Raw genomic sequence first — 54,462 nt, forward strand, 5'->3', positions numbered from 1 at the left:
CCGGCGCAGGCGTTCCCGCACCTGCTGGCGTTCGTCCGGGGTCAGGTCACGGTGGTCCTGGGCAGCCAGCTGGCCGGCGATGGCGTCGTACTTCTGGATCAAGGTGCGGCGGGCCACCTCGGTGGGGTGCGCGGTAAGCACCAATTGGATGTCGAGCTTGGCCAGCTGCCGAGCCAGGGCATCGTTGCTATGCCCGGCCTGCTTCAAGCGCGCCAGCAATTCGGGCAGCACACGGGCCTCGAAGGGTTCGGGCTGGCCGGCGTCGCGGCGGCGGATCAACTGGTACTGCTCGGCCATGTTGGCCAGGTTGAGGAACTGGTTGAAGGCCCTGGCCACGGGCAGCAAGTCTTCTTCGGCAAGGTCGGCCAGGGTGGACGTCAGTTGCTCGCCAGGGCCACGGCGGTCGGCCTTGGCACTGTGGCGGATATCTTCGATTTTCTGCAAAAACGCATCGCCATGCTGCTGGCGAATGGTTTCGCCGAGCAGCTCACCCAACACATGGACATCTTCACGCAAACGCACATCGATATCGGTCATTGGCCCTCTCTTTGGCGCGGCTCTGGCGCACTCCTGTACACAGCTCTACCGAAGAGTGCCCCCTGCCGAGCGCCAATGGCAAGCCGTGATCAGCCAAAGCAAACTAAAGTGAACGCAAGCACTCCCATGCAATGCAGCCATAGCAGGCGTCAACAGAGGTCATCATGAAAATCCGTGAACTCGCCCAGCACTGGGAACAGAATGCCGCCGGTACCCTCAGCCGCACAGGCCATGTATTGCATCTGGACCTGGAGTCCGAGGCGCGCCTGGCCGCGCTGATCGACATGTACCCCAAGCGCACCGCCGAGGAACTGCTCGGCGAACTGGTGGCGGCCGCACTCGAAGAGCTGGAAGCCAGCTTCCCCTATGTGCAGGGTCGCCAGATCATCGCCACCGATGAAGAAGGTGACCCGCTGTACGAAGATGTCGGCTCTACTCCGCGCTTTCTGGCCCTCTCGCGACAGCACCTGCACAGCCTGAGCACCACCGACGACGATAGCGAAAGATAACCACCCGCACCACCGTTCCGGGCCTCGGCAAGGCCCGGAATACCGCCTTTTCCTGCGAAAGTTCCAGGCAAATCGCGCTGACCGATCAGTCAGAAATAATTCCTCGTTTAGTGCACTTTTTTCTGAACCATTCCAAAAACGGTCGAGTCGGAGCCAATAGCCATCACGCTAAAACCCTGCACACTGCCCTCGTGCACCGTTCAGCTGAAGCGCGCGGTTTTGTCAGGGAATAAGCGATGGACTGCTACGGACATCGTCGTAATCAGGAGTGATCCAATGGAACTGACCACCATGAAGACCCGCACTAGCAAACTGTCATCCACTCATGTGCGCGGGTTCAAGCTGGCCGCGCTGGCCCTGGGCAGTAGCCTGGTCCTGGCCGGCTGTGCGGGCAACCCGCCTACCGAGCAGTACGCAGTTACCCAATCCGCCGTGAACTCCGCCGTGAGCGCGGGTGGCACCGAGTTCGCCGCCGTGGAAATGAAAGCGGCCCAGGACAAGTTCAAGCAAGCCGAAATCGCCATGCACGACAAGAAGTACGACGAGGCCAAGCGCCTGGCCCAACAGGCCGAGTGGGACGCACGCCTCGCCGAACGCAAGGCCCAGGCGGCCAAGGCCCAGAAGGCCGTGCAGGATGCCCGTCAGGGCGTTCAGGACGTACGTGAGGAAGGCCTGCGCAGCGCTCAGTGAGCCCTGCCCCGCCAACCTTAGCCTTCGCACTCGATCAAAGGATGAACACTATGCGCAATTACGTCATGATTCCCGCCCTGCTGGCCCTCAGCGTTGGTCTTGCTGCCTGCTCGCACGACCCTAACGCCAACCTGGAGTCGGCCCGCACCAACTTCTCCTCGCTGCAGAGCGACCCGCAATCGAGCAAGGTCGCGGCACTGGAGACCAAGGACGCCCAGGACTGGCTGAACAAGGCCGACAAGGCCTACATGGACCGTGAAGACGAGAAGAAGGTCGACCAACTGGCCTATCTGACCAACCAGCGCGTTGAAGTGGCCAAGCAGACCATTGCCCTGCGCACCGCCGAAGGCGAGCTGAAAAATGCCTCCGCCCAACGCGCCCAGGCCAAGCTGGATGCCCGCGACGCCCAGATCGCCAAGCTGCAGGACAGCCTCAACGCCAAGCAGACCGACCGCGGTACGCTGGTGACCTTCGGCGACGTGCTGTTCGACTTCAACAAGGCCGAACTCAAGAGCAACGCCTACCCGAACGTCACCAAGCTGGCCCAGTTCCTCCAGGAAAACCCGGAGCGCAAGGTGATTGTCGAGGGCTACACCGACAGCGTCGGCTCGGCCAACTACAACCAGACCCTGTCCGAGCGCCGCGCCAACAGCGTACGCATGGCACTGGTACGTGCCGGCGTAGATCCGGCGCGCATCGTCTCCCAGGGCTATGGCAAGGAGTACCCGGTAGCGGACAACGGCAGCAACTCGGGCCGTGCGCAAAACCGTCGCGTGGAGGTAACCATCTCCAACGACAACCAGCCAGTGGCACCCCGTTCGGTGAGCCAGGTTCAGCGGTAAGGCTGGCTAGCTGAAAAGAAAGCCCCGCGCTCGACGCGGGGCTTTTTTTTGCCTGTACCGGCCTCTTCGCGGGCACGCCCGCGAAGAGGCCGGTACAGGCAGTAGGGATAATGGCTCACTTCACCTGCTGCGGGGTTTCCTCGCCCATGCAGCGCACCGCACGCTTGCGGTTGTCCACCAGCACGCCGGTCAGGCCTTTCTGCTCGGTGTCGAACAACACCAGCACGCCATCGACGCACTGGGCCACTTGCGGCGCCGGGTCCAGCGAAACCTTGTAGTCCTCGCCCGGGATGGTCTTGAGCATGGTGAAGTCCTGCAGCAACAGGGCATCCTCGGGTTTGGCGAAATGCAGGTAACCGTAGTACCACAAGGCCCCCACCGTCACGATGATGCTGCCGACGCCGGTCAGGATCAGCGGGATGGCGTTGCGTTCTTCACTCATTGCTTGTTCTTCTCGTCAGGGAAATTGGGCACTTCGGCAAGCCGCCGCAGGCCGTTGAAATGGCTAGGGTCGTCGAGGAAACGCAGCATCACCTGGCGCCATGTGGGGTCGGCGAAGGTCTGCACGTGGCCACCGCGGGTCAGTTGCAGCACCCGCGGCGGTGGCGCGTGCTGGTACAGGCGGATGCCGTTGTCCATCGGCACCAGGTTGTCGTCAATGCTATGGAAAAACAGCTTGGGCGGGCTGCTCAGTTGCTCGATCGAACGGATTGCACTGTCACCGTCCGGCACCAGCCACGACAGCGGCACCTGCAACGGCCAGGTCATCCACGACGTGCTGAGGGCAAAGCGCCCGACTGAACGGTAACTGGCCGGCACGCCATCGAACACCAGGGCACTGAAGCGCTGGCGCTGCTCGGGGTGGGCCGCCAGGTAGTGAATGGCCATGGCCCCTCCAAGGCTTTGCCCCAGCAGCACCAGAGGCTTGCCCTTTACCTCGGGCGCCTGGTCCAGCCAGGCCATGGCGGCGGCGATATCTTCGTACACCTCTGGCAGGCTTGGCGCCCCCTGCGACAGGCCATAACCGCGGTAATCGATCATCAGCACCTGATAGCCCTGCTCCGGCAGCCAGTAGCTGCCACCCAAGTGCCCCGGCAGGTTGCCGCCGTTGCCGTGCAAGTGCAGTACCGTACCTTTGACCTCGACCCCGGCCTTGGCCGGCAACCACCAACCGTGCAGGCGGATGCCATCAGTTGTGGTCAACGTTACATCGCGGTACGCCAGCTTGGCCCGCTCAGGCGTAAAGGCCTGACCACGCTCGGGGTAGAACAGCAGGCTGCTGCAGCCGCCAAGACCCAGCAGGACCAAGCCCAGGGCCAGCAGGCGGCAGCACTCAGAGAATGTTCGCGTAGTCGGCTTCAATACGGTCCAGGCTCAGGTGGTTGAGGAAGTTGGAGAAGCACATCCAGGCCGACAGCGCGTTAAGGTCGCGGAACTGCTCGGGCAAGTACTTGGGCGGCGCAACCAGGCCCTCCTCCACCAGCTGGCGCAAGGTACGCATGTCTTCCAGGGTGGTCTTGCCACAGAACAGCAACGGGATCTGTTCGAGCTTGCCCTTCTTCACGGCCAACTGAATGTAGTTGTAAACCATGATGAAGCCCTTGAGGTAGGACAAGTCCTTGGTGAATGGCAGGCCATTGGGCACCGAACCGCGGAACACCCGGCTGGCGTTGCTGTAGCTCTGCGCCATCTCGAAGCCTTGCCCACGGAAAAAATCGAACACCTGGAGGAAATCGGCGCCCTCCTCGACCATGTGGATGGCGCGAGTGCGGTTGGTGAGCTTGCGCAGGCGGCTGGGGTAGGAGGCGAAGGCAATCACTTCCATGAGGATGGCCAGGCCTTCCTGGGTCACCGTCGACGAGGGCGGGCCCTTGGCCAGGAAGGTGCAGATCGGCTGGTTCAGGCCATTAAGCGTGGTACCGACATGCACCAGCCCTTCGTGCACCTCCAGGGCGCGCACGTCGCGGGCGTTGAACATGGCATCGGCGCGCACCTTGATGTAGTCGGCACCGGCCGCGGCATCGGCGACGATACCGTCGGACTCGAACACGCGGATGGTTCCCTCGGCCTCGCCGAACACCTTGTTCAGCCGGCGCTGGAGGATCTCCACCGCCTCTTTGGCGGTGAGGTTCTTCGGTTCGTCCTTCAGGTCGCCACGGCCATCGATATTGTTGAGGTAATCCGACAGCATCAGACCGAGGTCGGCCAGGGTCGGGTCACCGGCATGGAAGGCATCGGAGGCAGCGCCATACAGTTCCTGGGAGATCAGGCCGAAGTCCTCGGTCCCGCGCGCTTCGAGCATGCGCACCACCATGCGGTACTCGCGGCACATGCGCTTCATGATCTGCCCGACCGGGTTGAACTGACCTAGCTGGCGGATGATGTCACGCTCGATGCCCTGGAACTCGGCCTTCACCGCGCCGGAGTCGAACGATAGCGGGCGCGACTGGTAATAGGCACGGTCGACGGCCGGCGGCTCTTTGCCCTTGGCTTTGAGGAAGCCCTGACGAATGTTTTCGTCCCATTTAACCGCGTCCAGGACCCGGATCGGGGTCTGCGCCGCAACGATGCGGTCGGACAGGGCACGGATGGTTTGCTGGTATTCGTCCAACGGGGACTCCTTATCTGTCTCGGCCTCGGTCCCTGTAGGAGCAGCCTTGTGCTGCGAAGAGGCCTCTATCGGCAGCAAATATCTGTTGTCTTACCTGCCCTTTCGCAGCACAAGGCTGCTCCTACCGGGATCGCATTGCAATTTCAAACCATGAAAAGGCCGGCACAGGTAACTACTTGCCAGTACGCTGGAACCGCGCCACTTCGACGAACAGGTCGGAGTTGGCCGGGTCGTCCAGGTACGCCAGCACCCGCGCCGAGGGGCTATCGATCAGCACGCCGTCGCCGTTGTCTTCAGGCACCTCGGTGCTGCGCCCGGTCAGTTCCTTCTTGTCCACCGCCTGCTGCACCTGCTCGACATCCAGGTTGTAGACCACCAGCTCCTTGCCCTCGACGATGTCGAAACCGCCGATCAGGAAGTTGCCCCCCAGTCGTTTGGGCACTCCGGCCGACAGGTACCAGCGGTTGCCGTGGCGCGACACGGTGAACACGTACTCCTCAGGGGCCTTGCCCTTGGCCGTGGCCACCGCCTTGTAGGCACCGCCACCGCTGCGGCTGATGGTCAGCTTCAACGGCTCGCCCCAGGCGTCCTTGCTGCTCCACTTGCCGAGCAGCGCCTTGGGCGCCGCCTGGTTGCTGGGCAAGGGCTCATGGAAGGTCACCAGACAACCGCCCAGCAGCAGGAATGACAGAGTCAACAACACCACACGCCAGGCTTTCATCAGGTTCTCCTTGAAAAATCGGTCTCGGCTCAGGCCGATGCCAGCACCAGCTGCAGGTATCGGGTAAGCATAGCGAGCATCTGCCCATCGGCTTGCGCGTTCGCATCCTTGAGCAGGCCCTGATATTCCATCTGCTCGATAATCGCCGTCAACATCTGGGCGTCCTGTTCTGGTTGTCGCGACCCCACCACCTGCAGCAATTGACGGGTGCCGTGCAGCAGGATCTGCTCGTGGGCACGCACCAGCTCAGCCAGGCGTGGGCACAGCAGCGCCTCTTGGCGGAAGGCCTGTTCGGCCATCAGGAAGTCGCGGCGGTTCAGCAGTTGCCGCTGAACATAGTCGGCAGTCATGCGCGCCACTTCGTCAGCCAGCCGCGCCCGTGCCGCCGGGCTGCCGTCACCCTGGGCCAGCAACTGGCGCAGTACCACTTCCGTGTTGGCCCACAACTTGGCCATGTAGGCAGCACTACGCTCGACATACTGGGCGAAGGTATCGGTGAGCAGGTCCTCGATGTCCTTGAAGTAGTAGGTGGTGGCCGACAGCGGCACAGCGGCCTCGGCGGCCACCGCACGGTGGCGCACACCGCGCACGCCATCGCGCACGACGATACGCATGGCGGCGTCGAGGATCAGCTGGCGGCGCTGTTCGCTGCCTTGGCGGGCAGTCTTGCGGCCTTGGTATTGCACGTTTTCGGCGACGGCGGTAGCGATGCCGGCGGCGCCTTGATCAGGCATGGCGGGTGTCACGGGGGATACCTCACGGTTCAAGTCATCTGCGGCCTGCACTGGCCGGCGATGGAGCCAGTACAGACAACATAAAGCTTCAGGCAAGAAAAAGCCGCCTCGAAAGGCGGCTTGTTCAATTCACTCAGGCCTGTGGACGCATGTGCGGGAACAGGATCACGTCGCGGATCGACGGCGAGTTGGTCAGCAACATGACCAGGCGGTCGATGCCGATGCCTTCACCGGCGGTCGGCGGCATGCCGTACTCCAGCGCACGCACGAAGTCGGCGTCGTAGTGCATGGCTTCGTCGTCACCAGCGTCCTTCTCGGCCACCTGGGCCAGGAAGCGCTCGGCCTGGTCTTCGGCATCGTTGAGCTCGGAGTAGGCGTTGGCGATTTCGCGGCCACCGATGAACAGCTCGAAGCGGTCGGTAACGGCCGGGTTGTCGTCGTTGCGACGAGCCAGCGGCGACACTTCGAACGGGTATTCGGTGATGAAGTGAGGCTGCTCCAGCTTGTGCTCGACCAGCTCTTCGAAAATCATCACCTGCAGCTTGCCCAGACCTTCGTGGCCCAGCACCTTGGCACCGGCCTTCTTGGCGATGTCGCGGGCGCGGTCAACGTCCTGCAGGTCGGCAGCGGTCAGTTCCGGGTTGTACTTGAGGATCGAGTCGAACACCGACAGGCGCACGAACGGCTCGCCGAAGTGGAACACCTTGTCGCCGTAAGGCACGTCGGTGCTGCCCAGTACCAACTGCGCCAGCTCGCGGAACAGTTCCTCGGTGAGGTCCATGTTGTCGTTGTAGTCGGCGTAGGCCTGGTAAAACTCGAGCATGGTGAATTCGGGGTTATGACGCGTCGAAACACCTTCGTTACGGAAGTTGCGGTTGATCTCGAACACTTTCTCAAAGCCACCCACCACCAGGCGCTTGAGGTACAGCTCCGGCGCGATACGCAGGAACATGGCCATGTCCAGGGCATTGTGGTGGGTTTCGAACGGCTTGGCAGCGGCGCCGCCCGGGATGGTCTGCAGCATCGGCGTCTCGACTTCGAGGAAGTCACGCTCGATGAGGAACTTGCGAATGTGCGAGATAACCTGCGAACGCACACGGAAGGTGTGGCGGGTTTCTTCGTTGACCATCAGGTCGACGTAACGCTGGCGGTAGCGCTGTTCGGTGTCGGTCAGGCCGTGGTGCTTGTCGGGCAGCGGGCGCAGCGACTTGGTCAGCAGGCGCACGTTGGTCATTTCGACGTACAGGTCACCCTTGCCGGAACGTGCCAGGGTGCCTTCGGCGCTGATGATGTCGCCCAGGTCCCAGGTCTTGACTGCGGCCAGGGTTTCTTCCGACAGGGTCTTGCGGTTGACGTAGACCTGGATGCGACCGGTCATGTCCTGGATAACCATGAACGAGCCACGGTTGAGCATGATACGGCCGGCAACCTTGACCGGAATCGCGGCTGCTTCCAGCTCTTCCTTGGTCTTGTCCGCGTACTGTTTCTGCAGGTCGTTGCAGTAGCTGTCGCGACGGAAGTCGTTGGGGAAGGCGTTGCCTTTGGCGCGCTCGGCGGCAAGTTTTTCCTTGCGCAGGGCGATCAGGGCATTTTCTTCCTGTTGCAGGTCTTGCGAGTCGGTCTTGAGGTCGCTCATGTCGTCACATCTTCCATCAGGGAATTCATTGCCCTCGCCCGCAGGCGAGGGTCTTTCAGCAGGAGTGAAGCTTACAGGCCCTGTTTCAGGCTGGCTTCCAGGTATTCGTCGATATCACCGTCGAGCACCTTGTTGCAGTCGCTGCGTTCAACGTTGGTACGCAGGTCCTTGATACGCGACGCGTCGAGCACGTACGAGCGGATCTGGTGACCCCAGCCGATGTCCGACTTGCTGTCTTCCAGCGCTTGCGAAGCGGCGTTGCGCTTCTGCATTTCCAGCTCGTACAACTTGGCCCGCAGCATTTTCATGGCGGTGTCCTTGTTGGCGTGCTGGGAGCGTTCGTTCTGGCAAGCCACCACGGTGTTGGTCGGCACGTGGGTGATACGTACCGCGGAGTCGGTGGTGTTCACGTGCTGACCACCGGCGCCCGAGGAGCGGTAGGTGTCGATACGCAGGTCGGACGGGTTGATGTCGATCTCGACCTTGTCGTCGATCTCGGGCGACACGAACACCGCCGAGAACGAGGTGTGACGACGGGCGCCGGAGTCGAACGGGCTCTTGCGCACCAGGCGGTGCACGCCGATCTCGGTGCGCAGCCAGCCAAAGGCGTACTCGCCCTTGATGTGCACGGTAGCGCCTTTGATGCCGGCGACTTCACCTTCGGAAAGCTCGATGATGGTGGCGTCGAAACCGCGCTTGTCGGCCCAGCGCAGGTACATGCGCAACAGAATGTTGGCCCAGTCCTGGGCTTCGGTGCCGCCGGAACCGGCCTGGATGTCCAGGTAGGCGTTGTTCATGTCCATCTCGCCGCTGAACATGCGGCGGAACTCAAGCTTCGCCAGGGCTTCTTCCAGGCGCTGCAGCTCGGCGGTCACGTCCTCGACAGCGGCTTCGTCTTTTTCTTCGACGGCCATGTCCAGCAAGTCGCGGCAGTCGTTCAGGCCACCGGACAGTTCATCCAGGGTTTCGACGATCTGCTTCAGGGCAGCGAGCTCGCGGCCCAGTTCCTGGGCGTATTCGGGCTTGTTCCAGACGTTTGGGTCTTCCAGCTCGCGATTGACTTCGATCAGGCGGTCATGCTTGTGATCGTAGTCAAAGATACCCCCGAATGGACTGGGAACGCTCGGTGAGGTCCTTGATGGTGTTCAGAATCGGTTGGATTTCCATGGGCGCGCGGCTCTCGTACGAATTCGGTGAAAAGCCCGCGAGTATAACCGAGTCCGCAGCACGGCGGCAGACCCGCCGGGCGGTCACATTCGTATAGCCTGTCAGCGGGCACTGCAGGAGCGGCACTGTGTCAGGCGATACCCACCTGGTTACGCCCGCTGTTCTTGGCCTGGTACAAGCCTTTGTCCGCCGCCGAAATCAGCTGCCGGCAGTGGCTGCCGACGGCCGGGGTCTGGGTGGCCAGGCCGATGCTCACGGTCAGGTGCGAGTCGGCCACCGGGGCGCTGTGCGGGATGCCAAGGCCGAAAACGGTCTGACGCAGCTTTTCAGCCACCAGGCGTGCCCCGCCTGGCGAGGTGTTGGGCAGCACCAGGGCAAACTCCTCACCACCATAGCGGGCCGGCAGGTCGGTCGGCCGCGAGCATGAGCCACGGATCGCCTCGGCCACCTGGCGCAAGGCCTCGTCGCCGGCCAGGTGACCGAAGCTGTCGTTGTAGGCCTTGAAATAGTCCACATCGATCATCAGCAACGACAACTGCTGCTGTTCACGCATGGCGCGGCGCCACTCCAGCTCCAGGTATTCGTCGAAGTGACGGCGATTGGACAGCCCGGTCAGGCCATCGGAGTTCATCAGCCGCTGCAGCATCAGGTTGGAGTCGAGCAACTGCTGCTGGCTGACGCGCAGGGCGCGGTAAGCCTCGTCGCGTTGCAGCAGGGTAAGGTAGGAGCGCGAATGGTAGCGAATGCGCGCTACCAGTTCGATGGTGTCCGGCAGCTTGACCAGGTAATCGTTGGCCCCGGCGGCAAACGCCGCGCTTTTGACCAGCGGGTCTTCCTTGGTCGACAGTACGATGATCGGGATGTCCTGGGTGGCCGGGTTGTTGCGGTATTCGCGTACCAGGGTCAAGCCGTCCAGGCCAGGCATGATCAGGTCCTGGAGGATAACCGTGGGCTTGATGCGCATGGCCTGGACCACCGCCTGGTGCGGGTCGGCACAGAAGTGGAAGTCGATGTTGTCTTCATTGGCCAGACCACGCCGCACCGCCTCGCCGATCATGGCCTGGTCGTCGACCAGCAGCACCATCGCCGAGTTTTCGTTGGTGGTGGCAAAACCTTCGATCGGTAAGTCATTCATACCTGTTCACCCGATCACTGCCGTTCTGGCGGCGTGATTCAATACATTTCGTCATTTTGCGAAAAAGTCCGTCAAGCGCCCGGCGATGCGTTCCAGCGGGCGAATTTCCACTGCGGCATCGATTGCCGCGGCGGCCTTGGGCATGCCGTACACTGCGCTGCTGGCCTGGTCCTGGGCAATGGTCAGAAAGCCCTGCTGACGCATCAGCTTCAGGCCCTGGGCGCCGTCGCGCCCCATGCCGGTGAGCAGCACGCCCACCGCATCGCCATTCCAGTAACGTGCCACGCTCTCAAAGAACACATCGATCGAGGGCCGGTAGATTTCATTGACAGGTTCGGCAGTGTAGGCCAGTTGGCCATTTTGTAGCAGGCGAATGTGGTGGTTGGTGCCGGCCAGCAATACCTGGCCCGGCTGCGGCGGCTCGCCTTCACGGGCCAGGCGCACCGGCAGGCCGGCTGCGCTACTGAGCCACTCTGCCATGCCGGCAGCAAACACCTGGTCCACATGCTGAACCAGTACGATGGCCGCCGGAAACGCTGCAGGCAAGCCCTTGAGCAGCACTTCGAGGGCTGCCGGGCCACCCGCCGACGAACCGATCGCCACCAGCCCGCGACGCTGCGAGGCCTCACGCAGCGGTGTGGCCACCGGCCTTGCCGCTGGCGTGCGCTGCTGGCCGACCAGCCAGCCGATATTGAGGATTTTACGCAGCAGTGGCGCCGCCGCTTCGCGGGCATCCCCAGCGCCCAGTGCCGGGGTGTCGACCACGTCGAGGGCGCCATGGCCCATGGCCTCGAACACGCGGTGCACGTTCTGTTGGCGGTCCACCGTGACGATGACGATGGCGCACGGGGTTTCGGCCATGATCCGCCGGGTGGCCTCCACGCCGTCCATCACCGGCATGATCAGGTCCATCAGGATCAGGTCCGGCAGTTGCTCGGCGCAACGCTGCACCGCCTCGGCGCCATTGCTGGCCACCCACACCACCTGGTGTGCGGGCTCGAAGGCAACCGCCCGGCGCAGGGCCTCGACAGCCATGGGCATGTCATTGACGATGGCGATCTTCATCCTTGAGCACCTCCGATCAGCTCGACTACAGCCTCCAGCAACGCATCGTCGTGGAAACTGGCTTTCGCCAAATAGTAGTCGGCGCCAGCATCCAGGCCACGCCGTCGGTCTTCCTCACGGTCCTTGTAGGACACCACCATCACCGGCAGCGATTGCAGGCGCTGATCGCGACGCACCAGGGTGACCAGTTCGATGCCGTCCATGCGTGGCATGTCGATGTCAGTGATCAGCAGATCGAAGTCCTCACTGCGCAGGGCGTTCCAGCCGTCCATGCCATCTACCGCAACCGCCACATCGTAGCCACGGTTGCCCAGCAGCTTGCGTTGCAGCTCGCGCACGGTCAGCGAATCGTCGACCACCAGGATGCGCTTGCGCACCACACCACGAGCGCCGCTGCTTCCGCGTTCGACGCGTTCCAGGCTGCCGGTACTGAGCAGTTTCTCCACCGAACGCAGCAGGTCTTCGACATCGACGATCAACACCACCGAGCCGTCATCGAGCAAGGCGCCGGAAGAAATGTCCTGCACCTTGCCTAGCCGTGAGTCGAGCGGCATCACAACCAGTACCCGCTCACCTATCAGCCGCTCCACGGCCACGCCGTACAGCTGCTCGCGCTCACGGATCACCACCACCCGCAGGCTGCCGTCTTGCGCCTGGCCGGCAGGCCGGTTCAACAACTGGCTGGCCGCCACCAGGCCGATAAGCCGGCCTTCGTGCCAGAAATGCTGGCGCCCTTCGATCTGCACGATCTGCTCGGTGGTCACTTCCAGCGTGCGTTCGATGTGGGCAAGCGGGAAGGCATAGGCCTCGCCACCCACCTCGATCACCAGGCTGCGCACCACCGACAGGGTCAATGGCACCTGCAGATGGAAGCGACAGCCCTGCCCCGCCACCTGGGTCAGCTCGATGGAGCCGCGTAGCTCGCGGATCATGTGTTGCACCGCATCCAGCCCCACGCCGCGCCCAGACACCTCGGTGACCTTGTCGCGCAGGCTGAAGCCGGGCAGGAACAAGAACGTCAGCAGTTCTGCATCACTCATCCGCGCCACCGTGTCGGCAGGCGACAGGGCGCGCTCGACGATGCTGCTGCGCAAGCGCTCTAGGTCGATGCCGGCACCATCGTCGATCAGTTCCAGGCTGAGCATGCCGGCCTGGTGCGAGGCGCGCAGGCGAATCACGCCTTCCTCTGGCTTGCCCGCCAGCAGGCGACGCTCCGGCAGCTCGATGCCGTGGTCAACCGCGTTGCGCAGCAGGTGGGTCAGCGGTGCTTCAAGCTTTTCCAGCACATCGCGGTCGACCTGGGTCTTTTCCCCCTCTACCGCCAGCTGTACCGGTTTGCCCAGCGAGCGGCCAAGGTCTCGGACCATACGGCTCTGGCCGGTCAGCACATCGGCGAACGGCCGCATCCGGCAGGCCAGGGCGGTGTCGTACAACAACTGTGCACGCTGGCTGGCCTGCCAGCCGAATTCGTCCAGATCGGCGGCCTGCTGCTGCAGGATCTGCTGGGTTTCGGCCAGCAGACGCTGGGTTTGTGCCAGGGCTTCGAGCACCTCGCTGCCCTGGCCACTGTCCTCCAACTGCATGCGCAGGCCATCAAGCGCCTGCATACCCTGGCCATGCATGCGCTTGAGCCGCTGCAAGGTGGCCAGGTAAGGTTTGAGCCGCTGGGTTTCCACCAGCGACTTGCTGGACAGGTCGAGCAGGCTGTTGAGGCGGTCGGCGGTGACCCGCAGCACCCGCTCGGCACCTTCGCCGCCGCGTTTGCCGGCCTTGCGGCGCGGGGCAGGTTCGGGGTCGGACTCCAAAGCATCAAGTGGCAACGCCATAGGCTCGGCTGGCAAGGTTGCCAGCGGCAAGTCTGGCAGCACGGGCACTGACGGCGGCGGGGCAGGCATGGCCGCAGCCCTTGGGTCGAGCAGGCTGGCCATTTGCGCCAGGAACACGGGCAGGGTCGCCTGCGCCCCGACGTCGCCGGGTGTAGCGATACGCATCAGCAGGTCGGTGCCTTGCAACAGCGCGTCGATGTGCTCGGCACTCAGGCGCAAGCGGCCCTCCTGTGCCGCCACCAGGCAGTCTTCCATGACGTGGGCGACGCTGACGCCGGCATCCACCCCAACGATGCGCGCCGCGCCCTTCAGCGAGTGGGCGGCGCGCATGCAAGCCTCAAGCTGGTCAGCCTGGGTAGGGTTGCGCTCCAGCGCCATCAGGCCGGCGCTGAGGACCTGGGTCTGCGCCTCTGCCTCCAGGCTGAACAGTTCGAGCAACGATGCGTCGCGCATTTGCTCTGGGGTCATGACAGGCTCCGCTGCACGGCAGACAGTAAGTGTTGATCGTCAAGCACCCGCACGCTGCGGCCGCGCCACTGCAGGACTGCGGCGGTAAAGCGCGTGGCGTCCTGGCCGCTGCCCAGCAGCAGTGGGTCTAGCCGGTGAATACCGTCGATTTCCTCAACGGCCATCACTACCGGCCCTCCCTCGGCCGCCAGAATCAGCATGCGTGGCATGGCCCGACCGCTGCGTTGCTCGGCGGTGTCGGCCTGCACACCCAGCAAGTCAGCCAGTGACAGGCACGGCACCAACGCACCGCGCACATTGGCAACCCCCTGCAGCAGCCGCGAGCGCTGATGCGGCAGCGAATGCACGGCCTGCATCGGGGCGATCTCGGCCAGGCTGGCGGTGGCCAGCGCCAGCCACTCTTCGCCCAGGCGGAACAGCAGCATGGAGCGGCCGGTGTTTTCCTCTACTGGCTGCGCCGGCGCAGCCTGGTGGTCCTGCATCAGCGCGTAGCGGTCAAGCAGCCGGGTGGCCGAAGCCGCATACACATCGCAGTTTCGGCAGTGGACATGCCGCTCCAGCAGCGGGCACTGCTTGTCGCCGTGGACGCCAATGCGGTTCCAGCAGTCGTCGATGTGCGCGTCATCTTCGGCCAGCAGTTGCATCGCCATTTCACCCTTCATCGTTCAGGCTCCCTGCCAACCCGTGCAGCGCGGTCCTGCAGGCGCCGGGCACCGGCCAGGTCACCCTGGGACGCCAACAAGGCCGCCAGGTGTACTAGCGCCTCGGGGTGCTGCGGCTCCAGGTACAGGGCTTTGCGATAATGGGTCAGCGCCTGCTGCGCATCGCCTTCGGTATCACTGAGCAGCCCTAGCCAGTAGTACACCTGCGCCGACGGCGCGAACTGGCCCAGGTAGCGCTGGCATTCGGCACGCGCCCGCTCGCTGGCGCCGGCGTTGGCAAGCCGGGCGATACTGGCCAGCAGCTCGCTCGCGTCCTCACGCGCACGCTCGCGGGCCGGCGCTGGCTTGGGCGCCATCGGCAATACACGCAGCGGGCGCGGCAGCGGCGCGCCGGGTGGCGGATAACCCGCCGTGGCCAGCGGCGGTACGGTGCGCCGTGCGGGTTCAGGTGCCACTGCCAACGGGACATTGCCACCTTCCTGGCGTACATAGGCAAACGACTGGGCGATCCCTAGCGGGCGCATGCCCAGCCGCGCCAGCAAGCTGCCTTCGGCCGGGCCGATGAACAGCACACCCTGCGGATGCAGCAGGCGCTTGAGCACCTCGAATACACGCTGCTGGGTAGGCACGTCAAAATAGATCAACAGGTTGCGACAGAACACGAAGTCGTACAGGCCGTCGCGGCTGGCCAGCGCGGGATCGAGCACATTGCCCACCTGCAGGCTGACTTGCTGCTGCACCCGACCGTGCAGGCGGTGGCCTTCATCGAGGGCATCGAAGTAGCGCTCGCGAAAGCCCAGGTTGCTGCCGCGAAACGCATTGCGCCCATACACGGCCTGCCCGGCCTTGGTCACCGAACTGGGGCTGATGTCCATGCCATCGATCAGAAACGCACCCGGCGCAATGCCCGCGTCGAGCAAGGCCATGGCCAGCGAATAGGGTTCCTCGCCGGTCGAGCATGGCAGGCTGAGCAGGCGCAGTGGGCGGGCCCCGGCCAGTTCGGTCAGGCGCTTGTGTGCGAGGCCGGCCAGGGCGGTAAAAGACTCCGGGTAGCGGAAAAACCAGGTTTCCGGGACGATCACCGACTCGATCAACGCCTGTTGCTCATCCGCCGACTGCTGCAGGCGCAGCCAGTAATGGTCCAGGTCGACGGCGCCCACGGCCACGCAACGCTGACGCAGCGCGCGCTCGACCATGGGCGCACCTACCGACTCAACGTCCAGGCCGATGCGCTCGCGCAAGAAGCGGAAGAAACGCTGTTCGTTCATGTCGGCATCCCTGTCGGCTCATCCGTGTACAGCAGGTGGTGCACGGCATCAGGCAGCAGATCGTTGACTTCGATGCGCTGCAGCAGGCCCTGCTCATCCTGGCGTACCGGGCCCAGATACGGCGCTTCGCCGCTGTCCACGCCATAAGGCTGGAATTCCTCCGGGTGGCAACGCAGGGTCTCGGTGGCCTGCTCCAGGATCAGGCCGAGTTGCAGGCTGCCACGATAATGCACCAGCACCAGGCGCGTACTGGTGCGCTGCGCCGCCGGCTGGCCAAAACTCAGCGCGCCAAGGTCGATCACAGGAACCAGATGGCCACGATGGGCGAGGATGCCCGCGACCCAGGCAGGTGCCTGGGCAATCGGCTTGAGCGGCTGGCGCGGCAGCACCTCGATCACCTCGTGCACGCTAAGGGCAAAGCGCTGTTCCCTGAGGCGAAACTGCAGGTACAACGCGCCCTTGGCGTTGTGCGCGGATGCGGCGTGCGGTGGCAAGTCGTTCATCGCGTTCAGACTTTGAAACGCGACACGCCGCCACGCAGGCCGGCGGCCACCTGGCTCAGTTCATCGATGGCAAAGCTGGCCTGTCGCAGCGACTCGACGGTCTGGGTACTGGCATCGCTGAGCTGCGCCAGCGCCTGGTTGATCTGTTCCGCACCGGTGGCCTGGGCCTGCATGCCTTCGTTGACCATCAGCACACGCGGCGCCAGGGCCTGCACTTGGTGAATGATCTGGCTGAGCTGCTCGCCCACCTGCTGCACCTCGAACATGCCGCGGCGCACTTCTTCGGAAAACTTGTCCATGCCCATGACCCCGGCAGACACTGCGGACTGGATTTCACGCACCATCTGCTCGATGTCGTAGGTGGCCACGGCGGTCTGGTCGGCCAGGCGGCGCACTTCGGTGGCCACCACGGCAAAGCCACGGCCGTACTCGCCGGCCTTTTCCGCTTCGATGGCGGCGTTGAGCGACAGCAGGTTGGTCTGGTCGGCCACCTTGACGATGGTCACCACCATCTGGGTGATGTTGCTGGCCTTTTCGTTGAGGATACCGAGCTTGGCGTTGACCAGGTCGGCGGCGCCCATCACCTGGTGCATGGTCTCCTCCATGCGCGCCAGCCCCTGCTGGCCGGAGCCGGCCAGGCTGGAAGCCTGATCAGCGGCGGAGGTGACTTCGGTCATGGTACGCACCAGATCACGCGAAGTGGCGGCGATTTCCCGCGAGGTGGCGCCAATTTCGGTGGTGGTGGCGGCCGTTTCGGTGGCGGTGGCCTGCTGTTGCTTGGACGTGGCGGCAATTTCGGTAACCGACGTGGTCACCTGCACCGACGAGCGCTGGGCCTGGGCCACCAGGTTGGCCAGTGCTTCGGCCATTTCGTTGAAGCCGCTTTCGATGGCGCCGAACTCGTCCTTGCGGTCCAGGCTCAGGCGCATGCTCAGGTCACCCGAACGCAGCTTGTCGAGGGCATGGACAATGCGCTGCATGGGCGCGGTGATGGCGCGCATCAGCAACAGGCCGCAGATGCCGGCGGCGACGATTGCCAGCAGCAGCGATACCACCATGCTGCCCTTGGCCGTGCTGACGGCGCTGACGATCTCGTTGGTGGCGGTGTCGGCAGAGGCCCGATTGTGCTCGATCACTTCATTCAGGTGCTTGCGGCCATCTACCCAGGCCGGCGTCAGCACCTCGATGATCAGCCGTTCGGCTTCGGCGTAGTTGTGCTGACGGTATGTGTCCAGTACCTGACCGACGATCTTCATGTAGTTCTGTTCCAACTGCACGAAGCTGTCGAAGCGGGTCTGGTCGTCCTTGTCCTGGATGGTGGTCTGGTAGCTGGCCATGTGTTGCTTGAGCCGGTCCTCGAAGCTTTTGAACAGCTCCATGTCGGCCGAAGTGATTTCCCGGTGGTTGGACAGGCCCACCAGTTGCTGGCTGGTGACGTAGCTGTCGACCCAGGCGCTGCGGATCATCGAGCTGTAGTAGACCCCGGGAATGCTGTCGGTCCCCACTGCCTCCTCGGCGGTTTCGATGGCCACCAACCGCGAGTAGGCGGCCACGATCATCAGCAGCATGATGGCGATGATCACGGCGAAACTTGCCAGGATCCGTTGGCGCAAGGTCCAGTTTTTCACATTCAGCCCTCAGGAATTCTCAACGAGCGGGAAAAATCGCTGAAGTATAGCCCAGAGGCCTTACACATTTTCGGATGAAGTGAGGGGTAAACAGGCATCCCTGCTGATGGACATGCCATTTGTTTCGTAGATCGTGAGCGCACCATGGCCCCTGTAGGAGCAGCCTTGCGCTGCGAAAGGGCCTGGATGATCAATGCTTCTGCATGGGCCTTCATGGCCTCTTCGCAGCACAAGGCTGCTCCTACAGGGAGCGCGCACGCCTGAATGAGTGATTACTGGCCAGCAGCAAGCCGTACCTGGCTTTCCAGTTCCTGACGCAGCGCCGGGTCCAAACGCAGCTGGCGGGCCAGTTCGTCCAGGTAGGAGCGCTCCATGAAGTTTTCCTGATCGACCATCATCACGCTGGCCAGGTACATCTCGGCGGCCATTTCTGGTGTTTGCGCGGCGCGGGCCACCTCGGCCGGGTCCAGCGGTTTGTTCAGCTCGGCATGCAGCCAGTGCTGCAGTTCACGGTCGCTGTCCAGGCGGGTAAATTCGCCCTCGATCAACGCCCGTTCGCGCTCGTCGATATGGCCATCGGACTTGGCCGCCGCTACCAGCGCCCGCAGCACCGCCTGGCTATGCTGCTCGACCTGGGCAGGCGGCAGGCGGTCGACGGTTTGCGGTTCGGCTGCGGCCCCCTGCTGATTGGCCTGCCAGTTGCCGTAGGCTTTGTAGGCCAGCACACCCAGCGCAGCCAGGCCGCCGTAGGTCAGGGCCTTGCCGCCGTACTTGCGGGCTTTCTTGCTACCGAGCAGCAGGCCCAGGGCGCCCCCACCCAACAGGCCGCCACCGGCACCGGACAACAGCCCGCCAAGCCCACCGCCAGCGCCGCCGGACTTGTTGGCGCCCCCCTGTTTTTCGAGCATCTGCTGGCCGGATTTGAGGAGTTGATCAAGCAAGCCCCGAGTGTTCATTCATGTGTCTCCACGCAAGAAGATTCAACCGCCAGAGTAAGGCTTGGCAGAACGCACGCCATCGCGGATTTGCTTCCGGATGTTGCATTGGCTGGCAAAAAGCCAACTAGACTCGATATCGCCAATACCTCGCGCGATCGCACTACGCTTATAACAATTGCTTCACGGCTTGCTTGATGACTGCCCCGAACAAGATCTCCAAAAAGAGGGAACACCATGTCAGTGCACAAGACCGCATTGCTCGGCGCCATGACCGGTGCCGTGCTGGCCAGCGCCAGCCTGCAGGCTGCCGAACCGCCCAAAGCCCTGGGGCCCGGCGAGGGGCGCCTGGATATCGTTGCCTGGCCCGGCTACATCGAGCGCGGTGAAAGCGACAAGGCCTACGACTGGGTGACCGGCTTCGAGAAGGAAACCGGCTGCAAGGTCAGTGTGAAGACCGCCGCCACCTCGGACGAGATGGTCAGCCTGATGACCAAGGGCGGTTATGACCTGGTCACCGCCTCGGGCGATGCCTCGCTGCGGCTGATCGTGGGCAAGCGCGTGCAGCCGATCAACACCGCCCTGATCCCCAACTGGAAGAACATCGACCCGCGCCTGCAGAACGGTGGCTGGTACGTGATCGACAAGCAGGTGTACGGCACCCCGTATCAGTGGGGGCCGAACGTGCTGCTGTACAACACCAACACCTTCAAGCAGGCCCCTACCAGCTGGGGTGTGGTGTTCGAGCCGCAGAACCTGCCCGACGGCAAGCCGAACAAAGGCCGCGTGCAGGCCTACGACGGGCCGATCTACATAGCCGACGCGGCGCTGTACCTGAAGTCGACCAAGCCCGAACTGGGCATCCAGGACCCCTACGAGCTGAACGAGGAGCAATACAAGGCCGTGCTGGAACTGCTGCGCCAGCAGCAACCGCTGATCCACCGTTACTGGCATGACGCCACGGTGCAGATGAGCGACGTGAAGAACGAAGGCGTGGTCGCCGCCAGTTCCTGGGGCTACATGGTCAATGGCCTGAAGGCCGAGAACCAGCCGGTGGCCTCGACCATTCCCAAGGAAGGCGCAACCGGCTGGGCCGACACCACCATGCTGCACAGCGAGGCCAAGCACCCCAACTGCGCCTACAAGTGGATGGACTGGTCGCTGCAACCTAAGGTGCAGGGTGACGTAGCGGCCTGGTTCGGCTCGTTGCCGGCGGTGCCGGCAGCGTGCACCGGCAGCGAACTGCTGGGCGCCGAGGGCTGCAAGACCAACGGGTTCGACAACTTCGACAAGATCGCCTTCTGGAAAACCCCGCAGGCCCAGGGGGGCAAGTTCGTGCCGTATAGCCGCTGGACCCAGGACTACATTGCGATCATGGGTGGGCGCTAAAAGTTACTTGGCCTGCCCTGGCGTGCCGGCGACAGGGCGAGGGCAGGCAATACATAGACAACTGAGTACAGCCTATGCCCCTAGCCGTCCAGTTCACCCAGGTTTCCCGCACCTTCGGCGAGGTCAAGGCTGTCGATCAGGTCAGCATCGACATCATCGATGGCGAATTCTTTTCAATGCTCGGCCCTTCCGGCTCGGGCAAGACCACCTGCCTGCGCCTGATCGCCGGCTTCGAACAACCCACCAGCGGTTCGATCCGTATCCACGGTATCGAAGCCGCTGGCGTGCCGCCCTACCAGCGCGACGTCAACACCGTGTTCCAGGACTACGCGCTGTTCCCGCACATGAACGTGCTGGACAACATCGCCTATGGCCTGAAAGTGAAAGGTGTGGCCAAGGCCGAGCGCCACGGCCGCGCCGAAGAAGCCCTGGCCATGGTGGCCCTGGCCGGCTATGGCGCGCGCAAGCCGGCGCAGCTGTCCGGCGGCCAGCGCCAGCGCGTGGCCCTGGCCCGTGCCTTGGTCAACCGGCCACGGGTATTATTGCTGGATGAACCCCTGGGCGCGCTGGACCTGAAGTTGCGCGAACAGATGCAGGGCGAGCTGAAAAAACTGCAGCGCCAACTGGGCATCACCTTCATCTTCGTCACCCACGACCAGACCGAGGCCCTGTCGATGTCCGACCGGGTCGCGGTGTTCAACCGCGGCCGTATCGAACAGGTCGACACCCCGCGCAACCTGTACATGAAGCCCGCTACCACCTTCGTCGCCGAATTCGTCGGCACCTCCAACGTGGTGCGTGGCGAGCTGGCCATGCAGCTCAACGGCAGCCCGGCGCCCTTCTCCATCCGCCCCGAGCACATCCGCCTGGGCGAGCCGGTGGTGACCAGCCATGAAGTGCAGGTCAGCGGCTTGTTGCGCGATGTTCAGTACCAGGGCAGCGCCACACGCTTCGAGCTGCAACTGGAAAGCGGCCAGCTGTTGGCGGTGAGCCAGGCCAACGACCGCTGGCAAGCGCAGCCCCAAGTGTGGCAGCCCGGGCAACGGGTGCTGGCACATTGGCCCCGCGAGGCCATGACGGTGCTGCAGGAAACCGAGGCCCGCTGACATGAGCACACTGCGCAGCCTGTCCAACCTGCTGTACCGGCGCCCGAGCCTTTACCTCGCACTGCTGCTGGCCCCCCCGCTGACGTGGTTCGGCGCAATCTACCTGGGCTCGTTGCTGAACCTGCTGTGGCAAGGTTTCTACACTTTCGACGACTTCACCATGGCGGTGACCCCGGACCTGACCCTGGGCAACTTCGCCGCGCTGTTCAACCCGTCGAACTTCGACATCATCCTGCGCACCCTGGGCATGGCGGTGGCCGTGTCATTGGCCAGCGCGGTACTGGCCTTCCCCATCGCCTACTACATGGCGCGCTTCACCAGCGGCAAGACCAAGGCGTTTTTCTACATCGCGGTGATGATGCCGATGTGGGCCAGCTACATCGTCAAAACCTATGCCTGGACCCTGCTGCTGGCAAAGGGCGGCGTCGCCCAGTGGTTCGTCCAGCAGTTGCACCTGGATGGCCTGCTGCAGGCGTTGCTGGCCGTGCCGGGCGTGGGCGGCAGCACGCTGTCGACTTCCCACCTGGGGCGCTTCATGGTGTTCGTGTACATCTGGCTGCCATTCATGATCCTGCCGATCCAGGCCTCGCTGGAGCGCCTGCCGCCTTCGCTGCTGCAAGCCTCGGCAGACCTTGGCGCACGGCCCGGGCAAACCTTCGTGCAGGTGATCCTGCCGCTTTCGATCCCAGGCATCGCCGCCGGCTCGATCTTCACCTTCTCGCTCACCCTGGGTGACTTCATCGTGCCGCAGCTGGTCGGCCCACCCGGTTACTTCATCGGCAGCATGGTCTATGCCCAGCAAGGGGCGATCGGCAACATGCCGATGGCCGCCGCGTTCACCCTGGTGCCCATCGTGCTGATTGCCGTGTACCTGTCCATCGTCAAGCGCCTGGGGGCCTTCGATGCACTCTGAAAAAGCTTCAACAGGGCTGCGACTGGCGGCTTGGGGCGGGCTGCTATTCCTGCACTTCCCGATCCTGATCATCTTCCTGTACGCCTTCAACACAGAAGACGCGGCGTTCAGCTTCCCACCCAAGGGCTTTACCCTGAAGTGGATCGGCGTGGCTTTCGCCCGGCCCGATGTACTGGAGGCGATCAAGCTGTCGCTGCAGGTGGCCTGCCTGGCCACACTGATTGCCCTGGTGCTGGGCACCCTGGCGTCGGTCGCGTTGTATCGGCGCAGCTTCTTCGGCAAAGAGAGCATTTCGCTGATGCTGATCCTGCCTATCGCCCTGCCCGGCATCATCACCGGCATCGCCCTGCTCTCGGCCTTCAAGTCCCTGGGGATAGAGCCCGGGGTGTTCACCATCGTGGTCGGTCACGCCACGTTCTGCGTGGTGATCGTCTACAACAACGTGATCGCCCGCCTGCGGCGCACCTCGCAGAGCCTGATTGAAGCGTCGATGGATTTGGGCGCCGATGGCTGGCAGACCTTCCGCTACATCATCCTGCCCAACCTTGGCTCGGCACTGCTGGCCGGTGGCATGCTGGCTTTTGCCCTGTCGTTCGATGAAATCATCGTCACCACCTTCACCGCCGGCCATGAACGCACCCTGCCGATCTGGCTGTTGAACCAGCTCAGCCGCCCGCGCGACGTGCCGGTGACCAACGTGGTCGCCATGCTGGTGATGTTGGTGACCATGCTGCCAATCCTTGGCGCCTACTACCTGACCCGTGGCGGCGAGAGCGTCGCGGGCAGTGGCAAATGACCCTGGAGGAGTCCCCGATGCAAACGCAGATGCTGATCAATGGCCAACTGGTCGCTGGCCAAGGCCCGGCCTGGACCGTGCTCAACCCGGCGCTGGGAACCGCCCTGGCACAGATCAACGAAGCCACCGAGGCCCAAGTGGACAGCGCCGTGCGCGCCGCCGACCAGGCCTTCGACAGCTGGTCGCAAACCAGCCCCAAGGACCGCTCGCAAACCTTGCTGGCGCTGGCGGATGCCATCGAAGCCCATGGCGATGAACTGGCCCGGCTGGAATCGCAGAACTGCGGCAAGCCCCTGAGCGCCGCGCTGAACGATGAAATCCCGGCGATTGCCGACGTGTTCCGCTACTTCGCCGGTGCAGCGCGTTGCCTGGGGGGCTTGGCGGCGGGCGAGTACCTGCCCGGCCACACCTCGATGATCCGCCGCGACCCATTGGGCGTAGTTGCTTCCATCGCACCGTGGAACTATCCGCTGATGATGTTGGCGTGGAAGATCGCGCCGGCCCTGGCAGCCGGCAATACAGTGGTGATCAAACCCTCCGAACTGACGCCGCTGACCGCCTTGCGCCTGGGTGAACTGGCCCAGGATCTGCTGCCACCGGGCGTCCTCAACATTCTCTTTGGCCGCGGCCAGACCGTCGGCAACCCGCTGGTCAACCATCCCAAGGTGCGCATGGTGTCGCTGACCGGCTCCATCCCCACTGGTGCGCACATCATCAGCGCCACCGCCGACAGCGTGAAACGCATGCACATGGAGCTGGGTGGCAAGGCCCCGGTGCTGGTGTTCGACGACGCCGACATCGACGCTGCCATCGACGGCATCCGCACTTTCGGCTTCTACAACGCCGGCCAGGACTGCACCGCAGCCTGCCGCCTGTACGTGCAGGACGGCATCTACGAGCGCTTTGTCGAGCGCCTGGGTGAAGCCGTAGCCAGCCTCAAACCGGGCCTGCAGGAGGCCGAGGACACCGAGCTGGGGCCGTTGATCAGTGCCCAGCACCGCGACAAGGTCGCAGGCCTTGTGCAGCGGGCCATCGCCCAACCGCACATTCGCCTGGTGACCGGCGGCAAGGCGATTGATGGCGATGGTTTCTTCTTCGAACCGACGGTGTTGGCCGATGCCCAGCAGGACGACGAGATCGTGCGCAACGAAGTGTTCGGCCCGGTGGTATCGGTCACCCGCTTCAAGGACGAAGCGCAGGCGCTGGAATGGGCAAACGACTCCAACTACGGCCTGGCCTCATCGGTCTGGACCCGCGACACCGGCCGCGCCCACCGCCTGGCGGCGCGCCTGCAGTATGGCTGCACCTGGGTGAATACCCACTTCATGCTGGTCAGCGAAATGCCCCATGGCGGGCAGAAGCATTCGGGGTATGGGAAGGATATGTCGATGTATGGGCTGGAGGACTACACCTGTGTGCGGCATGTGATGATCAAGCACTAAGCGCTCGCGTTGGCCGAGGGCCTCCAATGCCCCTCGGTCAACATCTCAGAATTTTCCTTCAACCGCGATCTACGTCCTCCTACTGCGCGCCCATTGAGCCTTCATGATTGGTATCATAATCTGATACCATTAATAATCATCAGCAAGCCACACTTGAAGCATTACTGAAAAGGCCGGTTCCCAAGACACTGGACTGGGCGCGAGTGGAGTCACTGCTGGTATCGCTGGGTGCAAGGGTCATAGAAGGAAGGGGGTCACGGGTTCGCTTTGAACTCAATGGAGCGGTGGCAACCTTCCACCGCCCTCATCCGGACAGGCACGCCAAGCCTTATCAACTGCGAGACGCCCGTCAGTTCATTGAGCAGGCAGGACTATTACCATGAATGTAATGACTTACCGCGGCTACGCCGCTCGTATCGAATACAGCGACGAAGACCAGTTGCTGATCGGCCATGTCGCAGGTATTCGCGACGTGATCGGTTTTCATGGCGAATCGATCAGTGAATTGCGTCAAGCATTTGAAGAGGCCGTTGACGATTATCTTGAGACTTGCGAACGCCTCGGGAGGGAGCCGCAGAAAACGTACTCCGGAAAGCTTAGCCTACGCCTTGAGCCTACCCTTCACGCCAGCGTGGCGGCCAAGGCAGAGCTGGCGGAAAAGAGCATCAACCAATGGGTCAGCGATATCCTCAGCAAGGCTGCCTATAACTGATTCGAGCTGCCAACACGGTCATTGTAGGAGCGGCCTTGCGTCGCGAAAGGGCTGCGAAGCGGCCCCAGCATTGTCAGCGGCGGAGCTGAAAAATCTGGGGCCGCTTCGCAGCCCTGTCGCGACACAAGGCCGCTCCTATAGGGACCGCGCAAGGGTTGGGTCAATCGCGCAGGTCGGACTCGTGAATCGGGTTGGCGCGGCTGGTCGCGCGTTGGTATTGCGCAGGCCAGGTGGCCTTGTTGCCGCCCAGGTCGTCGTCGGCGTGCAGTGGCCAGTACGGGTCACGCAGCAGCTCGCGGGCGAGGAAGATGAGGTCGGCCTGGCCGGTGCGCAGGATGTGCTCGGCCTGGGCCGGTTCGGTGATCATGCCCACGGTGCCGGTGGCAATTTCCGATTCCTTGCGCACGCGTTCAGCGAAGCGGGTCTGGTAGCCGGGGCCGGTGGGGATCTCGGCGTTTACCGAGGTGCCCCCAGAGGATACATCGATCAGGTCCACACCCAACCCTCGCAGGCGACGAGCCAGTTCGACGGTTTCATCCGGGTTCCAGCCGTCCTCCACCCAATCGGTTGCCGATACCCGCACCATCAGTGGCAACTCGGCAGGCCACACCTTGCGCACGGCCTCGACCACCTGCAGGGTCAGGCGGATGCGGTTTTCGAAACAACTGCCGTACTCGTCGCGGCGCTGGTTGCTTAAAGGTGACAGGAACTGATGCAACAGGTAGCCATGGGCTGCATGGATTTCCACCACCTTGAAACCGGCCTTCAAGGCGCGCGCGGTCGAGGCGACGAAGGCCGCGATCACATCCTGGATCTCGGCCGGGGTCAGCTCATGTGGCGGTGTGTGTTGCGGGTCGAACGCGATCTTCGACGGGCCTACTGGCTGCCAGCCGCCCTCTTCCAGCTTGACGCTGCCTTGCTTGCCCAACCATGGGCGGTAAGTGCTGGCCTTGCGCCCGGCATGGGCCAACTGGATGCCAGGTACGGCACCCTGGGCGGTAATGAAGCGGGTGATGCGTTGCAGCGGCGCTATCTGGGTGTCGTCCCACAGGCCAAGGTCTTCGGCGGTGATACGGCCATTGGCGGTCACCGCCACGGCTTCCGTGATCACCAAGCCCGCGCCACCAACGGCACGGCTGCCTAAATGGACAAGGTGCCAGTCGTTGGCCAGGCCATCGACGGCGGAATACTGGCACATCGGCGATACCGCGATGCGGTTGGGCAAGGTCAGCTGACGCAGGGTGTAAGGCTCGAGCAGCAGGCTCATGAGGGCACCTCCCAAGAACTCCAATGGTGATCCGGCCCGGACACTCAATTGCACGTCCCTGGCCCAGGTCCGGTCATAACTTCAGACTAGACCAGAATGGGTGGGGGGGAGGTTCCATGGGATTTGGGTGCCTGCCTTGAGAGTGATGTCGGCTTTGAGATCGAGCGCCGCGCGGGCGGCGCTGGATTTCCGCACACCACAAGAATCAAGGCAAGCCCAGCGAACCCGTCAGCGCGGCTCCATGTGGGCAATCATCAACTGCACACTTTCGTTGCCACGAAACTCGTTCACATCCAGCTTGTACGCCAGTTCGACCCAGCGCACGGTCGGGTTCGGCCACACTTCGCGGTCGACGCCAAAGGCAATGCCATCCAGTCGAACCGAACCACACTCGCTCTTGAGCACCACCTTCAGGTGCCGCTCGCCCACCACGCGCTGCTCCACCAGCTGGAACACGCCGTGGAACAGCGGCTCGGGGAAATGCTGGCCCCAAGGCCCGGCATGGCGCAGGGCCTTGGCCAGGTCGAGGTGGAATTCCTCCACGGCCAGGCTGCCATCGGACAACAGCCGGCCTGTCAGGTCTTCCTCACGCAGCTGGCGCCGCACTTCTTCGTCGAACGCCTCGGCAAAGGCCGGGAAATTACCCTCAGGCAACGATAAGCCCGCAGCCATGGCGTGGCCGCCGAACTTGCTGATCAGTTGCGGGTGACGCGCCGCCACGGCATCCAGTGCATCGCGGATGTGGAAGCCTGGTACCGAGCGCGCCGAACCTTTGAGCATGCCCTCGCCGGCATCAGCGAAGGCGATGGTTGGCCGGTGATAACGCTCTTTAAGGCGCGAAGCCAGAATACCGATCACACCCTGGTGCCAGTCGGCATCGAACAGGCACAGTCCATACGGCATCGACTCGACCGGCAGGTCCTTGAGCTGGGCCAGGGCCTCGCGCTGCATGCCCTGCTCGATGGACTTGCGGTCCTGGTTCAGGTCGTCCAGCTGCTGGGCCATGTCCTGGGCCAGTGCCGCGTCTTCGCACAGCAGGCATTCAATGCCCAGGCTCATGTCGTCCAGGCGACCGGCGGCGTTCAGCCGTGGGCCGAGGATGAAACCCAGGTCAGTCGAGGTGATGCGCCGGTGATCGCGGCGGGCCACTTCGAGAATCGCCTTCAGCCCTGGCCGGGCGCGGCCGGCGCGGATGCGCTCGAGACCCTGGTGCACCAGGATGCGGTTGTTGGCATCCAGCGGCACCACGTCGGCGACGCTGCCTAGCGCGACCAGGTCGAGCAGTTCGCCGATGTTCGGCTGTGGGTGCGTCTCGTAGCGCCCCAGGCTGCGCAGGCGCGCGCGCAGGGCCATCAGCACATAGAAGATCACCCCTACCCCGGCCAGCGCCTTGCTCGGGAACGTACAGCCCGGCTGGTTAGGGTTGATGATGGCGTCGGCATCGGGCAATTGCTGGCCAGGCAGGTGGTGGTCGGTGACCAGTACCTTGAGCCCGGCGGCCTTGGCTGCCGCCACACCCTCGACGCTGGAAATGCCGTTGTCCACGGTGATCAGCAGTTGCGGCTGACGCTGCAGTGCCACCTCGACGATTTCCGGGGTCAGGCCGTAGCCGTATTCGAAGCGGTTGGGCACCAGGTAATCGACGTGGGCTGCACCCATCAGGCGCAGGCCCAGCACCCCGACGGTGCTGGCGGTGGCGCCATCGGCATCGAAGTCGCCAACGATAAGAATGCGCTGGCGCTGGTCCAGCGCCTCGACCAGCAGGTCGACACCGGCCTCGATGCCCTTGAGCTGCTGGTACGGCAGCAGGCGCGCCAGGCTTTTGTCCAGTTCGGCCTCGGACTGCACGCCGCGCGCGGCGTACAGGCGGGTCAGCAAGGGTGGCAAGTTACCCAGAAATGGCAGGGTCGGCGGCAGGGGGCGAGGTTCGATGCGCATGGGTCGCTTCAGCCACGCTCACCGAGCAGCCACTGCAGTTGCACTTCGTGCTGGCCACGGTCATCCGTCACGAACACCGTGCCTTCGCTGATCATCACGTCCCACTTGATGCTGCGCGGCATGTCGGTGGCCAGCGTCTCCAGCACCTCCTGAGGCACGGCAGCGATGTTCAGGTTTTTCAGGTTCTTGACCGCGCCCACCACCTTGCCTTCCCACACACGCAGGCTGCCATAGGCCAGCAGGCTGGTGCGTTCGGTACGGCGCGAGCACCAGGTCAGGCGGTCGGCGTCTGGCTGGCCCACTTCGATCCAGTGCAACACGCGATCGTCCAGGCTCTTTTCCCACAGTGCCGGCTCATCGACATCCGACAGACCGCGGCCAAACGACAAGTTCTCGTTGTACCAGAGCGCATACGCCAACAGACGAACCGCCATACGCTCTTCGGTTTCCGAAGGGTGGCGAGCAATGGTCTGCTTGACGCTTTCGTAGACATTGCGATCAAGGTCGGTCAGATTCAATTCGAACTTGTAGGTGGTGGACGGCTGGGCCATGGTCGACGGGCTTCGTGCAAAAGAAAAGTGGCACAGTCTAACCCATCCGCACCTTCCATGCGCCGCAGCAGTACCCGGCGAAACCGACGTGTGATAAAACCACGGCTCTGCCCAGCTGCCACGGATGCCCCATGTCGACGCCCAGCAAACCCCTCGCCGGCCTCAAAGTTGTCGAACTTGGTACCCTGATTGCCGGGCCGTTCGCCTCGCGCATCTGTGCCGAATTCGGCGCCGAGGTGATCAAGGTCGAATCCCCCGATGGCGGCGACCCGTTGCGCAAGTGGCGCAAGCTGTACGAGGGCACTTCGCTGTGGTGGTTCGTGCAGGCGCGCAACAAGCAATCGCTCACCCTCAACCTCAAGCACCCCGAAGGCCTCGAGATTCTGAAGCGCCTGCTGGCCGACGCCGACATCCTGATCGAGAACTTCCGCCCGGGCGTGCTGGAAAAACTCGGCCTGGGCTGGGATGTGCTGCATGCCCTTAACCCGCGCCTGGTAATGGTGCGCCTCTCGGGCTTTGGCCAGACCGGGCCGATGAAAGACCAACCGGGCTTCGGCGCGGTGGGCGAGTCGATGGGCGGTTTGCGCTACATCACCGGCTTCGACGACCGCCCGCCGGTACGCACGGGCATTTCCATCGGCGATTCGATCGCCGCCCTGTGGGGGGTGATCGGTGCGTTGATGGCGCTGCGCCACCGTGAGGTCAATGGCGGCCAGGGCCAGGTGGTGGACGTGGCGCTGTACGAAGCGATCTTCGCCATGATGGAAAGCATGGTCCCGGAGTTCGATGTGTTCGGTTTTATCCGCGAGCGCACCGGCAACATCATGCCGGGTATCACTCCCTCCTCCATCCACACCAGCGCCGACGGCAAGCACGTGCAGATCGGCGCCAACGGCGATGCGATCTTCAAGCGCTTCATGCAGGCCATTGGCCGTGCCGACCTGGCAGATGACCCGACCCTGGCCAGCAACGATGGCCGCGACCTGCGCCGTGACGAGCTGTACGGGGTGATCGACCGCTGGGCCAACAGCCTGCCTCTTGAGCAACTGATGCAGGTACTGACCACGGCCGAAGTACCGGCCAGCCGTATCTATTCGGCCGAGGACATGTTCAATGACCCGCAGTACCTGGCGCGGGAAATGTTCCTGCAGGCCAAGCTGCCGGACGGCAAGCCGTTCCGCATGCCGGGCATCGTGCCGAAGCTGTCGGATACGCCTGGCTCCACCGAATGGGTCGGCCCGGCGCTGGGCGAACACACCGAGGCATTGCTCTCCCGCCTGGGCTACGACGCAGCGGCCATTGCCGGCCTGCGCGAAGCCGGCGCGGTCTGACGCCTGGCGCCGCCCTCGCCCATGCGCGCTACCCGCGGGCTACGCCACCTGATCCTGCTGTGCGGGCTACTGCCCGCATTGCTGCTACAGCCTGTCAGTGCCAAGGAACGCATGTTCTGGCTGGTGCGTGACCTGCCGCCGTTCACCATTTTTGCAGGCCCGGAAAAAGGCCAAGGGGTGATCGACCAGTTGTTGCCGCTGCTGATTGGGCAGATGCCCGAATACGACCACAGCATTGTGCGGGTCAACCGCGCCCGTGGCATCCAGATGCTGCAAGACCGCAACAGCTTCACCTGCGACCCTACCCTGCTATGGACCCCGGAACGTGCCGAATATGTGCGCTTTTCCATGCCATCGCTGGGCGTGCTCAGCGGTGGCCTGGTGCTGCGCAAGGAAAACCAGGCGCTGGTGGTGCCGTACCTCGACGGTCAGCAGGTAGACCTGCATGGTCTGCTGAGCAACGACTCGCTGAAGCTGGGGATTGTTGCAGAACGCAGCTACGGCACCCAGATCGACGCCATCCTGCGCCAGTTGCCCGACAGCGTGCTCAGCCGTCACTACGGCAACGATGCCACCGCCAACCTGCTACAGATGCAACAGCTGGGGCGCCTGCGCATGGTGCTCGGCTACTGGCCGGAAGTGCGCTATCTGATTCAGCAGCAAGGGGGGGCACTGGCGGATTACCAGTTTCATCCGGTGCAGGGGGTAGAGCGCTACCAGTTTCTGCATGTGGGTTGCACGGACAGCCCTTTGGGGCGCGAAGCGATCGCGCATATCGATCAGCTGTTACCTGCACTGCGCCGGGATGTTTTGCCGGCGTTGTATGCGCGTTGGCTGGATCCGGCGTTACAGGAAGACTATCTGGAAGACAGCAAACGCTTCTTCGAAGGCCAATAAGCCAACCGACATACACGGTCGCTGTAGGAGCAGCCTTGTGCTGCGAAGAGGCCCTTATGACAAACGACATTCTCAAGCTGCACTGGCCCTTTCGCAGCACAAGGCTGCTCCTACAGGGAAATGTGCCTGCGCAGAAAAAAGAAACCCCGGACGCTGGGGAGGACGCCCGGGGCCAAGCGAAAGTCCTTGGGGACTTCCCGAGGCAGCCTTGCCAGCACCGGAGCAAAGCACTGGCTGGCTACCCTTACACTGTCTGATACACCACTCAGGCAAAGGTTCCCTGGGGTTGCTGACGCTGCTGCAGCGCCGCGATCACACAAGGCTGCAACCGCCCTTCGGCAATCTGCAAGTCACGGTGCAGGCCATCTACCAGATCGATCAACAGGCGTTGCTCTTGCAACTGACGCTCGCTGACCATGCGTCGCAAGGTAATGCCGGCAACGCGGTCGTGAACGGTCAACTGACGATTGCCGCTGGCATCGGCGATGCCAAGCTGGGCCTGATAGGGAGTCAGGGCTTCGTTGAGCAGTTTGCAGATTCTTTCCATCCGGTTCACTCGCTGCGTGGTGGGATATAAAGGAACTGACCAACAGGCGCAGCGCAAAGTTCGTATGCCGCAGCTGTTTCATTGAGCATGCGGGGCAGACATGACAGTTTGAATACGCCGCCACGGGCGCTCCTGCAGCGCTTGCAGGGCACGCTGCAGGCGTGTCGTCGAAAGCGGCCAGGGGAGTTCGGCGAGTACCCAGAGGCCCCGCTTTCTTGCCTCCTGGGCAAGGTTCTGGTGCTTGGGGGTAGCCTGACCGACGAACAGCAACACTCGTGATCGATGCTGCCGTGCGAGCAAAGAAAGGCCGGCCCGGGTTGGCATGGCGTGGTCGAGAATCAGCAGGTCGGGGCGACGTTCAGCAGCCAGGCAAGCGTCCAGGTCGGTGGCGTTTGCGCTGATGCGCACGTTGAAAATGCCTTGGGCGTTGAGGGCCTGGTGCAGGAGGATCTGGTGGGACGGGCGAGCCTGGTGGATCAACACGTAGGGCTGGTGCATATGCCGCTCCTGGTGGGAGGACCGGCTAATTTAGGCTTGGCGCTGGACGGGCCGAAGAGGAAATTTCTGAAGGATCAAAGGAAAAGGCTGACATGTGGGGCCGCTTTGCGGCCCCACATGGCAACGCGCTTACAACGGTTTGCCGCGGTTGCCGTGCTGGCTGACAAAGCCCTGCACTGCTTTCAGGTCATTGGCCAGCACCGTGCAACGCTCTTCACGGGTGAACAGGTCACTGAGGTGCGCCGGCAGCTCCAGCGCCTTGCCTACACCCGCCTTTTCCACCGCTTCCGGGAACTTGACCGGGTGCGCGGTACCCAGCACCACCATTGGCGTGTCCAGGCTACGACGGCACTCGCGGGCAGCCTTGACGCCAATCGCGGTGTGCGGGTCCAGCACTTCACCGGTGGCAGCGAAGACTTCGGCAATGGTTTCGCAGGTCTGCTCGTCGCTGACAGCCAGCGAGTCGAACAGTTTGCGGGCTTCGGTCCACCGGCCTTGCTCGACGCTGAAGCCGCCACCTTGCTTGAAGTTGTCCATCAGCTCGGCAATGGAGGCGCCGTTGCGGCCGTGCAGGTCGAACAGCAGGCGCTCGAAGTTGGACGAGACCATGATGTCCATCGACGGCGACAGGGTCGCGTGCAGGGTGTCCTTGACGTACTGGTTGCCGCTCATGAAGCGGTGCAGGATGTCGTTGCGGTTGGTGGCGACGATCAGCTGGCTGATCGGCAGGCCCATGTTGCGCGCCAGGTAACCGGCGAAGATGTCGCCGAAGTTGCCGGTTGGTACCGAGAACGCCACCGAACGTGCCGGGCCGCCCAGCTGCAGGGCTGCGTGGAAGTAGTAGACGATCTGGGCCATGATGCGCGCCCAGTTGATCGAGTTGACTGCCACCAGGCGGGTGCCCTTGAGGAACGACTGGTCGGCGAAGCTGGCCTTGACCATTTCCTGGCAGTCGTCGAAGTTGCCTTCGATGGCGATGTTGTGGATGTTGTCCCCGAAGATGGTGGTCATCTGGCGGCGCTGCACTTCCGACACGCGCTGGTGCGGGTGCAGGATGAAGATGTCGACATTATCGCAACGGCGGCAGCCTTCGATGGCGGCGGAACCGGTGTCACCGCTGGTGGCGCCAATGATCACCACGCGCTCGTTGCGCTTGGCCAGCACGTGGTCGAGCAGGCGGCCGAGCAGTTGCAGGGCGAAGTCCTTGAACGCCAAGGTCGGGCCGTGGAACAGCTCCAGCACCCACTCGTTGCTATTCAGCTGACGCAGCGGGGCGACCGCAGCGTGGGCGAACTCGCCGTAGGTTTCTTCGAGGATCTTCTTGAAATCGGCGTCGGCGATGCTGCCTTCAACGAACGGGCGCATCACGCGGAAGGCCAGCTCGTGGTATGGCAGGCCAGCCCAGGAAGCGATTTCTTCCTGGGTGAAGCGTGGCAGGTTTTCTGGCACGTACAGGCCGCCGTCACTGGCCAGGCCAGCCAGCAACACGTCTTCGAAATTCAGGGCCGGTGCCTGGCCGCGGGTACTGATATAGCGCATGGGTGCAAACCTTCGATGCTGGGGCCGGGGCCGCGCTGGCGGCCCGACGGCAATAATTTTGTCAGTTGAGCTGTTCGACGCGGATACGCACGACCTTGCCGATCACGTCCTGCAGGGCTTCCAGGGCGACGATGGCGTCGTTGATGCTCTGTTCGACCACACCATGGGTCAGGAGGATCATCGGCACCAGGCCGTCCTGTTCCTCGGCTTCCTTCTGCATGATCGACTCGATGTTGATGCCACGCTCCGACAGGATGCTGGCCACCTGGGCCAGTACGCCCGGGTGATCCTTGGCCTGGATGCGCAGGTAGTAGGCGCTTTCGCAGGCTTCGATCGGCAGGATCGGGTGGGCCGACAGCGAGTCTGGCTGGAAGGCCAGGTGCGGTACGCGGTTTTCCGGGTCGGAGGTCATGGCACGGACCACGTCGACCAGGTCGCCAACCACCGACGAAGCAGTAGGCTCCATGCCGGCGCCCGCACCGTAGTACAGGGTGGAACCGGCGGCGTCACCGTTGACCATGACAGCGTTCATCACGCCGTTGACGTTGGCGATGAGGCGGTCGGCCGGGATCAGCGTCGGGTGCACACGCAGCTCGATGCCTTCGGCGGTGCGACGCGCCACGCCCAGGTGCTTGATGCGGTAGCCCAGGGCCTCGGCATAGTTCACGTCAGCAGTGGTCAGCTGGGTAATGCCTTCGGTGTAGGCCTTGTCGAACTGCAGCGGAATGCCAAAAGCGATCGACGCCAGGATGGTCAGCTTGTGCGCGGCGTCGATGCCCTCGACGTCGAAGGTCGGGTCGGCTTCGGCGTAACCCAGCGCCTGGGCTTCGGCCAGCACGTCCGGGAAGGCACGGCCCTTCTCACGCATTTCGGTGAGGATGAAGTTGCCGGTGCCGTTGATGATGCCGGCCAGCCAGTTGATGCGGTTGGCCGACAGGCCTTCGCGGATGGCCTTGATCACCGGGATGCCGCCCGCCACGGCCGCTTCGAAGGCGACGATCACGCCCTTCTCGCGGGCCTTGGCAAAGATTTCGTTACCGTGCACGGCAATCAGCGCCTTGTTGGCGGTGACCACGTGCTTGCCGTTTTCGATGGCCTTGAGCACCAGGTCGCGGGCGATGGTGTAGCCACCGATCAGCTCGATGACAATATCGATCTCCGGGTTGCTCGCAACTTCGAACACGTCAGCGGTAATGGGGGTACCGGTAATCTGGCAGTTCGGGTTCTGCGAGCGCATGGCGATCTGTGCCACTTCAATACCGCGCCCGGCACGGCGGGCAATCTCCTCGGCGTTGCGCTGAAGTACATTGAAGGTTCCGCCACCGACGGTCCCCAACCCACAGATGCCTACTTTGACCGGTTTCACTGTGAACTCCCCATTGAACGGCCGACACCTTCGCCGACCGTGAAACATGCCGTCACCCCATGACGACGGCGTACTGAATTGGATTACTTGGCAAGTGCCAGCTTGGCGACTTGCGGTGCCGGCTGGTAGCCCGGAATGACCTGGCCGCTTTCAAGGACGATGGCCGGCGTGCCATTGACACCGATCGACTGCCCCAACTGGAACTGCTTGCCGACCGGGTTGGCGCACTTGGCGGCCTTGATCTCTTCACCTTCGACCATCTTGTCCATCGCCCCACGGCGATCGCTGGAGCACCACACAGCCTGCAACTGCTGGTCACCCGGCGAGCCCAGCCCCTGGCGCGGGAAGGCGACATAGCGCACTTCGATACCGCGACGGTTCAGCTCGGGCACTTCGGCGTGCAGCTTGTGGCAATACGGGCAGGTGGTGTCGGTGAACACGGTGATGTGCGACTTGGTCTCGCCCTTGGCAGGATAAACCACCATCTCGGCCGCTGGAATGCCGTTGATGAGCTTGGCGACGCCCATACGCTCGGTTTTCTCGGTGAGGTTGACCGGCTTGCCGTCCTGGATCTGGAACAGGTAGCCCTGCATCACGAACTGGCCGTCGGCGCTGGCGTACAGCACGCGGCCGCCCTGCAGCTTGACTTCATACAGGCCGTTCAGCGGGCTGCTGGCCACGCTTTCGACGGGCACTTCCAGCTCGAGGTTCTGCAGCGATTTGCGGATGGCCTGCTCGGCGACGGCGTTGCTATCGGTTGCCGCGGCAACAGCGAAGGTACTGGCCAGCGCCAACGCGGCGGCGGCGAAAAACTGGGTCACGCGCATGGGAACTCCTGAAGGCGGACAGGGACCGGAGGGCGCCACCTGCGGAAAAGACGCGGTGGCCGTGCGGCCCTTGGTGCAAACCGCCCAAGCCTACCACATCACACCACCGGTGAAGGGCCTTGCAAGGACCAGTCGGCGGAACATGAAAAACATTCATCCACGCGGGTGGTGCTGCGCGTGCAACTGCTGCAGGCGGGCCTTGGCAACGTGGGTGTAAATCTGGGTGGTCGAAAGGTCGCTGTGACCAAGCAGCATCTGCACCACGCGCAGGTCGGCGCCATGGTTGAGCAGGTGGGTGGCGAACGCGTGGCGCAGCGTGTGCGGCGACAGCGATTTGTCGATACCTGCCACCCGGGCATGGTGCTTGATGCGGTGCCAGAAGGTCTGGCGGGTCATCTGCTCGCCGCGCTGGCTGGGGAACAGCACATCGCTGGGGCGGCCATTGAGCAACTCGGCACGGCCATTGCGCTGGTAGCGTTCCAGCCACACCACTGCCTCCTCGCCCATGGGCACCAGGCGCTCCTTGCTGCCCTTGCCCATCACCCGCAGCACACCCTGGCGCAGGTTGACCTGGTCGAGGGTCAGGCTGACCAGCTCGGTGACGCGCAGGCCGCACGCATAGAGCACTTCGAGCATGGCGCGGTCGCGCTGGCCGATGGCTTCGCCCAGGTCCGGGGCCTGCAGCAAGGCTTCAACGTCGGCTTCGGACAACGACTTGGGCAGCGGCTTGCCCAGTTGCGGCATGTCGACCTGCAGGGTCGGGTCTACCGCCACCAGCTTTTCCCGCAGCAGATAGCGGAAGAAACCGCGCAGGCCGGACAGGAAGCGCGCCGTGGAGCGTGGCTTGTAGCCCTGATCGAGGCGCCAGGCCAGGTGGTCGAGGATCAGGTCACGGCCAGCGTCGGGCAGGGAAACCGAATGTTCCTGCAACCAGCCGTTGAACAATGCCAGATCGCTGCGGTAGGACACGCGGGTGTTGTCGGACAGGCCTTTTTCAAGCCACAGGGCGTCGAGAAACTGGTCGATCAGGGGGTGGTCGAGGGCGGGCATGAAGACTCGGTGGCAAACGGCGAATTGGCGCTTAGTCTTTCATAACACTGCAGGCATAGGGAGCCCGTATGAACGAACAGCAGATTCTTCTCAGCGTCGGTGGTATCGGTGCCGCTGCGCTTGCCTGCCAATGGCTGGCCTGGCGCCTGAAACTACCAGCGATTCTGTTTCTGCTGCTGGCCGGGATCATCGCGGGGCCGGCACTGGGCTGGCTCGACCCCGAGGCGCTGTTCGGCCCGTTGCTGATGCCGCTGGTGTCGCTGGCCGTAGCGCTGATCCTGTTCGAAGGCAGCCTGACCCTGCACCTGTCGCAGTGGCGCGAGATCGGCAGCGTGGTGCATCGCCTGGTCACCGTGGGCGCATTGGTCACCTGGCTGGTGATCGCCCTGGCGACCCACTGGTTGCTCGGGTTCGACTGGCCGCTGTCTATCCTGTTCGGCACCTTGACCCTGGTGACCGGCCCCACGGTAATCGTGCCCATGTTGCGTGTGGTGCGGCCAAAGTCGACCATCGCCAATATCCTGCGCTGGGAAGGGATCATGATCGACCCGATCGGCGCGCTGCTCGCCGTGGTGGTGTACAGCTTCATCATCGCCAGCGCCGACGGCAACGGCCTGAGCCACAGCCTGACCACCTTTGCCGGGGTGATTTTTTGCGGCACTGCCCTGGGCGCGGCCGGTGGGTGGCTGCTGGGGCAGATCATGCGCGAGCAGTGGCTACCGGAGTATCTGCACAACCTGGCCTCGCTGGCGGCTGTGCTGGGTATTTTCATCGCCGCCAACCAGATAATGCACGAGTCCGGGTTGCTGGCGGTGACCGTGATGGGGATGTGGCTGGCCAACATGCGCGGGGTCGATGTGCGGCAAATCCTGCACTTCAAGGAAAACCTCAGCGTGCTGCTGATTTCCGGTCTGTTCATCCTGCTAGCTGCGCGCCTTGACCTGCATGCCCTGCTGGGGCTCGGCCCGGCAGTATTGGCATTGCTGCTGGTGATCCAGTTGCTGGCACGCCCGCTCAACGTATGGCTGGCCACACTAGGCTCGGCACTCAGCTGGCGGGAGCGCACGCTGCTGGCGTGGATCGCGCCACGCGGTATCGTTGCCGCGGCCGTTTCGGCGATTTTCGCCATCCGCCTGCACCAGGCCGGCCACGAGGACGCCTTGCTGCTGGTACCGCTCACCTTCGCAGTGATCATCGGCACGGTGGTACTGCAAAGCGCCACGGCCAGGCCGCTGGCGCGCCTGCTGAAGGTCGCCGAACCGGCACCCAGCGGGTTTCTCATCGTCGGTGCCAACGGGCCGGCCCGGGCCATCGCCAAAGCCCTGCAACAATTGGGCTGCCGGGTTTTACTGACGGATTCCAGCTGGGAAAACATTCGCGCCGCGCGCATGGACGGGCTACCGACTTATTTTGGCAACCCCGCCTCGCAGCATGCCGACGCCCACCTGGACCTGGTCGGGCTCGGGCACTTGCTTGGCCTCTCCCCCGCCGGCGAAATCAATGCCCTGGCCTGCGCCAGGTTCCGCCATGATTTCGGCCACGGCCGGCTGTTCGTGCTGGCAAGCGGCCTGGAGAAACAACGCAGCGACAAGCATCGGGCGGCCGAGGAGCACCGCGGGCACTTGCTGGGGGCCAGCTCGATGACGTATCTGCAACTGGCCAACCGCTTGCATCAGGGCGCCGAGCTGTACAGCACCAACCTGACCGAAGGCTTTGATTGGGACGCCTACCAGGCCCTGCACGGCGAGCGTGCGCACTTGCTGTTTGCTCGCGACGGGCATGGCTGGGTGCATGTAGCCAGCCCCGACAACCCGTTGCAGCCGCAACCGGGGTGGACCTTGGTGGCACTGATCGAACCAGCGCCGCAAGCATGATACTCAGGCGCCTGGCAGCACCGGCACCGGGCGTTTGTCTTCATCAATGGCGACGAAGCTGAAGACACCGTGAATCGCCCGCTCGCGGCCGTCCAGGTACATGTTCTCGACAAACACGTCCACCTGCACCTGCAGGCTGGTATTGCCGACCTTGATCACCGAGCCCACCAATTCGACGATCGAGCCCGCCGGGATCGGGTGCTTGAAGTCGATGCGGTCAGTGGACACGGTCACCAGCGGCAGGCGACAGAAGCGCGTGGCGGCAATGAACGACACTTCGTCCATCCAGGCCAGGGCGGTGCCGCCAAACAGGGTGTTGTGGTGGTTGGTGGTGTTGGGGAACACCGCCTTGGTCACGCGGGTCACCGACAACTCGGTGCGGCGCTGGATTTCCTGGTCTCGGGTAGTCATGGCAATCACATCTTCGGGGGTTCAAAACGCAAAAAAGCAGCCCGAAGGCTGCTTTTTTCTCGCTAGGCGGCCTTGGCCACCGGGCAAACTGTCCTCAGGACAGTTTTTCCTTGATGCGAGCGGCTTTGCCGGACAGGTCGCGCAGGTAGTACAGCTTGGCTTTACGCACGTCACCACGACGTTTCACGGCCAGGCTGTCGATTTGCGGGCTGTAGGTCTGGAAGGTACGCTCAACACCAACGCCGCTCGAGATCTTGCGCACGGTGAAGGCGCTGTTCAGACCACGGTTACGCTTGGCGATAACAACGCCTTCGAACGCCTGCAGACGGGAACGCTCACCTTCCTTCACTTTAACCTGAACGACAACGGTGTCGCCTGGTGCGAAGGTCGGGATTTCCTTGCTCATCTGCTCTGCTTCGAGCTGCTGGATGATTTTGTTAGTCATGCTGTGCTCCTAAGGTGGACAAACGTGATCCACCATCGATACGTTAACTATCGTTCCGCTCGCGGAGGTATTCCTCGAGCAGCTTTTTCTCTTCTCCAGAAAGTGAGCGACTTTCCAGAAGATCGGCGCGTCGTTCGAAGGTCCTACCAAGGGACTGCTTCATCCGCCATCGCCGGATATGTGCATGGTTGCCACTTAGCAACACGTCGGGAACACGCTGATCCGCATACACCTCAGGTCGGGTGTAGTGCGGGCAATCCAGCAAGCCATCGGTGAAGGAATCTTCCTCCGCCGAGCCTACATGCCCTAAAGCTCCGGGCAGCAGCCGCGTAACCGCATCGATCAGTACCATGGCCGGTAGCTCACCACCGGAAAGCACATAGTCGCCAATCGACCACTCTTCATCGACATAAGCATCAATAAAACGCTCGTCAATGCCTTCATAACGGCCGGCGATCAGGATCAAAGATTCCTGTTCGGCCAAGCCTTTGACCGCTTGCTGATCCAGCTTGCGGCCTTGTGGCGAAAGATAGATTACCTTTGCCGTTGCTCCGGTCGCTTGCCTGGCACTGGCCAGCGCATCTTCCAGAGGCTTGATCTTCATCACCATCCCCGGACCACCGCCAAAAGGCCGATCATCCACCGTGTGGTGGCGATCACTGGTGTAGTCCCGCGGATTCCAGCAAGTGACTTGCAACAAGCCCTGCTTCACCGCGCGGCTGGTAATGCCGTACTCCGTAATGGCCGAGAACATCTCGGGGAACAACGTGATGACTTCTACGCGAAGGTTACCCATCAGTTAGAAATCCGCGTCCCATTCGACCCGCATCACACCGGCTTCAAGGTCGACTGCCAGCACACATTGCGCCGTATAGGGCAACAAGCGCTCACGGTCATCCAGGCTGCCTGCGCAAGGCTTGACCACCATTACATCGTTCGCGCCGGTCTCCAACAGGTGATCAACCGTGCCGAACAGCTGTTCGTCCTGGTTGATGACTTTCAGACCGACCAACTGGTACCAGTAGTACTCGTCGTCCGTCAGGTTGGGCAAAAGGCTGCGCGAGATGCAAATCTCGTAACCGCTCAGAAGACGCGCTTCGTCACGATCGTCGAGCCCTTTGAGCTTGGCGACCAGCTCCTTTTTATTGGAACGGCCACTGACCAGCTCGACCTGCTTGACCGACCCTTCGCGCCGAAGCGTCCAGTTACGGTAATCCAACAGGTTTTCAATCGGATCGGTAAAGGAATACACCTTCACCTCGCCGCGAACGCCGTGAACCGAAAAAATCTTGCCAACGACGATGAGGTCGTCAGCCTTTTCTGGCGTCGCGTTCATACGGTTCAGGCAGCAGCCTTGGCCGCTTCCTTCAGCAGCTGAGCAACACGCTCAGACGGCTGTGCGCCGATGCTCAGCCAGTGAGCAACGCGGTCTTGTTTAACGGACAGACGAACTTCCTGACCACGAGCGATCGGGTTGAAGAAGCCAACCTGTTCGATGTGGGAGCCGTCACGCGGGTTACGCGAGTCGGTTACGGTCAGTTGGTAAAACGGGCGCTTTTTGGAGCCGCCACGGGCAAGACGAATGGTAAGCATTGAACATCGTTCCTGTAGTCGGTGCTGCAAATCATGATGCACAGCGGGCACACGGGTGCCCGAAAGGCCGCACATTCTCAAGGAATATACGGACATTTGCAAATGCCTTTTTACTTCAAATAAAACGGCCAGCCTGCTGATCTGCTATTAAGCCGCCTCATCATAGGGGCGGCGGTGTTCCCGCCGAAGCGGGTTCCGGTCAGTGGCGGGGTTGCCGCCACTGGCCTGAATCTGTTTACAGCTTGGGCATGCCGCCGCCGGGCATCATGCCGCCAAGGCCGCGCATCATCTTGGCCATGCCGCCTTTGGCAGAAAATTTCTTCATCATCTTCTGCATTTGCTTGTGCTGCTTGATCAGCCGGCCGATGTCCTGCACCTGGGTGCCGGAGCCAAGGGCGATACGGCGCTTGCGCGAACCGCTGATCAGGTCAGGGTCGCGGCGCTCGGCCGGGGTCATTGAGTTGATGATCGCTTCCATCTGCTTGAACTGCTTCTCGGCCGCGCCCTGGGCATTGCCCATCTGCGACAGGTTGACCCCGCCGATGCTCGGCAGCTTGTCCATCAGGCCGCCCAGGCCGCCCATGTTCTTCATCTGCTGCAGCTGGTCGCGGAAGTCTTCGAGGTCGAAGCCCTTGCCCTTCTTGAGCTTCTTGGCCAGTTTGTCGGCCTTGGCCTTGTCGATGGTCTGCTCAGCCTGCTCGATCAGGCTGAGCACGTCGCCCATGCCGAGGATGCGCGAAGCGACGCGGTCGGGGTGGAACGGCTCGAGGGCCTCGGTCTTCTCACCCATACCGATGAACTTGATCGGCTTGCCAGTGATGGCACGCACCGACAGTGCAGCACCGCCACGGGCGTCACCGTCAACCTTGGTGAGCACCACGCCGGTCAGCGGCAGGGCCTCGCCAAAGGCCTTGGCAGTGTTGGCGGCGTCCTGGCCGGTCATGGCGTCGACCACGAACAGGGTCTCGATCGGCTTGACCGCAGCGTGCAGCGCCTTGATCTCGTCCATCATGTCGGCGTCGATGTGCAGACGGCCGGCGGTGTCGACGATGACCACATCGATGAACTTCAGCTTGGCTTCGCGGATGGCCGCTTCGGCAATGGCCACAGGCTTCTGGCTGATGTCGGACGGGAAGAAGGTGACGCCGATGTCGTTGGCCAGGGTTTCCAGCTGCTTGATCGCCGCCGGGCGGTAGACGTCAGCGGATACCACCATCACGGTCTTTTTCTTGCGCTCTTTAAGGAAGCGCGCCAGCTTGCCGGCGGTGGTGGTCTTACCCGCGCCCTGCAGGCCGGCCATCAGTACCACGGCAGGCGGTGCGGCATTGAGCGCGAGGTCTTCGTTGGCCGCGCCCATCAGGCTTTCCAGCTCGGCCTGGACGATCTTCACGAACGCCTGGCCCGGGGTCAGGCTGCGCGACACTTCGGTGCCGACCGCACGTTCCTTGACGCTATTGACGAAATCCTTGACCACCGGCAGGGCAACGTCGGCCTCGAGCAGGGCCATGCGCACTTCGCGCAGCGTGTCCTTGATGTTGTCTTCGGTCAGCTTGGCCTTGCCGGTGACATGGCGCAGCGTCTGTGACAGGCGGTCGGTCAGGTTTTCGAACATGGTGATCCTTTCAGGCCCAGTAAAAGCCGAGGTTTGTCAGGCACCCTGGGGGAAATACACACCCGCCGGGCACAGCAAGGCGGCGATTATAGCGAAGTGCGGCGGCGGCGCACACCTTGGGAGATATTCGGTGGCTGCACTGCCCCCTTCGCGGGCACGCCCGCTCCCAGAGGATTTCAACCCTGTTGCGGACCTGCGCCTTACCTGTGGGAGCGGGCGAGCCCGCGAATGCCCTGACGCAAGCCTTCAGTCTTCCTTGATCAGCGGAATCTATGCCAAACTCCGTCTCTTTAAGGCTCGCCAACCAGGACTTATGGTCTCCTCTCCCAGCCTCATCCCCAACCTGATCGCTGCCGGCCTATATATAGCGGCGGCCATCTACCAGGGCTCGCACCTGGCCCAGGGCCGCAAGTCCGACAAGCGCCTGCTCGCCCTGCTGGGTACCTTCGCGGTGCTCGCCCAGGCCGGTGCGCTGTACTTCCAGCTGATCACCCCGCTGGGCCTGAGCCTGGATTTCTTCAGCGCCGCCAGCCTGATCGCCGTGGCCGTCATCGGCCTGACCCTGCTGGCCTGCCTGCGCATACCGGTCGAAAACCTGCTGGTGTTGCTGTTCCCGCTGGGCGCGGTGACGGCGCTGCTGGCGCAGTTCGCGCCGCCTGGCACCGTGCCGCTGATCAACGAAGAGCCGGGCATCCTCGCGCATATCCTGCTGTCGATCCTGGCGTACGGGCTGTTCACCATCGCGGTGTTCCAGTCGCTGCTGCTGCTGCTGCAGGACCGCCAGCTGAAGAACAAGCACCCCTCCGGGCTGATTCGCAACTTCCCGCCCCTGCAAACCATGGAAAGCCTGCTGTTCGGCTTCCTCTGGGCCGGCTGGTGCCTGCTGTCGCTGTCGCTGATCTCCGGCTGGCTGTTCCTCGACAACCTGTTTGCCCAGCACCTGGTACACAAGACCTTGCTGGCCTGTGTCGCCTGGGTGGTTTTCAGCGTACTGCTGTGGGGCCGCACCCGCCTGGGCTGGCGTGGTCACAAGGCCATCCGCTGGACGCTGGCCGGTTTCTGCCTGCTGATGCTGGCCTATTTCGGCAGCAAGCTGGTTCGCGAATTCATCCTGCATATCTGACGGCCGCTCATGGACACACTGCCGTACGCACCGCTACTCGGCACCCTGGCACTGGCGCTGCTGTGGTCGGCGCTGTTCACCACGGTGGATGCCGCCCGCCTGCTGCTCAATGGCTCGCTGCGCACCCTTGATGACGGCCAGCCCTTGCTCCCGGCCCAGGCACTGGTGCTGTGCGCCAGTTTGGGCAAGCTGCTGGTGCTGGGCCTCGCCTGCCTGATAGGCCAGCGCCATAGCGGCGAGCACGGCTTCTGGCTGGCAGGGCTGGCCGCCACCCTCACATTGCTGGTGTTTGCCGAGTACGTGCCGCGGCGCCTGGCCCGGCGTAACCCGCAGGCCTGCGTCAGCCTCGGTAGCAGCCTGCTTAAAGTGCCCCTCGCCCTCCTGCAGCCGCTGGCCTGCCTGCTGGACGGTTTCGCCAAGCTGCTCCTGCGCCCGTTCCGCGTGCAGCCTACGGCCGTGGCCCTGCACCCGCAGGAAGCCGATGATTTCGACGAAGACGAGGAGCACGAACCACCTCGCCATGGCCTGCTCGACGGCCTGCAGTCGCTGGACAAAATCACCGTCAACGACATCCTGGTACCGCGCAACGAAGTGGACGGCATCAACCTCGACGAGCCGATCGAGCGCATCATCGAGCAGTTGATCGTCAGCCGCCACACCCGCCTGCCGGTCTACCACAACGACATCAATCAGGTAGAAGCAATCCTCAACACCAAGCTGATCAGCCACCTGCTGCCCAAGGGCGACCTGACCCTGGAGGCACTGCACGGTGCCTGCTATGAACCCTATTTCGTGCCAGAAAGCACGCCCCTGCAAATGCAGCTGCTGAACTTCCACAAGCAGCAGCGCCGGCTGGGTGTGGTAGTGGACGAGTACGGCGAGGTGCAGGGCATCGTCACCCTGGAAGACATCCTCGAAGAGATCGTTGGCGAGTTCGAGGACGAACAGAGCCTGGAAAACCCCCACGTACACCCGCAGCCCGATGGCACCTTCGTCATCGACGGCAACGCCTCGCTGCGCGAAATCAACCGCACCCTGGGCTGGCACCTGCCCTGCGACGGCGGGCCGAAAACCCTCAACGGGCTGGTTACCGAAGCACTGGAAAGCATCCCGGAAAGTGCCGTTTGCCTGAAGATCGGCCGCTATCGCCTGGAAATCCTCGAAACAGAGGACAATTGTGCCAGTAAGGTACTGGTGTGGACCGTGACCCGATAGCTATACTCGGGTCACGCTTACCCAGCCCCGCCGTCACGCCTGCTACCCGCACCCGGCGTTCCACGGCCAGTCCGCTCCACTGACACGCCCCGCGGTCCTGCTTCAACACCCCGAACAGTGCCCGCCCCGCCCCTATCCCCCCTGGGCTATCGTCAGTCGGGCGCACACAACAACAAAACGCTCCGGCGTCCGCGCAACCGTGCCTGCCCTTTCGCTCAGCACACCGCGCGGGCCATGCCCATGGAGCCGGACCAGACTGTTAGGGACCTACTTAATGACAAGCAGCACCTACGCCGAAGCGCCTGCCGCGCCGGTCAACTCGCCCGCGCGGGTAGCCACTGCCAGCTTCATCGGCACCGCCATCGAGTTCTACGACTTCTACGTGTACGCCACTGCTGCTGCCCTGGTGATCGGCCCGGTATTCTTCCCATCCGGGTCGGGCACCGCGCAAATGCTGGCAGCCTTCCTCACCTTCGGCATCGCCTTCCTCGCTCGCCCGCTGGGTTCGGCGTTGTTCGGCCACTTTGGCGACCGTATCGGCCGCAAATCGACCTTGGTTGCCTCGCTGCTGCTAATGGGTGTCTCCACCACCGCCATCGGCGTATTGCCGGGCTATGACAGCATTGGCGTGTGGGCGCCGATCATCCTGTGCCTGCTGCGCTTTGGCCAAGGCCTGGGCTTGGGCGGTGAATGGGGTGGCGCGGCGCTGCTGGCCACCGAGAACGCCCCCGAAGGCAAGCGCGCCTGGTTCGGCATGTTCCCCCAGTTGGGCCCTTCGATCGGCTTTTTGGCCGCCAACGGCCTGTTCCTGACCCTGGCCCTGACCCTCAGCGACGAGCAGTTCCGTGAATGGGGCTGGCGTATTCCGTTCCTGCTCAGTGCGGCGCTGGTGCTGGTGGGCCTGTATGTGCGCCTGAAACTTGAAGAAAGCCCGGTCTTCGCCAAGGCTGTCGCCCGCCACGAGCGCGTGAAAATGCCAGTGGTCGAGCTGTTTTCCAGCTACTGGCTGCCCACCCTGCTGGGCGCTGCGGCGATGGTGGTGTGCTACGCGCTGTTCTATATCTCCACGGTGTTCTCGCTGAGCTACGGCGTGACCACGTTGGGCTACAGCCGCGAGACGTTCCTGGGCCTGCTGTGCTTCGCGGTGGTGTTCATGGCCCTGGCCACGCCGCTGTCGGCCTGGCTCAGCGACCGTTACGGGCGCAAGCCGGTGCTGATCGTCGGCGGCCTGCTGGCCGTAGCTTCGGGCTTTGCCATGGAGCCACTGCTGACTTCGGGATCGACGACGGGTGTAGCGCTGTTCCTGGCCATCGAGCTGTTCCTGATGGGCGTGACCTTTGCGCCGATGGGGGCACTGCTGCCCGAGCTGTTCCCGACTCACGTGCGTTATACCGGGGCTTCGGCGGCGTATAACCTGGGCGGGATCGTCGGGGCCTCGGCGGCACCGTTCTTTGCCCAGAAGCTGGTGAGCATGGGCGGGTTGAGCTGGGTGGGGGGCTATGTGTCGGCTGCGGCGGTGATCAGCCTGATTGCGGTGCTGTGCCTGAAAGAGACCCGTAATACCGAGCTGTAAGCAATGGGGGCCGCGTTGCGCCCCATTCGCAGCACAAGGCTGCTCCTACAGGGACGTGCGTTGCCGTTGTAGGAGCAGCCTTGTGCTGCGAATGGGCCGCAACGCGGCCCCCTGCGGTTTCGAATCAGAACTCGACCTTTACCGCCTGCGAAGCGCGGGTCGCCTTGGCCCGCGCCAACTCGACCGACTCATCACGCGCCAGGCACACGCCCATGCGGCGGGTGCCGTTGATTTCCGGCTTGCCGAACAGGCGAATGGCGGTATCCGGTTCGCTCAGCGCTGCGCCCAGGTTGGCGAAGCTGGTCTGCTGCGACTGCCCTTCTGGCAGGATCACCGCCGAGGCCGACGGGCCAAACTGGCGCACCACCGGAATCGGCAGGCCGAGAATGGCACGGGCATGCAGGGCGAACTGCGACAGGTCCTGGGAAATCAGGGTGACCAGGCCGGTGTCATGCGGGCGCGGCGACACTTCGCTGAACCACACCTGGTCGCCCTTTACGAACAGTTCCACGCCGAACAGGCCACGACCGCCCAGGGCATCGGTAACAGCCTTGGCCACGCGCTGCGACTCGGCCAGCGCTTTCGGGCTCATGGCCTGCGGCTGCCACGACTCCTGATAGTCGCCCTTTTCCTGGCGGTGGCCAACCGGCTCCAGGAAGGTGGTACCGCCGACGTGGCGCACGGTCAGCAGGGTGATTTCGTATTCAAAGTCGATAAAGCCCTCGACGATCACCCGACCCTTGCCGGCGCGGCCGCCTTCCTGGGCGTAGTCCCACGACTTCTGCAGGTCGGCGTCGCTGCGCAGCAGGCTCTGGCCTTTGCCAGACGAACTCATCACCGGCTTGACCACGCATGGGTAACCGACATCGGCCACGGCCTTGGCGTAGTCTTCATAGGTGTCGGCGAAGTGATACGGCGAGGTTGGCAGGTCCAGCTCTTCGGCGGCCAGACGGCGGATGCCTTCACGGTTCATGGTCAGCTGCGTGGCGCGGGCTGTCGGCACCACGTTGAAACCTTCGTTTTCCAGCTCGACCAGGGTGGCGGTGGCGATGGCTTCGATTTCCGGGACGATATAATGCGGCTTCTCGGCCTCGATCACCGCGCGCAGGGCAACGCCATCGAGCATGTTGACCACGTGGCTGCGGTGCGCCACTTGCATGGCCGGGGCATTGGCGTAGCGGTCGACGGCGATCACTTCGACGCCCAGGCGCTGCAGCTCGATCACCACTTCCTTGCCCAACTCGCCACAGCCGCACAGCAGTACACGGGTCGCGGTGGGCGACAAGGGGGTTCCGATACGGGTCATTTCAGGTCCTCGAAGGCGTCCGGGGCCGCGCCAGGCTATGCGCCGCCCGCTGAAAAAGGACCGCTATTCTACACCATCAACCGGCGACGGCAGCCCGTCGGGCGCGAAATGCCATGGCCAGCCACACGGCAGTGACACCGGCGAACTTCGACGCCATGGCGGTGCCGATCACTGCCGGGGTCAGGGCGCCGATCATGCCGAAAAAGATGAAGGTATCCACCGGGATGCTCAGCGCCGAGCTCAGCCACAGGCGGTCGCGCAACGGCCGGCGGGTGATGCTGAACACCAGCCAGTCGATCAGCTCGGAAATGAAGAACGCGGTGGCGCTGGCCAGGGCGATGGCCGGTTCCGAGGTGACATAGGACAGCACCAGGGCCACCAGCATGGCAACCAGCGCACCATGGCCGAAGCGGGTCTGCACCATGTCGCGCAGGATGAACACCAGGCCGCCCCAGGCGGACCAGATGATGTCCAGGTGCGGCGCGCTGGAAAAGGCGTAGTTGATCAGCACTACGCTGCTGATGTAGGCAATCAGATAGAACATGGCGGGTAGTCTATGGGCAAGCCGTACAGATTACCGCTGGCGCCCTCGACAGGCAACGCCGCTCCTACAGGATGAGGCCGGCCTCTACTGCCCGTTCATGGCACAGCTTCAGCACCGCCCGGCGCTCATCGTTGTCCATCCGCCCCCAGCGGCCAATCTCCGCCACGGTACGCTGGCAGCCCGTGCAGATATCCTGCTCGTCCAGCGCGCAAATGCTTACGCACGGCGAAGCCACCGGCCGCTCTACCACCTTACTCATCATCAACCACCAGCTCCTGCGCATAACGCTGGGCATTTTGCACGTAATGCGCGGCACTGGCTTCAAGCATGCGCTTCTGCTGCTCGGTCAATTCACGTACGACCTTGCCGGGCGAGCCGACCACCAGCGAACCGTCGGGGATTTCCTTGCCCTCGGCGATCAGTGCATTGGCGCCGATGATGCAGTGCTTGCCAATGCGCGCGCCATTGAGGATCACGGCATTGATACCGACCAGGCTGTAGTCGCCTACCGTGCAGCCATGCAGCATGGCGTTGTGACCAACGGTGACGCCCTTGCCCAGGGTCAGCGGCGAGCCCATGTCGGTGTGCATCACCGTGCCATCCTGCACGTTGCTGCCTTCGCCGATATCGATCAGCTCGTTATCCCCGCGCAGCACCGCGCCAAACCACACACTGGCATTGGCCTGCAGGCGCACGTTGCCGATCAGCGTGGCGTTGGGTGCGGCCCAACTGGTGGGGTGGCTTTCGACCCGCAGGTCGCCCAGGCGGTATTTCATGCATGCTCCTCAGGCTGGAACGCAGACGGCGGGGCAGGCCCCGCTCAGTTTTCGATATAACGCTCAGGGGGCTGGTGCAGGCTGATGCCGGCATCGAACAGCACGTTGACCAGTTCGACGATCATGATCGCCGACAACCCCCAGATCTTGTATTCGCCATAGCGGTAGCTGGGCACGTACCAGCTGCGCCCCTGATAATCGATACGGTGGGTATGATCACGCGGGTCCTGGCGGAAGAATTCCAGCGGCACGGTGAATACTGCCGCGATTTCGGCATCGTTGGCGCGGTATTCGACGAAGTCGGGAATAAGCCCGACGAATGGCGTCACTTTAAGGCCATGCAGCGAAATCAGCGGGCTCAGCGGGCCTATCACTTCCACCAGCCCAGGGGGCAGGCCGATTTCTTCTTCGGCTTCACGCAGGGCGGTAAACACCAGGTCCGGGTCTTCCGGGTCGCGTCGGCCACCGGGAAAGGCCACTTCGCCACCATGGGTGGACAGGCCCTGGGCGCGCAGGGTCAGGACCAGTTCGGGCGCTTCGCTGCGGGTGATGGGCAAAAGGACCGCCGCTTCGGGGAACCGCCGGTCGGTTTCCAGTGATGCGGGTTGGTGATTGCTCATTCGGCGAAGTAGCTCGTCCAGCATTGCGCACGCTCGTATCCAAGGCCTGCCTTGCATGATGCACCAAAGCCGCGAAGCACCCAAGCCCCCGCGCTTGCGGCGGCCCTGCCGGCGCGCCAAGATAGCCTTGAACAAAAGGGAACCCCACATGAAATTCTGCAGCGCGTGCGGCCAGCCGGTCACTCAGCGGATTCCCGAAGGCGATAGCCGCCTGCGGTATGTCTGCGAGTCTTGCCAGACCATCCATTACCAGAACCCCAACATCGTCGCCGGCGTGCTACCGACCTGGGGCAGCCAGGTGCTGCTGTGCCGGCGTGCCATCGAACCACGCCGCGGCTTCTGGACCCTGCCCGCCGGCTTCATGGAGAACGGCGAAACCCTCGACCAGGCCGCCCGTCGCGAAACCGTCGAGGAAGCCTGCGCCCGAGTCGGGCCGATGAGCCTGTACCAGCTGTTCGATTTGCCGCACATCGACCAGGTGCATGTGTTCTTCCGCGCAGAGCTGGCAGACCTGGCGTTTGATGTGGGTGTCGAAAGCCTGGAAGTGCGGTTGTTCGAGCAACATGAGATACCGTGGGGCGAGCTGGCTTTCCGCACCGTCACACGCACACTAGAATGCTACTATCGCGACCGCATCGGGCAGCACTACCCCATAGGCCATGAGTACCTGCCGCCGATGAACGTCTCGACCTCGACCTCTACTTAGAAGAAGCCTTCAGGGATACCGTTACATGCGCTGGTTGCTTGCCCTTTTCTGCCTTTGCGTTACCTCGGTGTCCCAAGCGGCTTTCACCGAGACCATCATTCGCAAGCCCGTGCCGGCAGCGCAAACGCCATCGCCTTCACAGCAGGCGATGCAACCGCTGATCGACAAGGTGCTGGTGATCAAGTCCGAGCGTCGCCTGCAACTGATCAGCCGCGGCGAGCCGCTGAAAACCTACCGTATTTCCCTGGGCAAGCAACCAAAGGGCGCCAAGGAACGCGAAGGCGACAAGAAAACCCCCGAAGGCCTGTACTGGCTGGACTGGCGCAAGCAGAGCGACCGCTTCAACCTGGCCATGCACATCAACTATCCGAACGTGAGCGATGCCGCCCGCGCCACCCGCGAAGGGGTGAGTGCCGGCAGCATGATCATGATTCACGGCACGCCGATCAACGACGAGTACCCGGAGTGGTATTTCCACACCCTGGACTGGACCGATGGCTGCATTGCCATGCGTAACCGTGACATGCAGGAAGTCTGGGAACTGGTGCGCGATGGCACGCTGATCGAGATTCGGCCCTGAAGAAAACACGGTCTCATGTAGGAGCAGCCTTGTGCTGCGAAGAGGCCATTGCAGCCAAAGATAATCTTTAGCCTTACCGGCCTCTTCGCAGCACAAGGCTGCTCCTACAAGGTGAGGCGGCCGCCGGAGTGATGGTGAAAGACAGTTGCTCCCACAGCTTACCAGCGCAGGTCGCGTTGCCCTGCCAACGCCTGCGGCCCCAGCCACCGCGCACCTCGTAATAAGGGCACCAACGCCGCCTCCGGTTGCAGCTCGACCACCACCTGGGCCCGCCGCCCTGGCAGGTCAGCATCCACGAACAGCTCATGTTGCCCCTGCTGCGCCAGTTGCCCCCGCAGGCGCCAGCCACTGCGGCAGTCCATTTCCAGCCAGCCCTGCCCCAGGCCCAGTGACCACGGTTCGCTCAGCGCCAGGTCGCTCACCGTGAAACGGCCTTCGCTGCCCAGGCATTGCCGCCCTGCCCCTTGCATACGGAGTGTGCCCTGCCACAGCCCGGCCAGGCGATAATCCGTGGCCACCGTCGCCTGGGCGCCCATCGCCGTTGCCTCCAGCCGCCAGCGCCACGGCCAGCCTTCGGCGCGTAACTGCCAGGCCTGCCCCTGGAACCCCAACTGCGCAGTCGCCTGCAAGCGCCAAGGCTGCACCGACCAGCGCAGGGGCCCCACTGGCCCCAACTGTTGTGCCTGTCCCTGCCACAGGCTGCCGCTGGCCTCACGCACTGGCAGCCCAGCCCCGCGAGCGACCCAGGCGGCGGGCAGCTCAACAAGCACGGTCAGGCCGAAAACCAGCAGGACCCACGCCACACCTTTACGGCTCATGGCTGCACCACCACGTCGAAGCGCAACGCCTTGCCATCCTGTTCCAGCCCCCATTGCAGCGGCGTTGCGCCCTCTTCATGCAGGGATTGCAACCAGCCCTGCAGCACCCGCTCATCGGCCACCTGGCCACGCAGTTGCCAGGTCTTGCCTTGCGCATCGACCTCGGCCAGTACGACCCGTCGCGCTTCAGCCGACTGCTTCAGACGCTCCAGGCTCAAGCCCTGGCCGCCATGCAGGCTTGCGGCTTGTTCTGCCAGCCCCTGCCACTGGCTGAGCTCGCGCCATTGCGCGAGGCCCTCGCGCAGGGCCAGAAAGGTCAGCAACACGGCGATCAGCAGCCAGGCGACCTTCAGCCGATGACGCTGTATCCAGTCCCGGCTCATGTTGCTACTCCCAGGTCAAAGACCACTTCGCCACCTTGTATCTGTACGGCAGCACCGGCGGCGTTGGCCATGTCCTGCCAGGGTGGCGCGGCGCCGTCGCCCTCTAACCGCAGGTGCCAGCGCTGGCCATCGAAGCGCACCGCTTGCAAGCGCCAGCCAGGGTGATCCTGCAGCCAGGCCTGCAAGGCTGCCTGCAGGTCTTCGAGCTGGCGGGTGCGTACTTGCTGTTGAAGCTCGCTTTCCCGCAGGCGTTTGAGCGCCTGCGCGACGTGCCGTGGGCTGGCCTGCTTACCCGTCACGGCAAACACCTGGGCGCGCCAGAGTTGTGCCTGACGCCACTGCTGGTTCAACCACAGCCCACCCCAGACTGCCGCCAGTACCAGGCAGGCGGCCAACAGGCGTTGCTGCGGGCGTGAAACGATGGGCAACGAAGGTACCTTGCGAGCGCGCTCGAACAGGCCGGGCATCGCGTCAAGCGGTGCCAGCGTGCTTGGCCAGTCGCCACTCAGTGGCACGCTTTGCATGTGTGCCCAGGGTTGCCGCGGCGCTTCACCCAGTGCTTGCGGCCATGCCAGCCAATGCTCCTGCTCGTCCTCGGCCAGCCCTTTGTACAAGGACACGCCGGGCGTTCGCTGCCAATGCCAGGCACTGCCTGCCTCAGGCCTGGGCAGCAACTGCAACTCCGCCCAGCAACGTTCTACCTGCAAGCCCCATACGCCACACTGTCCGCGCCAGTCGTCCAGTTGCTGACGCGCCACCACCAGCAAGCGAAGGTGGCCGGGCTGGCGGGCCAGGCAGGCGCAGGTCACCTCGTCCGGCGGTTGCAGCAAGCGGTCTTCGAGCAACAACGGCCACTCCTCACGCTTGAGCCCGGGTGGGGCAGGCACGTGGAAGACGCTGCAGGCCTCGGTAGGCAGAACAAGGGCAACCCGGGCTTGCAGGTTTGCCGGTGGCTCACCCTGCCCCTGGCTTTGCACGATGCCGCCCTCGGCCAGCGCCCAGTGCCAGACAACACCCGGGCGCAGCAACAACCACGGTTGAGCAGGTGCGCGCTGTCGCCATTCAAATTTCATGAGCGCCCCCACGGGAGGGCGAAGGTGCAGACATAGGGTGCTCCATCACGCTGCAGTTCCAGACGCACACCACGGCCGGGGTGCGCAGGTTGGTCAGAAGGCCAGGCCAGCCACTGGCCGCCCTGGTAATAAAGGACGTTCATGGCGCCAACCCGGACGAGCCGCTCACGCTGGACCCAGCGCGGCGTGGCGGCGGCGTACAGGTCGACCGAGCTTTCCAGCAGCAGGCGCTGCTCACGGGCCTCGAAGCGCAGCCGCTGGCGTTGCAGCCGCGAGCCACCTTCGGCTTCCGGCAGGCCGGTGGTGGCGACCCACTGTAATTGGTTGCTTGCCGGTTGCCAGTCCAGCCAGCGGCTGGCCAGGGGCAGGCGCTGGTCGTAGACGCGGCGCAGCACCGGGCTGTCGAAACGCCGCTCAAGGGCCAGGCAGAAATCCAGCACCGAGGTTTCCTGGGTGGTCACTTGCAGGCGTTCGCGCACTTTCATCCAGCCATTGACCAACGCAGCGAGCATGATGCCGAGCAGGACTGTCAGGGCCAGGGCCACCATCAGTTCGATCAGGGTCAGGCCTGCCTGGCGGCGCTTCATGTATTGATGCTCGGGTTCAATGCCTGCACAGAACCTTTGCAGGAGCAGCCTTGTGCTGCGAAGAGGCCGGAATGACTGGCAGATTTGCTGTGGCCACACTGGCCTCTTCGCAGCACA

The 54,462-nt window shown here is 63.4% G+C and carries 58 protein-coding genes (1 of these 58 cut by a window edge); 18 read left to right on the forward strand and 40 right to left on the reverse strand.

Features of this window, described 5'->3' with window-relative positions:
* Positions 1-537: the 5' end (the start) of a phosphoenolpyruvate carboxylase gene (gene ppc, locus SB765_RS13135; protein ID WP_410931448.1), read on the reverse strand. 2,091 nt of this gene lie to the left of the window's left edge; 537 of the gene's 2,628 nt are visible here — the first part of the coding sequence; it begins with the start codon at positions 535-537; its stop codon lies beyond the left edge, outside the window.
* A 164-nt stretch (positions 538-701) separates the two neighbouring features.
* Here ppc and SB765_RS13140 point away from each other — a divergent pair, with 164 nt between their 5' ends.
* The 3 genes from SB765_RS13140 to SB765_RS13150 all read left to right on the forward strand — a co-directional run bounded on the left by SB765_RS13140 (position 702) and on the right by SB765_RS13150 (position 2,578).
* Positions 702-1,046: a pilin assembly protein gene (locus SB765_RS13140; RefSeq protein WP_410931449.1), complete on the forward strand. Its 345-nt coding sequence runs from the start codon at positions 702-704 to the stop codon at positions 1,044-1,046.
* Positions 1,047-1,322: 276 nt separating this feature from the next.
* The gene (locus SB765_RS13145; RefSeq protein WP_014592166.1) at positions 1,323-1,736 is read left to right on the forward strand and encodes a DUF4398 domain-containing protein; all 414 of its coding nucleotides are present in this window, start codon (positions 1,323-1,325) and stop codon (positions 1,734-1,736) included.
* 50 nt (positions 1,737-1,786) lie between these two features.
* Positions 1,787-2,578 (forward strand): OmpA family protein, encoded by a 792-nt coding sequence (locus tag SB765_RS13150; RefSeq protein ID WP_174369753.1) that lies wholly within the window; start codon positions 1,787-1,789, stop codon positions 2,576-2,578.
* A 115-nt stretch (positions 2,579-2,693) separates the two neighbouring features.
* Here SB765_RS13150 and SB765_RS13155 read toward each other — a convergent pair whose 3' ends face one another.
* The 15 genes from SB765_RS13155 to SB765_RS13225 all read right to left on the reverse strand — a co-directional run bounded on the left by SB765_RS13155 (position 2,694) and on the right by SB765_RS13225 (position 18,958).
* Positions 2,694-3,020, reverse strand: a complete 327-nt coding sequence (locus tag SB765_RS13155; RefSeq protein ID WP_016501197.1) for a hypothetical protein — start codon at positions 3,018-3,020, stop codon at positions 2,694-2,696.
* Positions 3,017-3,940, reverse strand: coding sequence for an alpha/beta hydrolase (locus tag SB765_RS13160; protein ID WP_063426539.1), 924 nt, complete (start codon positions 3,938-3,940; stop codon positions 3,017-3,019). The genes SB765_RS13155 and SB765_RS13160 overlap by 4 nt, the downstream gene beginning before the upstream one ends.
* On the reverse strand, positions 3,912-5,189 hold the full coding sequence (locus SB765_RS13165; protein ID WP_341797739.1) for a flavohemoglobin expression-modulating QEGLA motif protein: 1,278 nt from the start codon (positions 5,187-5,189) through the stop codon (positions 3,912-3,914). Before SB765_RS13165 ends, SB765_RS13160 begins: the two co-directional genes overlap by 29 nt.
* Positions 5,190-5,361: 172 nt before the next feature.
* The gene (locus SB765_RS13170) at positions 5,362-5,910 is read right to left on the reverse strand and encodes a hypothetical protein (protein WP_016485172.1); all 549 of its coding nucleotides are present in this window, start codon (positions 5,908-5,910) and stop codon (positions 5,362-5,364) included.
* A 29-nt stretch (positions 5,911-5,939) separates the two neighbouring features.
* Positions 5,940-6,644 carry a TetR/AcrR family transcriptional regulator gene (locus tag SB765_RS13175; protein ID WP_041167855.1) on the reverse strand — a complete coding sequence of 235 codons (705 nt, stop codon included), beginning with the start codon at positions 6,642-6,644 and terminating at the stop codon, positions 5,940-5,942.
* A 133-nt stretch (positions 6,645-6,777) separates the two neighbouring features.
* The gene (gene lysS, locus SB765_RS13180) at positions 6,778-8,280 is read right to left on the reverse strand and encodes a lysine--tRNA ligase (RefSeq protein WP_341797738.1); all 1,503 of its coding nucleotides are present in this window, start codon (positions 8,278-8,280) and stop codon (positions 6,778-6,780) included.
* Positions 8,281-8,351: 71 nt separating this feature from the next.
* A protein-coding gene (prfB, locus tag SB765_RS13185) for a peptide chain release factor 2 (RefSeq protein WP_114942480.1) occupies positions 8,352-9,447 on the reverse strand; the annotation gives its coding sequence in 2 pieces (ribosomal slippage) (positions 8,352-9,374 and positions 9,376-9,447; 1,095 coding nt in all).
* A gap of 130 nt (positions 9,448-9,577) precedes the next feature.
* Positions 9,578-10,582 carry a Wsp signal transduction system regulator diguanylate cyclase WspR gene (wspR, locus tag SB765_RS13190; protein WP_049274413.1) on the reverse strand — a complete coding sequence of 335 codons (1,005 nt, stop codon included), beginning with the start codon at positions 10,580-10,582 and terminating at the stop codon, positions 9,578-9,580.
* 51 nt (positions 10,583-10,633) lie between these two features.
* Positions 10,634-11,647: a Wsp signal transduction system protein-glutamate methylesterase WspF gene (gene wspF, locus SB765_RS13195; protein WP_410931450.1), complete on the reverse strand. Its 1,014-nt coding sequence runs from the start codon at positions 11,645-11,647 to the stop codon at positions 10,634-10,636.
* Positions 11,644-13,941: a hybrid sensor histidine kinase/response regulator gene (locus tag SB765_RS13200; RefSeq protein ID WP_410931451.1), complete on the reverse strand. Its 2,298-nt coding sequence runs from the start codon at positions 13,939-13,941 to the stop codon at positions 11,644-11,646. Before SB765_RS13200 ends, wspF begins: the two co-directional genes overlap by 4 nt.
* Complete coding sequence (locus SB765_RS13205) at positions 13,938-14,603, reverse strand: chemotaxis protein CheW (RefSeq protein WP_016501207.1); 666 nt, start codon at positions 14,601-14,603, stop codon at positions 13,938-13,940. Before SB765_RS13205 ends, SB765_RS13200 begins: the two co-directional genes overlap by 4 nt.
* Positions 14,600-15,871 carry a CheR family methyltransferase gene (locus SB765_RS13210; protein ID WP_410931452.1) on the reverse strand — a complete coding sequence of 424 codons (1,272 nt, stop codon included), beginning with the start codon at positions 15,869-15,871 and terminating at the stop codon, positions 14,600-14,602. Before SB765_RS13210 ends, SB765_RS13205 begins: the two co-directional genes overlap by 4 nt.
* A complete protein-coding gene (locus tag SB765_RS13215) occupies positions 15,868-16,374 on the reverse strand; it encodes a chemotaxis protein CheW (RefSeq protein WP_341797735.1) in 507 nt (168 codons plus the stop codon). Before SB765_RS13215 ends, SB765_RS13210 begins: the two co-directional genes overlap by 4 nt.
* A 5-nt stretch (positions 16,375-16,379) precedes the next feature.
* Entirely contained in the window at positions 16,380-18,002 is a 1,623-nt protein-coding gene (locus SB765_RS13220; RefSeq protein ID WP_341797734.1) for a methyl-accepting chemotaxis protein, read from the reverse strand.
* 272 nt (positions 18,003-18,274) lie between these two features.
* Complete coding sequence (locus SB765_RS13225) at positions 18,275-18,958, reverse strand: tellurite resistance TerB family protein (RefSeq protein WP_341797733.1); 684 nt, start codon at positions 18,956-18,958, stop codon at positions 18,275-18,277.
* Positions 18,959-19,174: 216 nt separating this feature from the next.
* Here SB765_RS13225 and ydcS point away from each other — a divergent pair, with 216 nt between their 5' ends.
* The 7 genes from ydcS to SB765_RS13260 all read left to right on the forward strand — a co-directional run bounded on the left by ydcS (position 19,175) and on the right by SB765_RS13260 (position 25,295).
* Positions 19,175-20,326, forward strand: coding sequence for a putative ABC transporter substrate-binding protein YdcS (ydcS, locus tag SB765_RS13230; protein WP_410931453.1), 1,152 nt, complete (start codon positions 19,175-19,177; stop codon positions 20,324-20,326).
* Positions 20,327-20,400: 74 nt separating this feature from the next.
* Positions 20,401-21,432, forward strand: coding sequence for an ABC transporter ATP-binding protein (locus tag SB765_RS13235; protein WP_174369760.1), 1,032 nt, complete (start codon positions 20,401-20,403; stop codon positions 21,430-21,432).
* Between the two features lies 1 nt (position 21,433).
* A complete protein-coding gene (locus SB765_RS13240; RefSeq protein WP_410910838.1) occupies positions 21,434-22,345 on the forward strand; it encodes an ABC transporter permease in 912 nt (303 codons plus the stop codon).
* Complete coding sequence (locus SB765_RS13245) at positions 22,335-23,141, forward strand: ABC transporter permease (protein WP_049275623.1); 807 nt, start codon at positions 22,335-22,337, stop codon at positions 23,139-23,141. The genes SB765_RS13240 and SB765_RS13245 overlap by 11 nt, the downstream gene beginning before the upstream one ends.
* Before the next feature lie 17 nt (positions 23,142-23,158).
* Positions 23,159-24,583 (forward strand): gamma-aminobutyraldehyde dehydrogenase, encoded by a 1,425-nt coding sequence (locus tag SB765_RS13250; RefSeq protein WP_341797729.1) that lies wholly within the window; start codon positions 23,159-23,161, stop codon positions 24,581-24,583.
* A 128-nt stretch (positions 24,584-24,711) separates the two neighbouring features.
* Positions 24,712-24,966 carry a type II toxin-antitoxin system HicA family toxin gene (locus tag SB765_RS13255; RefSeq protein ID WP_174369763.1) on the forward strand — a complete coding sequence of 85 codons (255 nt, stop codon included), beginning with the start codon at positions 24,712-24,714 and terminating at the stop codon, positions 24,964-24,966.
* On the forward strand, positions 24,963-25,295 hold the full coding sequence (locus tag SB765_RS13260) for a type II toxin-antitoxin system HicB family antitoxin (protein WP_043203391.1): 333 nt from the start codon (positions 24,963-24,965) through the stop codon (positions 25,293-25,295). Before SB765_RS13255 ends, SB765_RS13260 begins: the two co-directional genes overlap by 4 nt.
* A 160-nt stretch (positions 25,296-25,455) precedes the next feature.
* On the opposite strand, the gene SB765_RS13265 is transcribed toward SB765_RS13260, so the two are convergent.
* The 3 genes from SB765_RS13265 to SB765_RS13275 all read right to left on the reverse strand — a co-directional run bounded on the left by SB765_RS13265 (position 25,456) and on the right by SB765_RS13275 (position 29,051).
* On the reverse strand, positions 25,456-26,562 hold the full coding sequence (locus SB765_RS13265) for an NADH:flavin oxidoreductase/NADH oxidase (protein ID WP_341797727.1): 1,107 nt from the start codon (positions 26,560-26,562) through the stop codon (positions 25,456-25,458).
* Between the two features lie 228 nt (positions 26,563-26,790).
* Complete coding sequence (gene recJ / locus SB765_RS13270) at positions 26,791-28,500, reverse strand: single-stranded-DNA-specific exonuclease RecJ (RefSeq protein ID WP_341797726.1); 1,710 nt, start codon at positions 28,498-28,500, stop codon at positions 26,791-26,793.
* Between the two features lie 8 nt (positions 28,501-28,508).
* Positions 28,509-29,051 (reverse strand): YaeQ family protein, encoded by a 543-nt coding sequence (locus tag SB765_RS13275; RefSeq protein WP_016485154.1) that lies wholly within the window; start codon positions 29,049-29,051, stop codon positions 28,509-28,511.
* 131 nt (positions 29,052-29,182) lie between these two features.
* Between SB765_RS13275 and SB765_RS13280 the strand changes: the two genes are divergently transcribed.
* A complete protein-coding gene (locus SB765_RS13280) occupies positions 29,183-30,382 on the forward strand; it encodes a CaiB/BaiF CoA transferase family protein (RefSeq protein WP_410931454.1) in 1,200 nt (399 codons plus the stop codon).
* Between the two features lie 21 nt (positions 30,383-30,403).
* Positions 30,404-31,279: a TIGR02285 family protein gene (locus SB765_RS13285; RefSeq protein WP_410910836.1), complete on the forward strand. Its 876-nt coding sequence runs from the start codon at positions 30,404-30,406 to the stop codon at positions 31,277-31,279.
* Positions 31,280-31,544: 265 nt separating this feature from the next.
* Here the strand turns inward: SB765_RS13285 and SB765_RS13290 are convergent, their stop codons facing one another.
* The 6 genes from SB765_RS13290 to xerD all read right to left on the reverse strand — a co-directional run bounded on the left by SB765_RS13290 (position 31,545) and on the right by xerD (position 37,106).
* The gene (locus SB765_RS13290; RefSeq protein WP_016501222.1) at positions 31,545-31,826 is read right to left on the reverse strand and encodes a DUF3509 domain-containing protein; all 282 of its coding nucleotides are present in this window, start codon (positions 31,824-31,826) and stop codon (positions 31,545-31,547) included.
* Positions 31,827-31,904: 78 nt separating this feature from the next.
* Positions 31,905-32,324: a histidine kinase gene (locus SB765_RS13295; RefSeq protein ID WP_410931455.1), complete on the reverse strand. Its 420-nt coding sequence runs from the start codon at positions 32,322-32,324 to the stop codon at positions 31,905-31,907.
* Positions 32,325-32,453: 129 nt separating this feature from the next.
* A complete protein-coding gene (thrC, locus tag SB765_RS13300; RefSeq protein ID WP_341797722.1) occupies positions 32,454-33,863 on the reverse strand; it encodes a threonine synthase in 1,410 nt (469 codons plus the stop codon).
* 61 nt (positions 33,864-33,924) lie between these two features.
* The gene (locus SB765_RS13305) at positions 33,925-35,229 is read right to left on the reverse strand and encodes a homoserine dehydrogenase (protein ID WP_016501225.1); all 1,305 of its coding nucleotides are present in this window, start codon (positions 35,227-35,229) and stop codon (positions 33,925-33,927) included.
* Positions 35,230-35,312: 83 nt separating this feature from the next.
* Complete coding sequence (locus SB765_RS13310; RefSeq protein WP_016501226.1) at positions 35,313-36,056, reverse strand: thioredoxin fold domain-containing protein; 744 nt, start codon at positions 36,054-36,056, stop codon at positions 35,313-35,315.
* Positions 36,057-36,209: 153 nt separating this feature from the next.
* Positions 36,210-37,106 (reverse strand): site-specific tyrosine recombinase XerD, encoded by an 897-nt coding sequence (xerD, locus tag SB765_RS13315; protein WP_016501227.1) that lies wholly within the window; start codon positions 37,104-37,106, stop codon positions 36,210-36,212.
* A 68-nt stretch (positions 37,107-37,174) separates the two neighbouring features.
* Between xerD and SB765_RS13320 the strand changes: the two genes are divergently transcribed.
* A complete protein-coding gene (locus SB765_RS13320) occupies positions 37,175-38,980 on the forward strand; it encodes a cation:proton antiporter (RefSeq protein WP_410931456.1) in 1,806 nt (601 codons plus the stop codon).
* A gap of 3 nt (positions 38,981-38,983) precedes the next feature.
* Here the strand turns inward: SB765_RS13320 and SB765_RS13325 are convergent, their stop codons facing one another.
* From SB765_RS13325 to ffh, 6 genes are all read right to left on the reverse strand, one after another.
* The gene (locus SB765_RS13325) at positions 38,984-39,391 is read right to left on the reverse strand and encodes an acyl-CoA thioesterase (protein WP_016501229.1); all 408 of its coding nucleotides are present in this window, start codon (positions 39,389-39,391) and stop codon (positions 38,984-38,986) included.
* A gap of 94 nt (positions 39,392-39,485) precedes the next feature.
* On the reverse strand, positions 39,486-39,836 hold the full coding sequence (gene rplS, locus SB765_RS13330; protein ID WP_003252148.1) for a 50S ribosomal protein L19: 351 nt from the start codon (positions 39,834-39,836) through the stop codon (positions 39,486-39,488).
* A gap of 43 nt (positions 39,837-39,879) precedes the next feature.
* Positions 39,880-40,632 carry a tRNA (guanosine(37)-N1)-methyltransferase TrmD gene (gene trmD, locus SB765_RS13335; RefSeq protein ID WP_049275611.1) on the reverse strand — a complete coding sequence of 251 codons (753 nt, stop codon included), beginning with the start codon at positions 40,630-40,632 and terminating at the stop codon, positions 39,880-39,882.
* Between the two features lie 3 nt (positions 40,633-40,635).
* A complete protein-coding gene (gene rimM / locus SB765_RS13340; protein WP_016501231.1) occupies positions 40,636-41,172 on the reverse strand; it encodes a ribosome maturation factor RimM in 537 nt (178 codons plus the stop codon).
* A gap of 5 nt (positions 41,173-41,177) precedes the next feature.
* On the reverse strand, positions 41,178-41,429 hold the full coding sequence (gene rpsP, locus SB765_RS13345; RefSeq protein ID WP_016501232.1) for a 30S ribosomal protein S16: 252 nt from the start codon (positions 41,427-41,429) through the stop codon (positions 41,178-41,180).
* A gap of 235 nt (positions 41,430-41,664) precedes the next feature.
* Positions 41,665-43,041 (reverse strand): signal recognition particle protein, encoded by a 1,377-nt coding sequence (gene ffh, locus SB765_RS13350; RefSeq protein WP_016501233.1) that lies wholly within the window; start codon positions 43,039-43,041, stop codon positions 41,665-41,667.
* Positions 43,042-43,354: 313 nt separating this feature from the next.
* Between ffh and SB765_RS13355 the strand changes: the two genes are divergently transcribed.
* The 3 genes from SB765_RS13355 to SB765_RS13365 all read left to right on the forward strand — a co-directional run bounded on the left by SB765_RS13355 (position 43,355) and on the right by SB765_RS13365 (position 46,952).
* The gene (locus SB765_RS13355) at positions 43,355-44,164 is read left to right on the forward strand and encodes an inner membrane protein YpjD (protein ID WP_016501234.1); all 810 of its coding nucleotides are present in this window, start codon (positions 43,355-43,357) and stop codon (positions 44,162-44,164) included.
* Between the two features lie 9 nt (positions 44,165-44,173).
* Positions 44,174-45,379 carry a transporter associated domain-containing protein gene (locus SB765_RS13360; RefSeq protein WP_410931457.1) on the forward strand — a complete coding sequence of 402 codons (1,206 nt, stop codon included), beginning with the start codon at positions 44,174-44,176 and terminating at the stop codon, positions 45,377-45,379.
* A 274-nt stretch (positions 45,380-45,653) separates the two neighbouring features.
* Complete coding sequence (locus tag SB765_RS13365) at positions 45,654-46,952, forward strand: MFS transporter (RefSeq protein WP_016501236.1); 1,299 nt, start codon at positions 45,654-45,656, stop codon at positions 46,950-46,952.
* 124 nt (positions 46,953-47,076) lie between these two features.
* On the opposite strand, the gene purT is transcribed toward SB765_RS13365, so the two are convergent.
* From purT to SB765_RS13390, 5 genes are all read right to left on the reverse strand, one after another.
* Positions 47,077-48,258: a formate-dependent phosphoribosylglycinamide formyltransferase gene (gene purT, locus SB765_RS13370; RefSeq protein WP_016501237.1), complete on the reverse strand. Its 1,182-nt coding sequence runs from the start codon at positions 48,256-48,258 to the stop codon at positions 47,077-47,079.
* A 76-nt stretch (positions 48,259-48,334) separates the two neighbouring features.
* Positions 48,335-48,802, reverse strand: coding sequence for a VUT family protein (locus SB765_RS13375; protein ID WP_010952556.1), 468 nt, complete (start codon positions 48,800-48,802; stop codon positions 48,335-48,337).
* 64 nt (positions 48,803-48,866) lie between these two features.
* Positions 48,867-49,064, reverse strand: coding sequence for a DUF1289 domain-containing protein (locus tag SB765_RS13380; protein ID WP_341797718.1), 198 nt, complete (start codon positions 49,062-49,064; stop codon positions 48,867-48,869).
* The gene (locus SB765_RS13385) at positions 49,054-49,578 is read right to left on the reverse strand and encodes a gamma carbonic anhydrase family protein (RefSeq protein WP_341797717.1); all 525 of its coding nucleotides are present in this window, start codon (positions 49,576-49,578) and stop codon (positions 49,054-49,056) included. The genes SB765_RS13380 and SB765_RS13385 overlap by 11 nt, the downstream gene beginning before the upstream one ends.
* Before the next feature lie 44 nt (positions 49,579-49,622).
* On the reverse strand, positions 49,623-50,222 hold the full coding sequence (locus SB765_RS13390; RefSeq protein WP_341797716.1) for a CoA pyrophosphatase: 600 nt from the start codon (positions 50,220-50,222) through the stop codon (positions 49,623-49,625).
* A gap of 124 nt (positions 50,223-50,346) precedes the next feature.
* Here SB765_RS13390 and SB765_RS13395 point away from each other — a divergent pair, with 124 nt between their 5' ends.
* Positions 50,347-50,904: an NUDIX hydrolase gene (locus SB765_RS13395; RefSeq protein WP_016501241.1), complete on the forward strand. Its 558-nt coding sequence runs from the start codon at positions 50,347-50,349 to the stop codon at positions 50,902-50,904.
* Positions 50,905-50,929: 25 nt separating this feature from the next.
* Positions 50,930-51,484 carry a murein L,D-transpeptidase family protein gene (locus tag SB765_RS13400; RefSeq protein ID WP_016501242.1) on the forward strand — a complete coding sequence of 185 codons (555 nt, stop codon included), beginning with the start codon at positions 50,930-50,932 and terminating at the stop codon, positions 51,482-51,484.
* A gap of 158 nt (positions 51,485-51,642) precedes the next feature.
* On the opposite strand, the gene gspN is transcribed toward SB765_RS13400, so the two are convergent.
* Genes gspN through SB765_RS13420 form a run of 4 tightly spaced genes read right to left on the reverse strand, consistent with a single transcriptional unit; the run spans position 51,643 to position 54,345 of the window.
* A complete protein-coding gene (gspN, locus tag SB765_RS13405) occupies positions 51,643-52,302 on the reverse strand; it encodes a type II secretion system protein N (RefSeq protein ID WP_410931458.1) in 660 nt (219 codons plus the stop codon).
* Positions 52,299-52,685: a type II secretion system protein GspM gene (gspM, locus tag SB765_RS13410; RefSeq protein WP_410931459.1), complete on the reverse strand. Its 387-nt coding sequence runs from the start codon at positions 52,683-52,685 to the stop codon at positions 52,299-52,301. The genes gspN and gspM overlap by 4 nt, the downstream gene beginning before the upstream one ends.
* Positions 52,682-53,758: a type II secretion system protein GspL gene (gene gspL / locus SB765_RS13415; RefSeq protein WP_410931460.1), complete on the reverse strand. Its 1,077-nt coding sequence runs from the start codon at positions 53,756-53,758 to the stop codon at positions 52,682-52,684. Before gspL ends, gspM begins: the two co-directional genes overlap by 4 nt.
* The gene (locus SB765_RS13420; protein WP_410931461.1) at positions 53,755-54,345 is read right to left on the reverse strand and encodes a type II secretion system protein; all 591 of its coding nucleotides are present in this window, start codon (positions 54,343-54,345) and stop codon (positions 53,755-53,757) included. Before SB765_RS13420 ends, gspL begins: the two co-directional genes overlap by 4 nt.
* Positions 54,346-54,462 lie beyond the last annotated feature (117 nt).

It is taken from the genome of Pseudomonas sp. SIMBA_067 (assembly GCF_046534675.1).
GTDB lineage: Bacteria > Pseudomonadota > Gammaproteobacteria > Pseudomonadales > Pseudomonadaceae > Aquipseudomonas > Aquipseudomonas putida.

What these genes read in the sequence shown, in the direction of transcription:
- SB765_RS13140 (WP_410931449.1), top strand. Translation starts at nt 702, where the DNA reads ATGAAAATCCGTGAACTCGCCCAGCACTGGGAACAGAATGCCGCCGGT.
- SB765_RS13145 (WP_014592166.1), top strand. Translation starts at nt 1,323, where the DNA reads ATGGAACTGACCACCATGAAGACCCGCACTAGCAAACTGTCATCCACT.
- SB765_RS13150 (WP_174369753.1), top strand. Translation starts at nt 1,787, where the DNA reads ATGCGCAATTACGTCATGATTCCCGCCCTGCTGGCCCTCAGCGTTGGT.
- SB765_RS13155 (WP_016501197.1), bottom strand. Translation starts at nt 3,020, where the DNA reads ATGAGTGAAGAACGCAACGCCATCCCGCTGATCCTGACCGGCGTCGGC.
- SB765_RS13170 (WP_016485172.1), bottom strand. Translation starts at nt 5,910, where the DNA reads ATGAAAGCCTGGCGTGTGGTGTTGTTGACTCTGTCATTCCTGCTGCTG.
- SB765_RS13175 (WP_041167855.1), bottom strand. Translation starts at nt 6,644, where the DNA reads ATGCCTGATCAAGGCGCCGCCGGCATCGCTACCGCCGTCGCCGAAAAC.
- lysS (WP_341797738.1), bottom strand. Translation starts at nt 8,280, where the DNA reads ATGAGCGACCTCAAGACCGACTCGCAAGACCTGCAACAGGAAGAAAAT.
- wspR (WP_049274413.1), bottom strand. Translation starts at nt 10,582, where the DNA reads ATGAATGACTTACCGATCGAAGGTTTTGCCACCACCAACGAAAACTCG.
- wspF (WP_410931450.1), bottom strand. Translation starts at nt 11,647, where the DNA reads ATGAAGATCGCCATCGTCAATGACATGCCCATGGCTGTCGAGGCCCTG.
- SB765_RS13200 (WP_410931451.1), bottom strand. Translation starts at nt 13,941, where the DNA reads ATGACCCCAGAGCAAATGCGCGACGCATCGTTGCTCGAACTGTTCAGC.
- SB765_RS13205 (WP_016501207.1), bottom strand. Translation starts at nt 14,603, where the DNA reads ATGAAGGGTGAAATGGCGATGCAACTGCTGGCCGAAGATGACGCGCAC.
- SB765_RS13210 (WP_410931452.1), bottom strand. Translation starts at nt 15,871, where the DNA reads ATGAACGAACAGCGTTTCTTCCGCTTCTTGCGCGAGCGCATCGGCCTG.
- SB765_RS13215 (WP_341797735.1), bottom strand. Translation starts at nt 16,374, where the DNA reads ATGAACGACTTGCCACCGCACGCCGCATCCGCGCACAACGCCAAGGGC.
- SB765_RS13225 (WP_341797733.1), bottom strand. Translation starts at nt 18,958, where the DNA reads ATGAACACTCGGGGCTTGCTTGATCAACTCCTCAAATCCGGCCAGCAG.
- ydcS (WP_410931453.1), top strand. Translation starts at nt 19,175, where the DNA reads ATGTCAGTGCACAAGACCGCATTGCTCGGCGCCATGACCGGTGCCGTG.
- SB765_RS13235 (WP_174369760.1), top strand. Translation starts at nt 20,401, where the DNA reads ATGCCCCTAGCCGTCCAGTTCACCCAGGTTTCCCGCACCTTCGGCGAG.
- SB765_RS13240 (WP_410910838.1), top strand. Translation starts at nt 21,434, where the DNA reads ATGAGCACACTGCGCAGCCTGTCCAACCTGCTGTACCGGCGCCCGAGC.
- SB765_RS13245 (WP_049275623.1), top strand. Translation starts at nt 22,335, where the DNA reads ATGCACTCTGAAAAAGCTTCAACAGGGCTGCGACTGGCGGCTTGGGGC.
- SB765_RS13250 (WP_341797729.1), top strand. Translation starts at nt 23,159, where the DNA reads ATGCAAACGCAGATGCTGATCAATGGCCAACTGGTCGCTGGCCAAGGC.
- SB765_RS13260 (WP_043203391.1), top strand. Translation starts at nt 24,963, where the DNA reads ATGAATGTAATGACTTACCGCGGCTACGCCGCTCGTATCGAATACAGC.
- SB765_RS13265 (WP_341797727.1), bottom strand. Translation starts at nt 26,562, where the DNA reads ATGAGCCTGCTGCTCGAGCCTTACACCCTGCGTCAGCTGACCTTGCCC.
- recJ (WP_341797726.1), bottom strand. Translation starts at nt 28,500, where the DNA reads ATGCGCATCGAACCTCGCCCCCTGCCGCCGACCCTGCCATTTCTGGGT.
- SB765_RS13275 (WP_016485154.1), bottom strand. Translation starts at nt 29,051, where the DNA reads ATGGCCCAGCCGTCCACCACCTACAAGTTCGAATTGAATCTGACCGAC.
- SB765_RS13280 (WP_410931454.1), top strand. Translation starts at nt 29,183, where the DNA reads ATGTCGACGCCCAGCAAACCCCTCGCCGGCCTCAAAGTTGTCGAACTT.
- SB765_RS13285 (WP_410910836.1), top strand. Translation starts at nt 30,404, where the DNA reads ATGCGCGCTACCCGCGGGCTACGCCACCTGATCCTGCTGTGCGGGCTA.
- SB765_RS13290 (WP_016501222.1), bottom strand. Translation starts at nt 31,826, where the DNA reads ATGGAAAGAATCTGCAAACTGCTCAACGAAGCCCTGACTCCCTATCAG.
- SB765_RS13295 (WP_410931455.1), bottom strand. Translation starts at nt 32,324, where the DNA reads ATGCACCAGCCCTACGTGTTGATCCACCAGGCTCGCCCGTCCCACCAG.
- thrC (WP_341797722.1), bottom strand. Translation starts at nt 33,863, where the DNA reads ATGCGCTATATCAGTACCCGCGGCCAGGCACCGGCCCTGAATTTCGAA.
- SB765_RS13310 (WP_016501226.1), bottom strand. Translation starts at nt 36,056, where the DNA reads ATGCGCGTGACCCAGTTTTTCGCCGCCGCCGCGTTGGCGCTGGCCAGT.
- xerD (WP_016501227.1), bottom strand. Translation starts at nt 37,106, where the DNA reads ATGCCCGCCCTCGACCACCCCCTGATCGACCAGTTTCTCGACGCCCTG.
- SB765_RS13320 (WP_410931456.1), top strand. Translation starts at nt 37,175, where the DNA reads ATGAACGAACAGCAGATTCTTCTCAGCGTCGGTGGTATCGGTGCCGCT.
- SB765_RS13325 (WP_016501229.1), bottom strand. Translation starts at nt 39,391, where the DNA reads ATGACTACCCGAGACCAGGAAATCCAGCGCCGCACCGAGTTGTCGGTG.
- rplS (WP_003252148.1), bottom strand. Translation starts at nt 39,836, where the DNA reads ATGACTAACAAAATCATCCAGCAGCTCGAAGCAGAGCAGATGAGCAAG.
- trmD (WP_049275611.1), bottom strand. Translation starts at nt 40,632, where the DNA reads ATGGGTAACCTTCGCGTAGAAGTCATCACGTTGTTCCCCGAGATGTTC.
- rimM (WP_016501231.1), bottom strand. Translation starts at nt 41,172, where the DNA reads ATGAACGCGACGCCAGAAAAGGCTGACGACCTCATCGTCGTTGGCAAG.
- rpsP (WP_016501232.1), bottom strand. Translation starts at nt 41,429, where the DNA reads ATGCTTACCATTCGTCTTGCCCGTGGCGGCTCCAAAAAGCGCCCGTTT.
- ffh (WP_016501233.1), bottom strand. Translation starts at nt 43,041, where the DNA reads ATGTTCGAAAACCTGACCGACCGCCTGTCACAGACGCTGCGCCATGTC.
- SB765_RS13355 (WP_016501234.1), top strand. Translation starts at nt 43,355, where the DNA reads ATGGTCTCCTCTCCCAGCCTCATCCCCAACCTGATCGCTGCCGGCCTA.
- SB765_RS13360 (WP_410931457.1), top strand. Translation starts at nt 44,174, where the DNA reads ATGGACACACTGCCGTACGCACCGCTACTCGGCACCCTGGCACTGGCG.
- SB765_RS13365 (WP_016501236.1), top strand. Translation starts at nt 45,654, where the DNA reads ATGACAAGCAGCACCTACGCCGAAGCGCCTGCCGCGCCGGTCAACTCG.
- purT (WP_016501237.1), bottom strand. Translation starts at nt 48,258, where the DNA reads ATGACCCGTATCGGAACCCCCTTGTCGCCCACCGCGACCCGTGTACTG.
- SB765_RS13375 (WP_010952556.1), bottom strand. Translation starts at nt 48,802, where the DNA reads ATGTTCTATCTGATTGCCTACATCAGCAGCGTAGTGCTGATCAACTAC.
- SB765_RS13380 (WP_341797718.1), bottom strand. Translation starts at nt 49,064, where the DNA reads ATGATGAGTAAGGTGGTAGAGCGGCCGGTGGCTTCGCCGTGCGTAAGC.
- SB765_RS13385 (WP_341797717.1), bottom strand. Translation starts at nt 49,578, where the DNA reads ATGAAATACCGCCTGGGCGACCTGCGGGTCGAAAGCCACCCCACCAGT.
- SB765_RS13390 (WP_341797716.1), bottom strand. Translation starts at nt 50,222, where the DNA reads ATGCTGGACGAGCTACTTCGCCGAATGAGCAATCACCAACCCGCATCA.
- SB765_RS13395 (WP_016501241.1), top strand. Translation starts at nt 50,347, where the DNA reads ATGAAATTCTGCAGCGCGTGCGGCCAGCCGGTCACTCAGCGGATTCCC.
- SB765_RS13400 (WP_016501242.1), top strand. Translation starts at nt 50,930, where the DNA reads ATGCGCTGGTTGCTTGCCCTTTTCTGCCTTTGCGTTACCTCGGTGTCC.
- gspN (WP_410931458.1), bottom strand. Translation starts at nt 52,302, where the DNA reads ATGAGCCGTAAAGGTGTGGCGTGGGTCCTGCTGGTTTTCGGCCTGACC.
- gspM (WP_410931459.1), bottom strand. Translation starts at nt 52,685, where the DNA reads ATGAGCCGGGACTGGATACAGCGTCATCGGCTGAAGGTCGCCTGGCTG.
- gspL (WP_410931460.1), bottom strand. Translation starts at nt 53,758, where the DNA reads ATGAAATTTGAATGGCGACAGCGCGCACCTGCTCAACCGTGGTTGTTG.
- SB765_RS13420 (WP_410931461.1), bottom strand. Translation starts at nt 54,345, where the DNA reads ATGAAGCGCCGCCAGGCAGGCCTGACCCTGATCGAACTGATGGTGGCC.